A 57,526-nucleotide genomic window follows, 5' to 3' on the forward strand; every position below is an offset into this window, starting at 1 on the left:
GCCCGGCGCGGCAGGGCTGCGTGACGTCGAGGGACTATTACTGGAACAACCACGGCGAGGTGGGCACGATTGACGACAGCCTGCGTGGCAGCGTGGTGTACAGCTATGACAGAAGCGGTTACCTGACCGGACGCTCAGGTCAGATGTATGACCACGACCGTTATTATTACGATAAGGCGGGCAACCTGCTGGATAACGAAGGGCAGGGAGCGGTGATGAGCAACCGGCTGCCGGGCTGTGGTCGTGACCGTTACGGTTATAACGAGTGGGGCGAGCTGACCACGCGGTGCGACCAGCAACTGGAGTGGAACGCGCAGGGGCAGCTGACGCGGGTCATCAGCGGCAACACGGAGACGCACTACGGCTACGATGCGCTGGGGAGGCGAATCCGCAAGGCGACGTACGGGCGGCACACGGGCCATACGGCGCGGAGCCGGACGGACTTTGTGTGGGAGGGGTTCAGGCTGTTGCAGGAGAACGTGCAGCAGCAGGGCTGGCGGACCTATCTGTACGATGCGGAACAGCCGTACACGCCGGTGGCGAGCGTGACGGGAAAGGGAGAAAGCAGGCAGGTGTGGTATTACCACACGGATGTGACGGGCACGCCGCAGGAGGTGACGGCGGCAGATGGAACGCTGGTGTGGGCGGGGTATATCAGGGGGTTTGGAGAGAATGCGGCGGACATCAGCAACAGCGGGGCGTACTTTCACCAGCCGCTGCGGCTGCCGGGGCAGTATTTTGACGACGAAACGGGGCTGCATTACAATCTGTTCAGATATTATGCACCGGAGTGTGGCAGGTTCGTCAGTCAGGATCCGATTGGGCTGAATGGAGGTATTAACCTCTACCAATATGCACCGAATCCGTTAAGCTGGATTGATCCGTGGGGTTTGATCGGCAAGCCGTTGAATTCTCCATTAACGGATAAATGGTTAGATAAGGGAGGAAGTATCTGGCAGGAGATTGATGGTCAGACATGGGTATATCAAGATAAATATGGCAATGTAGTGAGGTATCCGGATGGATATCCAGACTTCAGTCCTTATGAGGTGCAACATGTTGATGTCCCCGATTTAAAAGGGAATCACCGCTTGGGTCCATCAGGAGATTTTGGCAAAGCCAATGCTTTAGCTCCCAAAGGGGCTGCCGATTTGGAAGTTAATACTTGGCATCATCATCAAAACGGAGTCACCATGCAAGAAGTTCCTAAAGACATACATAGTAGATTTACCCATCGGGGTGGTGTCTCAAATATTAGAAATAAATGTTTGTAAATGTGGAGTGCATATGCCTGTTTCATGTGGTAATGGTTTAGCCGAAAACCAAATTAGAGATCTGGAAAAAAATTTTTCATTATCATTTCCCGATGACTATAAGGATTTTCTGTCTCGGTATAACGGGTTTGTTGTTAAGCAGCCTGATTTTTGTGAATTTGACTATGATTCTGTTGATGATGGGGCCATTGCCTTTTATGCGTTATTCGGATACGGAATTTCAAATAGAAACGATGAATTAGTTTACCAGAATAATGAATATCTCGACGAGATAGATTTCATAAGCAATGCATTTATTATCGGCTCCGACCCGGGAGGAAACTACTTTGTCTTAGTATGTGAAGGTGAAAAGAAAGGCGTTTATTATTGGGATAGGACTCATTTACACTCGGAAGATGATTTACAAAAATTTGATATAAATGCTGAGAATGTAAGTGGGCCTCTCTATAAATTTAGTGATAACTTCTATGACTTTTTTGAGAGACTAGTTATAAATACGTTAAGCGCAGGGATGAAGTTGTACCGAGACTTGTAGTGTAAATGGAAGATCTTGGGTGTCATATGCGGTTGATGAAAGTATCAGCATGATGAAAAAATGACTGATTGTTTTTTTGCCCTATGATATTACCCATCGGTTAATGGATAGAATAATACTCATAAAGATGGAATGCTGATTAGAGTAAGACGATAGCATATGAACTATGATGCAGTGTTTTTTGTCATTTACATACAAAACTGACATTATGTTCCACAATCTGATTAGATCCACTATCCTTATCCAATCTCGCTGAGGGGCGGAATAAACTTATATGCGTATGCGCCGAATCCGTTAAGTTGGATCGATCCCCTCGGATTAAGGAAATCATGTTCAGGTTTTTCAAGTGCGGATGATGCTGCGAGATCTGCTCTAAGTAAATATAATCCGATGTCCATATTTAAAAACAGAGAGTACGGCGGAGTTATATTTAGAGCTAAAGATGGTTCTTACGGATATACACGTGGTCGTTTAGGAACCAGCAGAACAGCACCAACATTTAAAGACTCCGCAGGTGGTTTACCCAAAGGTTCTACACCAGTCGGGCAATATCACACGCACGGCGATTATTCAGATGCGGGTTTTAACCGGACGAATAAGGCAGGAGATTATCATGATAGTGATCAATTTTCTTCAAAAGATATATTTATTCATAATCAGGCAAATGGTTATTATCCTGGCTATACTGATGCTTTAGGAGCGCTAAGTGGCGGGTTCTGGAAGATTTTTGGTAGAGTCAGCGGCCCTGATGATGCGGTACCGTTATAAGGTGCGGGGGGAGATCTGATGAATAGAAAAAATCGTTGTGTTCTTGAGATTGATAAAGAATTAACTCCGTTCTTATTTAATGCAATTATAGCAATTAAAAATAGTGAGTGGAGTAAATTATACGATGTGGAAAATTTTTATTTGATTTTCAATCCTATTATCCGTAAAACAGAAAATGTAGAGTTCTATACTATTACATTTTTATCAGAGGAAATCACTCAAGATAACTGGATGGATATAGGTTCTGGTGGTATTGAGGTTAAAGAGGTAAATGTTAACATAAACGTAAAGACTAAAGAAGTCATCTCTATATATGGTGGTCGTTAGTATATTGGTCCGAGAGATATTCTCAAACCTCTTTTATTATTAATCCCCGGTCAGTCCACTAAACAATCACGTCCCACATCCCCTTAACTACCTGTTCAGCCTGATAAAGCTGTTCGCACAGCTTCTGCACCTCGTTACCGTCCGCCATTAGCACAATACACCCGTCCGAAATCTTCACCGTCACGCTGCGCCCGGTCTCAAATCCCGCTTCTTCCTGGCAGTCGCCGCTGGGGATTTGTGAGTAACAGGTGGTCATGCAGGTTTCGCTGTTGATGTGGCGGACGCTGGCGCCGGAGGCATTCATATTTGCTGACTAAATAAATTCTTAATTCTCCGCCGGATGCTGGCTGATTGTGGAGCTCAGGGTGAGTGAGTATGGGCGCGACATCCTGGCACTGTGCCCCCCTCTCCCCGGCCAGTGATGAGCAACCGGCTGCCGGGGCCGTATTTTGACGATGAAACGGGCCTGCATTAAAATCTGTTCAGATATTATGCACCGGAGTGTGGCAGGTTCGTCAGTCAGGCCCGACAGGGCTGAAAGGGGGATTAAATCCTTACCACTATCCGTTGAATCCCGTCACAGATACAGATCCGCTGGGATTGTTTACATGTGAATTATGTAGTCGCATGATAGATGAGACTAATAATAGTCTGGATAGTCTTCCATTTAATCCGGCAAAAATGTTAACGGCTAGTTTAAATATGGCTAATTCTGCAAGATTGCACGCAAGTGGGGTAGCCAAACTCGGGATAGGTATTGCTGCTGATGGATTGGTTATATTGTCTCCAGTGGGCAATGTTTCTCTGGCATGGGGGCGTGGAATATCAAATTGGCAACTGCTTCATATAACAGGGCAAATTTATGATTATCAGAATCACTTAATGAAACCGACAAGGATAGGAGCTGGAGAAATTTATTAGGTGTATTGCCTTATAGTGAACAGTTTGACGATCCAGATGAGCCATCAATTAGCGATTTGTATAAAGAGAAATTCCATAACATGATGGATTCTCCAATGAATTTCATCAAAAAGATAGGGACATTGATGTTTGATGAATATGATTAATAAAATATCCATGTTGATCTTTATTATTGGAAGTATAATCGCGATAATATGGGTATTATATGCCAATTTATCGAAAAGAGGGATGTTTAGAGATAATCTTAAAAAAATAATCAAGATAATATGTGATTTATTTTGGGGGATAGGCTGATAACTCTGAGTAAAGAATATCAGAGACTGTACATGAAATTATTAATCCTTCGTTGAATAAAAGCCGGGAAATCATTATAGGCGGATAACCGCATCACGGAAGATATGTAGTAACTGTACCGGTATGACTGTTACGGGAGGCTGACGCCAGAGCAGATGGCGGGGCAATTGGAGCTGGAGTACACACCCCCAAAGGAAAGAGAGGTTTGTGCGTATTATTCATTGTGTGATCATAGCGGTACAGGTACTTCTGCTGGTTTGTTATTCACAATATCAGCCCCTGATGCTGATTTATTACCAGGAATATCAGAGTCTGGAGGGGATTCTTATGGAGGCACTTCTTGCGGGAATGGCTTATACAGATGCTTGTGATCAAAATGATAGTTATAAATATACAAAAGGTGTGAGTATGGAACCCGGATTTGGAGACTAGGGGGAACTCACATGCTTCCGGCATTCGAGGTGTCTATCGGAGATTTTCGATCTGATGGATAAGGAATATGATTGGTTATCAGGTGAATTCAAGTGAAAAGAAATAGATTTTTTCTATCGTTACTATTTATGGTGTTGATTGTGTTGTTCGTTATTCTATTTTTTACATGGTTAGGTAGAGAGAATATTAAAAATGATAGCGCTATTCGAGAAGTTGTGAAAGAAGAAGTTGATAAGCTTTTTTCTCTTTATAATAAAGGGGAGTATGCTGAGATATATGATTTGTCATGTGACTCTTTCAAAAATGCCACTGCGAGAAAAGATTTTTTAACAGTTATGGGAACTAAAATGAAAATACTCGGTGAATTTAAAGGGCGAAAACTTCAATATAGTAATGTCATTAATTCAAAATCCGTGGAGTTATATTATAGAGTGGACTATATTAACTATTCTTTAATTGAAGAATTTAACTATATTAAAAATGATGGACAAAAAATATGCTTGCAAGCAATGTTTACGGATGATGCGGGGAAACATGGGGAGGTAATTAAATTACATTAACGTGTGATAACTCCAGTTAGAGCCTATCCCAATGCGATGAAGAATTGGGGCTGTATTATAACTAGCATCGTTTCTATAATCCGGGACTGGGAAGGTATATTACGCAGATCCAATAGGGCTGAAAGAGGGATGGAACCGATATCATTCTCCGCTGAATCCTATTACAGATAGTGATCCTCTTGGCCTTATTACTTGTGGTGCTGATAGAGGTGATTCTGGCAAGTTATTAAGATGAAAAATGGTTGAAAATAATTGCGTTAGTGAATGCTCATTTATGCCTTTACCTACAAAAAGTAACGGATTTGCTTGCTGGAATTGTGTTAACGAATGCAAATAAAATCAATGCTGTTGATGTTTTTACTACAGGAATAAGTATGGTTAACGATAAGGATACAGCTATATTAATTAGTGATTTAATGTTGAGATTCGGTAAGGAGCTTGATGAATCTGTTGCTGTTGTTCAGTCCCGTTGTGATGAGGATGAATTTAAGGTATATCGAGAAGCGGTTGGTTTTATCATGGGTGAAATGCTTATTAAAATAATGAATCCATTATATGAAAAACATCCAGAAATAAAACCAAAAGGATTGAAATAAAACATCTGGAACCGGATGAATAATGTGTAAAAGCCGGAGGGGTTATCTATTCCCGGCTTTTTATTATCAATTACTCATTAACTCCTGTTCCGTTCTTTTACGTTTAATCACCGGAATATCTCCGGTATTGTTCAGCGCCCCCAGAAATTTTTTTAACCACTGTTCTGCATTCCGTTTATTAATGCGGGTTACACCCATCCCTTCAATACAGCCAAAGAGTCCGCGGGTATGCTGCGGCGTAATCACGATGCAATCCCTCATTACCCGCACCTTGACGGGCATCCCGTTAATAAACCCCGCCTGCGGCATCTATTCACCGTACAAACGAACTGAAAGTCTCTCAACGCGTGAGTATGTAAGTATCCCGCATAATCGAGCCATTCACATTTAGAGATCATCCGACATAATCAATCTGCCAACGCAGGAGATCGCTGTGCGTAAAGCCCGTATTACTGCGCACCAGATCATCGCTGTGATTAGATCAGTCGAATCCGGACAGACTGTTAAAGATGTCTACCGGGAGGCCGGTATTTCTGAAGCCACCAGGGACAACTGGAAGTCTGGATACGGCGGCAGGGATACGCGTGGAATCACAAAAGGCTCCACCGTATTTACTGTCTGCTCAAGCTGAATTTTCGCCGTAAGGGTAAACAACGGCTGCCGGTACGCAATCCCTCGCCACTGGTCACGCCGGAAGCGCTGAACCAGAGCTGGTCTGTGGGCGTCGTTTTCGCACGTTCAATGTTGTTGATGACTGTAATCGTGAAGCGTTGTCGATTGAAATCGATCTGAATCTGCCAGCTCTGCGAGTGGTCCGTGTACTCGACAGGATTACAGCAACCGCGGTTATCTGGCCATGCTGCGTATGGATAAGGAACCGGAATTTATCTCGCTGGCACTGGCTGAATGGGCAAAGAAACATGCAGTAAAGCTGGCGTTTATCCAGCCGGGTAAGCCGAAGAAAAACGTTTTCATCACGCGCTTTAACCGGACATACCGTACAGAAATACTCAATTCTTATCTGTTCAGAACGCTGAATGAGGTGCGGGAAATTACGGATAAAGGGTTATCAGAATATAACTGCGAACGTCCACATGAATCGCGGAACAATATGATACCGGAGGAATACCGCTAACAACATTATCTGGCATGCATGGAACTAAAACGGGTCTATTTACAGGGGCACCTGCGATGAATTTCGCTGCACTGAAAAGCGATACCGGATGAGAGTTGCTTCAAATTAATGTGCCATGTTCACGGGGAGGTGGTGCGACGTTTGCATAATCCAGCAAGAACTGAAAGGAAGGGGAGAGCTTTTTCATTCCTGTATAATCAGTCTGGCCTGTGTCAGTCAGCTCTTAGTGTTGAGACTCTCGTTGGAGCGTTATAATTGCTTTTCCGTTTCGGAAAACAAGGTTTTCCATTAAAGATCTTCCCTGCGAGGAAAAGTTAACTAATAATCTTACCATCGAGTTAGGAGATGTAGGAGATGTATGTTTAAATATAAACAATGTTGCAACGATGCCTGATAATTATCCTCTCTTCGAAGATAAGTTTCCCACACCCAGTGTGGTGGGTTTCATTGTAATGTTATCACTTGAATGTAAATGGAAGGTATAATTGCTTTTTGACTGGCATTCTATTCCACCCTGACAATACGATGTTAACATCAATGCTGGTTATATTGGCAATAACGCAATTTTTTTCAGATTAAGAGGTGCTCTGATATATAGATTTTTATGACATTACTTGTTTGAATTGGTAACAAATACCAATAAGTACAAGTTGTTATTACCAGTCACGGATTTTCCCATATGGTAAAATTATGTTATGGCATCATAACATTCTGGATGTGCAATTTTAACTTAGTTTTAAAGAGGTTTCTTTTCAATGAAAAACGTAAAAAAATTAATTATCGCAAGCGTGTTGAGCATGATAACTGCTAGTTGTTATGCTGGTTCAATCGTGGTGGGCTCAGAGCAACAAAGTTCAGTGGATATTGGCTTTGTCTCTCCCCAGCAGTTGAGCGTAACATTTGCTCCAGTGGCGGGCTTAAAGGCTGGGGTGATTAAGTCTAATACGGAGATTGCGACTATTGCAGTTAGTTCTGTTGCTGCTAAACAATTCGCGATCTCAGCGGATTTTAAGGCAAAGGATGTCATGAATGGCGATACATGGACTTTATATGGTAAAAATACTGGCAAAGGAATCAAAGTGTATTTCTATGGTGAGACAACCTCACCAAAGGGGAATGTAAATTACAATGGGCATCAGTGGATCATATATGATATTAACGACAAACTTGGTGTTAAACTAGCTGGAGATCAGAACATCCCAGCTGATGTCTTCCCAATGACTGTAAACATAGCGGCATATCAAGCTTAATAGTAAGCAACTTCTATTAAGTATTATTAAGTCTTAAAGTATTCCCAGCTACAGGCTTTTCTGTACGGTGAATTTTGGTATGACATTATTCATTCTTGATGTCTGGGGGATTTTGAAAAGGTGGATTTCCGATGAAAAACATAAAAAATTTAATTATCGCAAGTGCATTAAGCATTATGGCTGCTAGTTGTTATGCCGGCTCGCTCGTGCCGAATACAAGCACTGGCGTGTCGGCGGATGTAAATTTCAGTAATCCTGGACAACTACAAGCACAGCTTACTCCAGTGTCTGGCTTGGTGGCAGGGCCTCATAAGGGTGATGAGGCTATTGCTATGCTTTTGGTAAGCGGTTCGAGCAAACAATACGCGGTAACGGGAGATTATTCTAAACCTGAAGTAGTGGGCAACGACAGCGATGTGTGGACGGTAACTGGTAAAAGTGGTAATACCATTAAAGTTACCTTTGGGGGGGGAGGCTGTGCCAATAAAGGTTCATTAGTGGATGGTGCTTCGCATAAGTGGTGGGTATATGACATGGCAGATAAAGTCGCTGTGAAATTGTCTGGATCACAAACGGTAAAGGCTGATACTTATCCAGTGACGCTACACATAGCGGAGTATCAAGCTTAATAGTAAACAACTTTTATTGCGCCTTATTAAGGCGCAATAAATATCAAGTCATACTTTTTTTTATAACTTGTAATATGAAAATTATTAGTTTTGGTGTAATGGCGGCTGTTTTATTCGTCTCTAATTCTATAACTCCTCCAGTGTATGCCTCTGAGCAGAAATTAAATTTAAACACTAAATCATTCAGCGTGAAGCTGGGGGCTACACGGGTGATTTATCACGCTGGTACAGCTGGAGCCACGCTCTCGGTGAGCAACCCGCAGAATTACCCTATTTTGGTTCAGTCTTCAGTCAAAGCAGCAGACAAAAGTTCGCCTGCTCCCTTTTTGGTGATGCCGCCTCTATTTCGTTTAGAAGCGAACCAGCAGAGTCAACTGCGTATTGTCCGTACTGGTGGTGACATGCCAACGGATCGTGAAACTTTACAGTGGGTCTGTGTAAAGGCGGTACCACCCGAAAATGAACCGTCGGATACACAGGCTAAGGGCGCGACCCTTGACCTCAATTTGTCCATCAACGTCTGTGATAAGCTGATTTTCCGCCCGGATGCCGTGAAGGGGACGCCGGAAGATGTTGCAGGAAATTTAAGATGGGTGGAGACGGGCAACAAACTTAAGGTGGAGAACCCCACCCCGTTTTACATGAATTTAGCCTCCGTCACAGTAGGGGGAAAGCCCATTACAGGGCTTGAGTATATCCCCCCCTTTGCTGACAAAACACTAAATATGCCAGGTGGCACTCGTGGTGATATCGAGTGGAGCGTTATTACAGACTTTGGTGGTGAAAGTCATCCGTTCCACTACGTCCTTAAATAAATCCAGGGGCTTAGCGGCAGAATATGAAGTTCAAACATCCTGCCTTGCTACTGTTTATCGCGGGAGTGGTTCACTGCGCAAATGCGCACACTTACACATTCGATGCATCAATGTTGGGCGATGCAGCGAAAGGGGTTGATATGTCGCTCTTTAACCAGGGGGTACAACAGCCAGGGACTTATCGAGTGGACGTAATGGTGAATGGTAAACGTGTCGACACCCGTGATGTGGTGTTCAAATTAGAAAAGGATGGGCAAGGAACGCCTTTTCTGGCTTCTTGTTTGACGGTCAGTCAGCTTTCACGCTACGGCGTAAAAACGGAAGATTACCCTCAGTTGTGGAAAGCAGCAAAGACCCCAGATGAGTGTGCGGATCTGACCGCCATTCCACAGGCTAAAGCGGTACTGGATATCAATAATCAGCAACTGCAACTGAGTATTCCGCAGTTGGCGTTGCGTCCGGAATTTAAGGGGATCGCTCCAGAAGATCTTTGGGATGATGGTATTCCGGCGTTTCTGATGAACTACAGTGCGAGGACAACGCAGACGGATTACAAAATGGATATGGTGGGGCGTGACAACTCTTCCTGGGTACAACTGCAACCGGGAATCAATATAGGTGCGTGGCGTGTCCGCAATGCGACCAGCTGGCAGCGGAGTAGTCAACTGTCGGGGAAGTGGCAGGCAGCATATACCTATGCTGAGCGTGGACTGTACTCACTAAAAAGTCGTCTGACTCTGGGGCAAAAGACTTCGCAGGGGGAGATATTTGATAGTGTGCCATTTACCGGTGTGATGTTGGCATCGGATGACAACATGGTGCCCTACAGTGAGCGGCAGTTTGCTCCGGTAGTGCGTGGGATTGCCCGCACGCAGGCTCGGGTGGAGGTCAAACAGAATGGTTACACCATTTACAACACCACCGTGGCGCCCGGACCGTTTGCACTGCGGGATCTGTCGGTAACAGACAGTAGTGGTGATCTGCATGTCACCGTGTGGGAGGCCGATGGCAGTACACAAATGTTTGTGGTGCCGTATCAGACCCCGGCGATAGCACTGCACCAGGGATATTTGAAGTACAGCCTGTTGGCGGGCCGATACCGATCGTCAGACTCTGCAACGGATAAGGCGCAGATCGCGCAGGCTACGTTGATGTATGGTCTGCCGTGGAACCTCACTGCATACGGCGGTATACAGAGTGCAACGCACTATCAAGCTGCATCGCTTGGTTTGGGGGGATCTCTCGGGCGGTGGGGGAGTTTATCTGTCGATGGAAGCGACACACACAGTCAGCGTCAGGGGGAGGCGGTACAGCAAGGAGCCTCCTGGCGACTGCGTTACAGCAACCAGCTGACTGCGACGGGGACAAATTTTTTTCTGACGAGATGGCAGTATGCCTCGCAGGGCTATAACACCTTATCCGATGTGCTCGACAGTTATCGACATGATGGCAACCGTCTATGGTCGTGGCGAGATAATTTGCAGCCGAGCTCGCGTACCACCCTGATGTTGAGTCAGTTATGGGGGAGGCATTTGGGCAATCTGAGTTTAACCGGTTCCCGTACCGACTGGCGTAATCGCCCCGGTCATGATGACAGCTACGGACTGAGTTGGGGAACCTCTATCGGAGGGGGCTCGCTGTCATTGAACTGGAATCAAAACAGAACGCTGTGGCGCAATGGCGCGCACCGTAAAGAGAACATAACCAGCCTGTGGTTCAGTATGCCATTAAGCCGCTGGACGGGGAATAATGTAAGTGCTAGTTGGCAGATGACTTCACCATCACACGGTGGTCAGACGCAACAAGTGGGGGTCAACGGAGAGGCATTCAGTCAGCAACTGGATTGGGAGGTGCGTCAGAGTTACCGTGCCGATGCCCCGCCAGGTGGTGGTAATAACAGCGCATTGCACTTGGCATGGAATGGGGCTTACGGCCTGTTAGGTGGTGACTATAGCTACAGCCGGGCGATGCGCCAGATGGGAGTCAATATCGCGGGAGGTATAGTTATCCACCATCATGGTGTGACGCTGGGGCAACCTTTGCAAGGCTCAGTGGCGCTGGTTGAAGCGCCAGGGGCCTCGGGGGTGCCAGTTGGCGGCTGGCCTGGCGTTAAGACGGATTTTCGTGGCGACACCACAGTGGGCAACCTGAGCGTCTATCAGGAGAATACAGTCAGCCTCGATCCGTCGCAACTACCGGATGACGCAGAGGTCACACAAACCGATGTGCGCGTGGTGCCAACCGAAGGGGCGGTGGTGGAAGCGAAGTTTCACACTCGCATCGGGGCCAGGGCACTGATGACGCTGAAACGGGAAGATGGTAGCGCCATTCCTTTCGGGGCGCAGGTTATAGTCAATGGGCAGGATGGCAGCGCTGATCTGGTGGATACTGATAGCCAGGTTTATCTCACTGGTCTGGCGGATAAGGGCGAACTGACGGTGAAATGGGGAGCACAGCAATGTCGGGTTAACTACCAGCTACCTGCCCACAAGGGAATCGCGGGCTTGTATCAAATGAGCGGTCTCTGCAGATAGCCGATTCTGAAGGAGAGAATAATGTGGATGAAAATACAGCGAGTGAAAACGGTTATCTATAGCGTAAGCTTACTGGTCGCTGCCAGTAGCTTGATGCCGATAGCGAACGCCGCAGAAAAACTTCAGACAACGCTACGTGTAGGGACTTACTTTCGGGCTGGGCACGTGCCAGATGGGATGGTGCTTGCGCAAGGCTGGGTGACTTATCACGGCAGTCACAGCGGGTTTCGGGTATGGAGCGATGAGCAAAAGGCGGGTAACACGCCTACCGTATTGCTGCTGAGCGGGCAACAGGATCCTCGCCATCACATTCAGGTTCGCCTGGAGGGTGAGGGGTGGCAACCAGATACAGTGAATGGTCGTGGCGCCATTTTAAGAACCGCTGCAGATAACGCCAGTTTCAGTGTGGTCGTTGATGGTAATCAGGAAGTGCCTGCGGACACCTGGACGCTGGATTTTAAGGCCTGTGCATTGGCGCAGGAGAATACGTAGACATCTGTTCCACTCATACTTCCTGTATCAGTGAATAAGGCGAATACTGTATATCAGGCTCGAGGATGTATTGAAAATTTACTCAAGGTAAATATGGTTAGCAATCTTCATTGCAGAAAAATCAATTGCTGATTCATTTTAAAATCTGAAATTCATCTTTTTTTGTAGGGAGAGGAATATTATGTTTCGTAAAATAATTTAACGGACACTGATGCCTTTATTATTTTCTGTTTTGTGGATTTGTTTGATTCACTCTTTTGTGAGCGGGGCTTTATAAGCCCCTGGTATAAGGTTTGTTTATCTGTCAGGTATTCATATGTGATATTTAAGATTTTATGTTTAGGGGGCTTTTTCTTGTCCCCTCAGGCGTAAAAATAATTTATTTTTTACATAAAGGAATAAAGCATATGTCTTATGCACGACATTTACCGGTATTAATGTATCACCATGTCAGTGATAAACCCGGACAGATAACCTTATCTCCCCGTACGTTCCGGGCGCAGATGAAATGGCTGGCTGAATCTGGCTGGAAGACCGTTACCGCTGCAGAGGTGGAAGCTTTTTATCATGGTGCAAGATTGCCTCGTAAAAGCGTCATGCTGACCTTTGATGGCGGCTGGCTGGATAACTGGTTGCAGGTTTTTCCGGTGCTGCAGGAGTTTAATCTGCATGCGCATCTCTTTCTTGTGACCAGTTTGATCAGTGACGGACCGGTCCGTATTCCTGCAGGCGAACCGGTGTACTCTCATGATGAGTGTCAGATGCTGGTTAAACAAGGCCGGGCTGATGAGGTCATGCTGCGCTGGTCAGAGGTCCGGGAGATGCACCTCAGTGGCCTTGTTGAGTTTCACTCGCACACGCACACCCACCGACGCTGGGACCAGAAACCTGTGTCCCGTAATCCGTCGGATTTGCTTCGTGTCGATATTCTTCTTAGTCGTAAGCGGATGAGGGAGATGCTGGGTTATTGCAGTCAGCATCTGTGCTGGCCTGAGGGCTGGTATTGTTCTGACTATATTCATGTGGCTGAAGAGCTGGGGTTCACATACCTGTATACCACAGAAAGGCGTATGAACAATCCAGTCATCGGTTCACAGCGTATTGGTCGTATCAACACAAAGGAGCGAAAGAATGTGGGCTGGCTGAAACGTCGTCTGTTTTATCACACCACGCCCGGATTTTCTTCGCTGCTGGCCCGGCATAAGGGGGCACGTCGGATAGCTGACTGAGCCGGAGACCAGGATGAAAGTGCTGCATACCGAATCCTCCCCCATCATCGGCGGGCAGGGGTTGTAGGCTATATCCCAAATGATGGTGCTGATTTTGAGCAGAAATAAGATAACACCGGAGGCCGTGATAGACCCGGTTGCGCAGAATCTGGAGGCAGCAGGTCACTGGCGCAGGGCTTCTACCCGCTGGCTTTTGGTCATGGGAGATTTTGAATGTACAGAGGCCCAGCGGGAGTGGTTGTTGTTGCGCCGGAATTATTGCCTTGCGCAGATATCTTCCCCTGGCACCAGTAAAGCTGGATATCAGCGACGTGACGAAATGAGAGGAGCCTGCACATAGGTTTATGTTTTGAGTAAGCGTCTTATTTAAACCGTCTGTTCTGTTTCCTCCACTTTCACAAATAATATCGAGCCGGGTGGGGGGTATGCAAGTAAGAATAATCTGGCGATGTTTTGCTTGTTTCCACGGGATACTTTGTTAGGTGAACGATGCAATTAATGTGCTCCAGACTGCGTCACAGAAAAGGAGAATGCCTTTGCAGAACGGGTGCATGACAATGAACCACTTTATTATTGAGATCTGGTTCGGCGACAACCTTGACGATCACTTCTGAGATAGGGTATTTACACTGAGTGGTAAACAGGTTCAATTAGTAACCGGAGATGGATGCAAAATCATGATCGATTCAGATGCTATTTTGCAGCCAATAGATTTTTTATTAAGATGATATCAAGGACATTGAGGCACACAATGACGCATCAGTAAGTCGTTGATAGCTCCTTTAATATAAGAATTTCTTTTATCAACGGAAGATAATGATGGAACTGATCAATAATCGTGGTATGCGAGACTGGATGATATTTATTAAAGTGGCGGAAGTAGGGAATCTTTCCCGGGCTGCGCGGGAATTAGATATTAGCATTTCTGCTGTCAGTAAATCGCTTAGCCGCCTTGAGAATTCTATTGAGGTTACTTTACTTCGGCGCGATTCACATCACTTAGAACTGACTGGAGCTGGTCAGACAGCCTATGCAAGCATGAAAAGGATAACATCTTCCTTTCAGTCCTTGCTGGATGAATTGCGAAATCCGGATAAAATTATCAGAGGGAGTATAAAATTTTCGGCTCCGGCTATTGTCTGTGAGTTTCTTGCCAATAAGTGGATATGGGAATTTACAGCTAGCTATCCGGATACAAAAATCTACCTGGATTCACGAGAGCGTAGCGATTTTTTTAGTAAATCCCTGGAGTTTGATGAGCTGGTTTTTAAAAGTGGCATAATCGAAAGTGAGGATCTCGTGTATCGAAAGATAAGCCCTTTAAAGTTGGTTCTTTGTGCGAGTCCGAAATATATCAGAAAATATGGCAGGATCTCACATCCTGGCGATTTGGAAAATCACATTATTGTGGGTCTTCACAACCATGGTCTTTCCGGACCTCTTACTCTTTTCCGTCAAGATGAATCATACACTATTAGTGGCGCTGTTAATGTTCATTTATCTTCCAATAATCTTTTGAGTGTTCTTAATTTGGTTTTAGAAGGAAAGGGTATCAACCTCATGACTCCGGCCTGGCTTGCCACCAAATACTTAAAAAATAATGAACTTGAAATTATACTTCCTGAATGGAGGGTTCCAGATCTCCCCATTTATCTTGTATGGCGTCATCGTCAGTATTATTCTCCTTTATTTCAACGCTTTCTGTCTTTTATTGAAGATAAATGGAATAATCGCCCACAAATTGATTTTCTGAATGATGATTAACCCGTTTGGAATGGTTTTGATACGTTCCTGACTTAAACCCACATGATGATGACTGAATTGAGGCATCGAGATATGCGACTGGTCAGCCAGTCGTCTTTTGACGGTGCCCAATACAAAACATGATGCCGACTGACGGAAATGATAATACCCGGAAACAGGACGGGGCTGTTTTTGGGCAGCCGGAAGTTAAGCCCATACCAGAAACGTTGCAGTGTACTGAAAAATGGCGCCAGGTTGCACCTGTTCAACGATTTTCTGAAGGCGCAGGAGTATTCATTACTGATATCCTCCATTGCGCCTTCGGGAACCCACAGGACCAGCTATTTTACCGATAGTGTTTAAAAGGCGTAAGTAATGCCGAGCATGAAGTCATTGGAGGCAGCCTTTGTGTCTGCATCATAAGCGGTATGTTCATCACCAGCATAGTGATTTTTTGAAATGCTTACTTTGCCGGCATTAATGTATTTATAACTGGCGTCAATCATAATATTATCTGTTACAGCATATTTTGCACCGATACCTGCGCCCCAGGCAAAGTTATTTTTTGAAGCAGACAGAGTTTCATTAATACCAAAACCAACAGGAATGGTGTTATTACTTAGCTTCACATGAGCGAGGCCAACACCTGCGCTGATATAGGGTGTAAATGCCGTACTATTGTGAAAATCATAATAACCATTAACCATGTAAGTGGTCATTCGGACCTGATTTTTTACATTTATGTGTACTGGCTGACCAAATGCAATAATATCCTGCCCGCCTTTAGCATCCGTCTCACCTCTGAAAGTGGTATCCAGTTCTAAACGTACTGGAAGCTGGAATGGGTCATAAAAGTCATAACCGATAGCAACCCCGCCGCCAAAAACGCCTTTGGTACGGTCAGGTAACGTTGCATGACCATTGACTATCTCATCCTGGCTGAAGGTTGAGTTGATTCCATAGACATTGACTACGGATGTCCCCGCTTTCCCGGTGATATAGATCCCTTCTTTTGCTGATGCAGTAGCGGACCAGGCTACCACAAGGGGAATGATGCAGACTGCGAAAAAGTTTTTCATTTCAGAACCTGCCTTAATATTGGGCTAAAAGACAAGTTTCACGGTATAGGGTGTGATATAACGATTACATAAACGAAGCCCAAAAAACGGTCTATTGTAACGCAGGGTTTTCTGTAAGCGGGTAAAAAATGAGATGAAGATTTTAAATAACAATACGATAATCGTCGGTATGGAAATCCATCTCCTCGCCAAATTGCCCAACGTATGCCAGCCCCACGTACGGTTTCACTTCTACGTTATGTAACGGGTAGTGTGAGATAGAGCGATGTTGTAAGAAAAAGATGAAGATGAATTTGTACCTGTCCTGGATAAAGCCCGTTATCCAGAAATAACGGGCAAAAATATTTACTCAAGTGCCTGGGCGAGATCTTGTTGTACCTGTTGACGCTGTTCTGGTGTTAAGACTTTGCTTAAATCAAAATAATATTTAACCCGATAATAGCGAGCCTGTTGTTCTATGTTACTGAAGGCTGCAAGCTGCTGTTTTACGGCGGCGTCATCCCATTTACCGGATTTAATTACCTCTATCAGCGCACCGTCTTTAATTCCCTTCATAGAAATCTGACTGACGTCGGTTTCCAGTTGTTGGTGAAGTTTTTTGATCCGGGTAATCTGATCGTTTGTCAGCTTCAGATGCTGGACAATAGGATCCTGGGCGGGCAGGGGAGGATTAGGAACAGCGGTGGCGAAAGCGCCAAAAGAAACGCCCGCCAGAGTCGCTGCCAGTAAAGTTGTGCGTACAAAGTTTTTCATGAAGATATCCTGATAAGGGAGTGATTAACCGTTTTTATTACCCACGAATGGCGAGCAATTATCTTAGAGCCTATCCCAGTAGGCGTTATTGGCGCAGCCAGTTTGGACACGGACAGCGCGCAAAAACCGGAGCGTACACGTAGTACGTGAGGATTTTGAGCACTGCCCAGGTCCAAAATGGCAAGTAAAATAGCCCTAATGGGATAGGCTCTTAGTCAGAATACGTTGCCTGCCACATTACGCCACGCGAATTTGTTTTACGGAGAGTTACGGAGTGAAACAATCCCGCCGCGGTGAGCGGCAGGTTGCTTACAAGGTGAATGGATCGGCATCGCGCCAGGCTGGAAATTTTTCGCGATAGTCCTGCAAGGCGACGAGAGAAAGATCGGCATCGATACGTGTCGCCTGGTGTGGTTCGGCGGTGGCGATAATGTCGCCCTGGGGATTAATGATCCGGCTATCGCCGCGATAATGTAGCCCGTTACCATCGGTGCCAACCCGGTTGCAGCCTGCGACATAAGCCTGATTTTCAATAGCGCGCGCCGTCAGTAATGTTTGCCAGTGTAGCGAGCGCGGCGCGGGCCAGTTCGCTACATACAGCGCCAGATCGTAATCATTGCGGTTGCGCGACCATATCGGAAAGCGCAGATCGTAACAGATCAGCGGCAGAATGCGCCAACCGCGCCACTGCACGATGATGCGTTTATCGCCTGCGGCATAATGTTGATGTTCATCCGCCATACGAAACAGATGGCGCTTATCATAGAGATGAACCTTGCCTTCCGGTTCAACCAGTAAGAAGCGATTTACGGCGCCGCGCTCAGTTTGTAGCGCCGCGCTGCCGGCAATCAGAGCGTCAGTTTGTCGGGCTTTGGCCTGCATCCACGTAATCACGCTATCTTGCGAAAGTGAGTTATTAGCGGCCTCCATCGCGAAGCCGGTGGTAAACATTTCAGGCAGAACAATCACATCCCGGCCAGATACGAGCTCTAGCTGTCTGTCAAAATGACGCAGGTTTGCCGGGCCGTCCATCCAGACTAAAGGTTGTTGCAACAGAGTAATTTTCAAACCAGACACGATCGGAGCTCCTCATTGAACAGCGTCTTTACACTGTAGCATGAGCAATAATAAAAAAGCGGCAAGAAAAAGCCCCGCGAAAGCGGGGCAGGAAAGACGCGAGACTGATTATGCGGCTTCGACTTTACGCACTTTCTCCGGCAGCTTTACCGGTTTGGTCGCCAGCGCTTCAGGTTCAAAATCATCAACGTTGATACTGCGCAGGCGGCTCTCTTCCGCTTTCGCCAGGATGGCGGCTTCATCTTTATCTATAAGCCCTTTCGCCAGCGCATTGCGCGCCAGTTCATCCAGACGAGTAAACGGCAGATTTTTACCCAGTTCTTTGCAGATGCGCTGGTGGATAGGGTCGGCAGCGATGACATCACGCAGCGCTTCTTCCAGTAAACCGACCGGATTATGTTCGGCGGGCGTCAGATACTGACCGCGCCCAATGCGTGAACGTGTGGCGTTCGGCACCTGCAGGATCTTCGCCACGGCGTGATCCAGCTTATCAGACGGCGCCAGATAATGACGGCCAGTCGGGAAGATCATCGCGGTGAGCAATCCGGCCACGACGCGGTTCGGGAAGTTCTGCAGCAGATCGTCCATCGCTTGTTCAGCACGATACAGCGCATCCTGTACGCCCCAGTGTACCAGCGGCAGGTCGGTTTCGTGGCGACCTTCGTCGTCGTAACGCTTCAGTACGGCTGAGGCCAGATAAAGCTGACTCAACACATCGCCCAGACGCGCGGAGATACGCTCGCGGCGTTTCAGGCTGCCGCCCAGTACCGCCATTGACACGTCAGACAGCAGCGCCAGGTTTGCGCTCAGTCGGTTCAGATGCTGGTAATAACGCTTCGTGGCGTCGCCGGTTGGCGTATGGCTCGTTAATCCGCGGGTCAGGCCAAGCCAGAAACTGCGGACGGTATTGCTGCCGACATGGCCAATATGTTTAAACAACAGTTTATCAAAGGCATTCACATCATTATTCTGCGCTGCGGCCATCTCTTCCAGTACATAAGGATGGCAGCGAATGGCGCCCTGACCAAAGATCATCATGCTACGGGTCAGGATATTCGCGCCTTCCACGGTAATCGCGATAGGCGCGCCCTGGTAAGCACGCGCCAGGAAGTTGCTCTCGCCCAGCATAATGCCTTTACCCCCAGTGATATCCATCGCGTCGATAATGGACTGCTGGCCGCGGTGGGTGCAGTGGTACTTCACGATAGCCGACAGTACCGCCGGTTTTTCGCCCAGCATAATGCCGTAGGTGATTAACGATGCGGCGGCATCCATCACATAAGCGTTACCTGCAATACGCGCCAGCGGTTCTTCAATACCTTCCATCTTGCCGATAGAAATTTTGAACTGACGACGAATGTGAGCATAGGCGCCGGTTGCCAGCGCGACGGATTTCACCCCGCCAGTGGAGTTGGACGGCAGGGTAATACCGCGTCCTACCGACAAACATTCCACCAGCATACGCCAGCCCTGTCCGGCCATTTTGGGGCCGCCGATAATATAATCAATAGGCACGAAAATATCGTTACCGCGGGTTGGGCCATTCTGGAACGGAACGTTAAGCGGGAAGTGACGACGACCAATTTCCACACCCGGCGTTGAGGTGGGGATCAGGGCGCAGGTAATACCCAGCTCTTCTTCTCCGCCTAACAATCTATCCGGATCGGAAAGCTTAAACGCCAGACCCAACACGGTAGCTATCGGCGCCAGCGTAATGTAACGCTTGTTCCAGGTCAGGCGCATACCCAGCACCTGCTGGCCCTGCCATTCGCCCATACAAACCACGCCGGTATCCGGAATGGCGCCTGCATCAGAACCTGCTTCCGGGCTGGTCAGCGCAAAGCAGGGGATCTCCTGGCCGCGCGCCAGTCGCGGCAGATAGTGATTCTTCTGCTCTTCCGTACCATAGTGCTGCAACAACTCGCCAGGGCCGAGTGAGTTTGGAACGCCGACGGTGATAGCCAGAATTCCGGAGACGCCGGACAGTTTTTGCAGTACACGGGACTGCGCATAAGCGGAGAACTCCAGCCCGCCGTACTCTTTTTTAATGATCATCGCAAAAAAACGATGCTCTTTCAGATAAGCCCACAGTTCCGGCGGCAGATCCGCCAGTTCATGGGTAATTTGGAAATCGTTCGCCATCCGGCACGCTTCTTCTACCGGACCGTCGAGAAACGCTTGCTCTTCGGCAGTGAGTTGCGGTTGCGGATAGTTGTGCAGTTTTTTCCAGTCTGGCTTGCCCTGGAACAGATCGCCTTCCCACCAGGTTGTACCGGCATCAATCGCTTCTTTCTCAGTGCGCGACATCGGCGGCATGACCTTACGGAAGCCGCGGAACACCGGTGCGGAAATCATTGATTTTCGCATCGGTGTGAGGTTAAACGGCACGAGGATAATGGCCAGAGGAACCAACAGCCAGATGGACCACAGGCCAGCGACGCCAAGTGCGGCGGTCCAGGCGAGCAGAATCAGGCTGCTGAGAAATAAACTCACGCGGTGATAGAACAATGCGCCGAGCAGAACAACCGTAGCGATAATACTCAAAATCATCATAACGAAAAGCTCCCTTGCTTGTAGGAGGTCTGACCACTTGTGATGATTAGGTTGTAGTGGATGTAAAATTTTTTAGCAATGTGTTTACAAAATAATTACAACAAAGCTCACATTGTTGCCGTTTTTGGGGGCACGAAAAATCAAAAGCGTGAGGCGTTAATTCGGCTTATGCTTCTCGCCTGTACTGCTATCCGGTACACTGCATACTGTCATTTACATTCATGCTGAAGGATATCCTCATGTACCAGGATCTTATTCGTAACGAACTGAACGAAGCGGCGGAAACGCTGGCTAATTTTTTAAAAGATGACGCCAATATTCACGCCATTCAGCGCGCGGCGGTCCTGTTGGCTGACAGTTTTAAAGCGGGTGGTAAGGTACTTTCCTGCGGTAACGGCGGCTCCCATTGCGATGCGATGCACTTTGCTGAAGAGCTGACAGGCCGTTATCGTGAAAATCGTCCGGGCTACCCGGCAATTGCGATTTCTGATGTTAGCCATATATCCTGCGTCAGTAATGATTTTGGCTATGACTATATTTTCTCTCGTTACGTTGAGGCGGTAGGGCGCGAAGGCGATGTCCTGTTAGGGATCTCGACGTCGGGTAACTCTGGTAACGTGATTAAAGCGATTGCCGCGGCCCGTGAAAAAGGCATGAAAGTGATTACGTTGACCGGCAAAGACGGCGGCAAAATGGCGGGAACGGCGGATATTGAAATTCGCGTACCGCACTTCGGTTATGCCGATCGTATTCAGGAAATTCATATCAAAGTGATTCATATTTTGATTCAGTTGATCGAAAAAGAGATGGTTAAATAACTATACCCGTCATACTTCAAGCTGCAGGTGCGTTGGTTGCGCTCAGAAACCCCAGGAGCATAGTTATCTATGCTCCTGGGGATTTCCTCCCTTACCGCCTTCCTGCAACTCGAATTATTTAGGGTATAGCATATTGTTTTCTTTGATATTTAGACTTTTGATTGGCTGTAAAAATTACGCCTTCCCGCTTAAGGCGTTAGTGGAGGTGATGTATGTGCTAACTGCTTGGGATGAGCGCCAATGTGCCGACGGATATCTGCTTTAGCTTCACCGGACTGGTGCAGCGTGGCGGCGGAACCGGGCCGCATAAAGACGGCTGGGGAATTACCTTTTACGAAGGAAAGGGCTGTCGCACGTTTAAAGATCCGCAACCGAGCTACCATTCGCCGATTGCGAAACTGGTACAGAATTACCCGATCAAGTCCTGCTCGGTTATCGCCCATATCCGTCAGGCTAATCGCGGTGAAGTGGCGCTGGAAAATACGCACCCTTTTACCCGGGAATTATGGGGACGCAACTGGACTTATGCTCATAACGGTCAGCTCAATGGTTATAAGTCGCTGGAAACCGGTAATTTTCGTCCGGTGGGGGAAACCGACAGCGAAAAAGCGTTTTGCTGGCTATTGTATAAATTAACGCAGCGTTATCCCCGCACGCCGGGCAACATGACAGCGGTATTTAAATATATTGCGACACTGGCGACGGTATTACGTGAAAAAGGCGTTTTTAACATGCTGCTGTCAGATGGGCGATATGTGATGGCGTTTTGCTCAACCCATTTGCACTGGATCACTCGCCGGGCGCCGTTTGGCGTAGCCACGCTGGTGGATCAGGATATGGAAATTGATTTCAGCTCACAGACCACGCCAAATGACGTGGTTACCGTGATTGCTACCCAGCCGCTAACGGGGAATGAAACCTGGCAAAAGATTATGCCAGGCGAATGGGCGTTATTTTGCCTCGGAGAGCGTATAATTTGAGGCCAGCTGTGGCTGAACGACTTCGTGACTCAACGGTTTGCTCACGACGTAACGCCCATCAACGATAGAAACAGTTGGCGGCTTATGCGTTTGTTCAAAATAATCGTAGCCGGGTTTTAGCTGCGCCCAGAAATCTTTGTAATATGAATATTTATGACGCTGCATATTGGCGTCGGTCATCCGGAACGGATAAATACTCACCTGCACGCTCGGCTGACCAAAGACCAGCGCGGCGGTGACAAACTGGAAAATCTCATCAATGCCGCTGTCGGTCATGGCATAGCAGCCGACGGAAACACAGGCGCCGTGAATCATCAGATATTTACCATCATAGCCATGCGCGCGATCGTAGGCATTGGGAAAACCAATGTTGATGGCCTTATAAAAACGGCTGTCTGGCTTGAGTTGATTGCGCTGAACGCTGTAAAACCCTTCCGGACTTTTAAAATCGCCCTGACGGCGTTTCGGGCCTAACCCACCGGAATAGTTGCAAATTTTGTAGCTATCAAGCAACTGGTATTGCTCACCCATTTTGACGTAGAGATCAAGAGTGCGCTCTTCTTTAAAAATCTGAATATAGACCGGTGAGCCCATTAACTGCTGCTTATACTCTTTACTGACCGGCGTGACGGGGCTGCTGCTGCTCAGCAAACCGGCAAACGAGACGCACGGCATCAGAAGCATCGCAAGAAAAAATGCGATTTTACGCATACTGCTTGTTCCTTGATAAAACGGTTACACACGCCAGAACGGCAAAAGAGTCCCCAAATCGGAGTAATCTGGATTTGGAGCGCTCACATTAGCACCACGGCAGTTTTTCGCAAGTCCCCGTGTGTACGTTTACAATTTTCCCGCCGCTTTCGTCGTCATACCTTCGAATATGTCGTATTTTTAACGCAAATGTCTCTTTGCGCGCAATAAAACATACTGTACACTTAAACAGTATTGTGGGGGCGAGCGATGCGCAAAATCATACATGTTGATATGGACTGTTTTTTTGCCGCGGTAGAGATGCGTGATAATCCGGCGTTACGCGATATTCCCATTGCCATTGGCGGGAGTCGTGAGCGAAGAGGTGTTATCAGTACCGCCAACTATCCTGCGCGCCAGTTTGGCGTACGTAGCGCGATGCCGACCGCCATGGCGCTAAAGCTGTGCCCCCATCTCACCTTATTGCCTGGCCGCTTTGACGCCTATAAAGAGGCTTCGCGGCATGTACGTGACATCTTTTCCCGCTACACTTCACTGATTGAACCGCTCTCGCTGGATGAAGCCTGGCTGGATGTGACTGACAGCCCGCACTGTTATGGTTCGGCGACGCTGATAGCCAGGGAGATTCGTCAGACTATTTTCAATGAACTGCAACTCACCGCCTCCGCCGGCGTTGCGCCAGTGAAATTTCTGGCGAAGATTGCCTCCGATCTCAATAAACCGAACGGACAATATGTTATTACGCCAGCCGATGTACCCGGCTTTCTTAAAACGTTGCCGTTAGCCAAAATTCCAGGCGTGGGGAAAGTTTCCGCCGCCAAACTGGAAAATATGGGGTTAAGAACCTGCGGGGATATTCAACAGTGCGATCTGGCGATGCTTCTCAAACGCTTTGGTAAATTTGGCCGGGTATTATGGGAGCGTAGTCAGGGTATTGACGAGCGTGATGTTAACAGCGAAAGGTTGCGTAAATCGGTAGGCGTTGAGCGTACTCTGGCGGAGGATATTCATGAGTGGTCGGACTGCGAGGCCATTATTGAACATTTATATCCGGAACTGGAGCGTCGTCTGGCTATAGTAAAGCCCGATTTACTGATTGCCCGACAGGGCGTTAAATTAAAATTTAATGATTTTCAGCAAACCACTCAGGAACATGTCTGGCCGCAATTAAATAAAGAAGACTTAATTACCACCGCCCGTAAAACCTGGGACGAGCGTCGCGGCGAGCGCGGCGTACGGCTGGTAGGGCTACATGTAACGCTGCTCGACCCTCAGTTGGAACGACAGTTGGTGTTAGGGTTATAAGTCAGGCCATTAATATTTTATCACTATTACGATTGCACCATCTAAATTTCAGTATTACTATACCCACGTTTTCTCATTCTCAATAACTGCAAAGGAGGTTCATCATGACACTTTATTCTCTGAACGCACTTTGCAGACCTTTCCAGGATTAATTTTCTTTTATTGCTCTGGATTAGTCTGCCATTTCCTGATTTTTTAATTCATATATGGAATGGTATATGGGCAATTATATTCGTCCTTTATCAGATGTGGTATTTTCTATCGCATCGGATAACCTGTGGATCGAAGATTCCGCGATCCAACAATTATATACGACGGCTAAGTTAACCGGTATGAAACGCGTTATCGGGATGCCAGATCTGCATCCGGGGCGCGGCTATCCTATTGGCGCAGCCTTTTTCTCGCGTGGACGCTTTTATCCGGCGCTGGTCGGCAACGATATCGGCTGCGGCATGGCGTTATGGCAAACGGATATTTTAGGGCGTAAATATAACGCCGATAAACTGGAGAAGCGGCTGGCGTCGCTGACTGACGTGGCGGACGCGCAGTGGCTGGAGGAGAATGTCCCCGCCGCAATGCAGCATCATTCGTGGCGCTCTGCGCTGGGTTCCATTGGCGGCGGCAATCATTTTGCCGAGCTGCAGCAGGTCGATCGCATCGTCGATGCTGATTCGTTCGCTTTGTCGGGGTTGCAAAAAGCGCAGTTATTACTGCTGGTACACAGTGGTTCACGCGGTCTGGGGCAAGCTATCCTGCGTCGTCATGTGGAGGCGTTTTCGCATAACGGTTTGCCGGAAGATAGCGACGATGCGCGCCGCTATCTTGCAGAACATGACGATGCGCTGGCATTTGCCCGCAGTAATCGCGCGCTGATTGCCCGCCGGATACTGCAACAGCTCAGGGCTGAGGGCGAACCGCGGCTGGATGTGGCGCATAACTTCGTTGAACCCTGTACTGTCGCGGGTGAGGCGGGGTGGCTGCACCGTAAAGGCGCTACGCCAGATGGGCAGGGACTGGTGATTATCCCCGGCTCGCGCGGCGATTATAGCTGGCTGGTGAAACCCGTCGTCAGCGAGGAGAGCCTCTTCTCCCTGGCGCACGGCGCGGGGCGCAAATGGATGCGTACCGAGTGTAAAGACCGGTTATCGGCAAAATTTACCCCGCGACAGCTCTGCCGTACCGGGATGGGTAGCCGGGTGATTTGCCGCGATCGCCAGCTCATTTATGAAGAAGCGCCGCAGGCGTATAAATCCATCGATAGCGTTGTGGATTGTCTGGCAGACGCCGGACTGATTACGCCGGTTGCCTGCCTGCGTCCGGTGCTGACGCTGAAAACCTCAGGGGAGAAAAGCGCATGATCTTACTGCAACTTTCTTCTGCGCAGGGACCGGACGAGTGTTGTCTGGCGGTAAAAAAAGCGCTGGATTGTCTGACGAAAGAAGCCGCCAGAGAAAAGGTATCGTTGACGCGACTTGAAACAGAGCCGGGACGATTACCAGACACGCTGCGTTCCGCGCTGGTCTCGCTGGACGGCGAAAAAGCCATGGCTTTCAGTGAACGTTGGTGTGGCACGTTACTGTGGATTTGTACCAGCCCGTATCGCCCGCACCATGGGCGAAAAAACTGGTACGTCGGCATTGGGCGCTTTTCCGCCGACGAACAGATGCAGTCTGATGAGATTCGTTTCGAGACTTTGCGCTCTTCCGGCCCGGGTGGGCAGCACGTTAATAAAACCGACTCGGCAGTGCGGGCCACGCACCTGGCGAGCGGGATTAGCGTGAAGGTTCAGTCGGAGCGCAGTCAACATGCGAATAAGCGTCTGGCCCGGCTGCTGATTGCCTGGCGGCTGGAACAGCAACGGCAAAATGAGTGTGCGGCGTTGAAGTCTGAAAGGCGTCTGTTCCATCATCAGATTGAGCGCGGCAATCCGCTACGGATATTTAAAGGAATGGCGTTTACGCCACAATAATTCGGTGTTACCGGCGCTGTTATAGGGCTGTCCGGCTATTCGCGTGTAGCCGCAGCGCTATTTCAGCGCATTCAGGAGAGTTTATCTGGCAATGGATACCCGATATTCCATATTGCTAGCCCGTCCAGAAATGGGACGGGCATTTTAGCGCTTTCTTACTTCGCAGGAATCGCTTTCAGCAATTCGGTCAGCAGAGTCCAGTAGTGGCCGACGCTTTCGATATGCACCTGCTCATCCGGAGAGTGAGGTCCGGTAATGGTAGGCCCAATAGAAACCATGTCCATATCCGGATAGGGTTTCTTAAACAGACCGCATTCCAGGCCGGCGTGGATAATCTGGATGTTCGGTGTTTTGTTGAACAGACGCTGATAGGTTTCCCGCACCAGGTGCATGACCGGCGAGTTCGCATCGGGCTGCCAGCCAGGATAGCTGCCTTTTGCTTCGGTTTTCGCGCCAGCCAGCTTGCCCAGCGAATCCAGCATACTCACCACATAATCTTTACCGCTGTCGATTAGAGAGCGAATCAGGCAGTGAATTTCGACATTCGCATCGGACATTGTGACCACGCCAACGTTCAGCGATGTTTCCACTACGCCTTTCGCCACGTCTGAATTGCGGATCACGCCGTTCGGCGTTGCGTTCAGCAGGCGCACAAAGGTATCGCGTGACGGCGCGGTCAATGCGGCTTTATCACTGGCAACCTCATTGAGTTGCAGCGTCAGGTTTTTCTCTTTTTCCGCCAGTTCGTTTTTCAGAATATCCTGGTAAGCGTTCACTAACGTTTTCAGAGCGCCTACGTTGTCTGCGGCAACGGCGAGGGTAGCGAACGCTTCGCGCGGAATCGCGTTACGCAGCGTGCCGCCGTTGAAATCGATCAGACGCAGATCCAGTTCTTCTGCGTGCCCGGCCAGAAAACGCGCCAGCAATTTGTTAGCATTGCCAAGGCCGAGGTGAATTTCACCACCGGAGTGGCCGCCTTTCAGGCCTTTCAGGGTTAGCTTAAAGCACGCAAATCCTGCGGGTACAGCTTCACGGGTCAACGGCAGATTAGAGGTAAAATCAATACCGCCTGCGCAGCCCATATAGATCTCACCTTCTTCTTCAGAGTCGGTGTTGATCAGGATGTCGGCCTGCAACCAGCCGGACTGGAGGCCGAACGCGCCATCCATACCCGCTTCTTCGGTCATGGTCAGCAGCACTTCCAGCGGGCCATGGACGACATTATCATCAGCCAGTACCGCTAACGCAGAAGCCATTCCAATACCATTGTCGGCGCCGAGCGTAGTACCGCGCGCTTTAACCCATTCGCCATCAATATAAGGCTGGATAGGATCTGTAGTGAAGTCGTGAACGGTGTCGCTATTTTTTTGCGGCACCATATCCAGATGCGCCTGTAAAACGACCGGCTTGCGATTTTCCATACCTGCAGTGGCGGGCTTACGGATCAGAATATTACCGACCTGGTCGCGATCCACGTAAAGGCCTTTCTCTTTGGCCCAACTCACAATATGTTCCGCGAGTTGCTCTTCGTGATAGGACGGGTGAGGAATAGAACAGATTTTGGCAAAAATATCCCACAAAGGTTGTGGTGATAACTGAGACAGTTCAGACACGATAAGTCTCCTTGGCGGTGGTCTGAAAAACGTTCTTACAGGCCACAGGGTTAGCGGAATTGATAACTCTTACGAGATGCGACTGAGAATACCACTTTCTCCGCCTGCGGGTAGTATAAAGCATACAAAAAGAGGCGTGGATTCCGCTAAACACTGGTTTTTAGCGCGTCAGGTCTCTATAATCTCGCGCAACTATTTCCCCCTCGAACACTTTTTAAGCCGTAGATAAACAGGCTGGGACACTTCACATGAGCGAAAAATACGTCGTCACCTGGGACATGTTGCAGATTCACGCACGCAAACTGGCGAGCCGCCTCATGCCTTCAGAACAATGGAAAGGCATTATTGCCGTAAGTCGTGGCGGCCTTGTACCGGGCGCACTACTGGCGCGTGAATTGGGCATTCGTCATGTCGATACCGTATGCATCTCCAGCTACGATCACGATAACCAGCGCGAACTGAAAGTGCTGAAACGTGCAGAAGGCGACGGCGAAGGCTTTATCGTCATCGACGATCTGGTCGATACCGGCGGCACCGCCGTCGCGATTCGCGAAATGTACCCTAAAGCGCATTTCGTCACGATTTTCGCTAAACCGGCGGGCCGTCCGCTGGTTGATGATTATGTTATTGATATTCCTCAGAACACCTGGATTGAGCAGCCCTGGGATATGGGTGTGGTATTTGTACCGCCGATTTCAGGTCGTTAATCAGCAGCTTTTCAGAGCGCCCGGCAATGCCGGGCGCTGTTTTATTGGTTACAATAAGCCTCTATGAGTATCCAAGGAGGCTGCACGAATGACACAGGCTAACCTCAGCGAAACCCTGTTCAAACCCCGCTTTAAACATACTGAAACGTCTACCCTTGTCCGTCGGTTCAATCGTGGGTCGCAGCCGCCCATGCAATCCGCGCTGGACGGTAAGAACGTCCCGCACTGGTATCGCATGATAAACCGCCTGATGTGGATTTGGCGCGGCGTTGATCCACGAGAAATCCTTGATGTGCAGGCGCGTATTGTGATGAGCGACGCAGAGCGAACGGATGATGATTTATACGATACGGTCATCGGTTACCGCGGCGGCAACTGGATTTATGAGTGGGCAAAGCAGGCGATGGACTGGCAGCAGAAAGCCTGTCAGGAACAGGACGCCATGCGCAGCGGACGCTACTGGCTTCATGCTTCAACGCTCTATAATATTGCCGCCTACCCGCATTTGAAGGGCGATGAGCTGGCGGAGCAGGCGCAGGCGCTGGCGAATCGCGCCTATGAAGAGGCCGCGCAGCGGTTGCCCGGCTCGTTACGTGAAATGGAATTTGCCGTTCCTGGCGGTTCGCCTGTCACCGCGTTTTTACATATGCCGAAAGGGGATGGTCCGTTTCCGACGGTGCTCATGTGCGGCGGCCTGGACGCCATGCAAACCGACTATTACACCCTGTATGAACGCTATTTCGCGCCGCGCGGTATTGCGATGTTAACGCTTGATATGCCTTCGGTTGGATTTTCATCAAAGTGGAAATTAACCCAGGATTCCAGCTTGCTCCACCAGCATGTGTTAAAAGCGCTTCCTAATGTCCCCTGGGTGGATCATACCCGTGTTGCGGCGTTTGGTTTCCGTTTTGGCGCCAATGTTGCGGTGCGTCTGGCCTATCTGGAAGCGCCGCGTTTGAAAGCGGTGGCTTGCCTGGGGCCGGTGGTCCATGCGCTACTTAGCGATCCGCAACGACAGAGCACGGTGCCGGAGATGTATCTGGATGTGCTGGCCAGCCGTCTGGGTATGCATGATGCTTCGGATGAGGCGCTGCGTGTGGAGCTCAATCGCTATTCGTTGAAAGTACAGGGGCTACTGGGCAGACGTTGTCCTACGCCAATGCTTTCCGGCTTCTGGAAAAACGATCCTTTCAGCCCGGAAGAAGAGTCTCGCTTAATTACAACATCATCTTCAGACGGTAAGCTGATAGAGATCCCTTTTAACCCGGTGTACCGTAATTTTGACCACGCGCTGCAAGAAATTACCGACTGGATTAATCATAGATTGTGTTAATAGATTGATAAATTCTATTGATTTGGTAAAACAGTTGCTTCATTAAAGGAGATCGCAATGACGTTACCGAGTGGACACCCGAAAAGTAGATTGATCAAGAAATTTACCGCGCTTGGCCCCTATATCCGGGAAGGGCAGTGCGAAGACAATCGTTTTTTTTTCGATTGCCTGGCAGTTTGCGTCAACGTGAAGCCCGCGCCAGAGAAGCGTGAATTTTGGGGCTGGTGGATGGAGCTGGAAGCACAAGAGAAACGCTTCACTTATCGTTATCAGTTTGGTTTGTTTGATAAAGAGGGCAACTGGACCGCAGTGCCGATTAACGAAACCGAAGTGGTGGAGCGACTGGAATACACGCTACGCGAGTTTCATGAAAAGCTACGCGACCTGCTGATTTCTATGGAGCTGGCGCTGGAGCCGTCTGACGATTTCAACGACGAGCCGGTAAAACTGTCGGCATAACCCTGCTGTCATGCCTGATGGCGTAGCGCCATCAGGCACAATGCGACTTATCAGAACTGGTAGGTCAACCCTATTGCCACAATATCATCGTCATTAATGCCTAACGTGTTATCGCTATCAAGCTGATTGATTTTGTAATCTACAAACGCGGACATATTTTTGTTGAAATAATAGGTTGCGCCAACGTCAATGTAATTCACCAAATCCTCACTGCCGACGCCCTCAATATCTTTGCCTTTTGACAGCACATAGCCTAATGACGGACGCAGACCAAAATCAAACTGATACTGGATAACTGCTTCGAAGTTTTGGGTTTTATTGGCAAATCCGCCGGAAACTGGCGTCATGTTGCGGGTTTCTGAATAGAAGGTCGCAATATAAATATCATTCGCGTCATACTTTACACCCGTAGCCCAGGCTTCGGCTTTATCGCCCGTACCGCGGCGCTGCAGATTTTGCTCCCTGGTGCGATCGGAGAGAGTATAAGCGCCGCTGACGGCAAAATCGCTGCCGCCGAAATCATAGCTCACGGATGTGCCGAAGCCGTCGCCGTTTTGCTTTTTCACATCGCGATCTTCGTTTTTCCCCTGATACTGTAAGGTAAGATCCAGTCCATCAACGATGCCGAAGAAATCGGTATTGCGGTAAGTCGCCAGCCCGCTGGCGCGTTTAGTCATAAAATTATCGGTCTGGGCGGAAGAGTCGCCGCCGAATTCGGGAAACATATCCGTCCAGGCCTCAACATCGTACAGCGCGCCCAGGTTACGTCCATAGTCAAAAGAACCGATATCTTTTAATTTCAGGCCAGCAAAGGCCAGGCGGGTTTTTTGCTGGGACGAATCACTTTCGGCTTTATTACCGGCAAACTCAGCTTCCCAGCGCCCGTAGCCGGTCAATTGATCGTTAATTTGCGTTTCGCCTTTAAAACCAAAACGAACGTAGCTTTGATCGCCATCTTTGCTGTCATAATCGCTCATATAGTGCATGGCTTTAACTTTTCCATACACATCAAGCTTATTACCGTTTTTATTGTAAACCTCGGCGGCGTGAACAGATGCTGATGCGATGATACTCACCACTATTGCCAGAGTGCTCTTATTCATTTCCATTCCTGTTTTAATTACGCGCTATGATTTGTCGGGAGACCCGGTAAAAAACAGGAAGGTTTTTAACGTTCGGTAATGAAAGATTTATGACAAAGTGAGAATTTTTTTAAAAAAATATGTTTAATTGTTGCGGTAATAAAATGGTCAAATTCCGCCGCTACGCTTGCTGATCCTGCGCAACAAAATTTCACGCTACGCGTACAGGTTGTTGGCAACCGGAGCCAGTCCTGCTAAAACGTTCATTTGGTCTTTATTTCTTATTTTGAACGGCAGAGAATCATGAGTGACAGCCAGACGCTGGTCGTAAAACTCGGCACCAGCGTGCTAACAGGCGGATCGCGCCGCCTGAACCGTGCCCATATCGTAGAACTTGTCCGCCAGTGCGCGCAGCTACACGCCGCGGGACATCGTATTGTTATTGTTACCTCTGGCGCGATTGCCGCCGGACGTGAACATCTCGGCTACCCGGAACTGCCGGCAACAATTGCCTCTAAACAGCTTCTGGCGGCGGTAGGGCAAAGCCGCCTGATTCAACTGTGGGAGCAGTTGTTTTCAATTTACGGTATCCACATCGGGCAGATGCTGTTGACGCGTGCGGATATGGAAGACAGAGAGCGCTTTCTGAACGCCCGCGATACGCTACGTGCATTACTGGATAACCATATTGTGCCGGTTATCAATGAAAATGATGCCGTTGCGACAGCGGAAATTAAAGTGGGCGATAACGATAACCTCTCCGCGCTGGCGGCGATCCTGGCAGGCGCGGATAAACTGCTGCTGCTGACCGATCAGCAAGGATTATTTACCGCCGATCCGCGTAGCAATCCGCAGGCGGAGCTTATCAAAGATGTGTATGGCGTTGACGATGCGCTGCGCTCTATCGCGGGAGACAGCGTTTCCGGGCTGGGAACCGGTGGTATGAGCACTAAGCTTCAGGCGGCAGACGTGGCCTGTCGCGCGGGTATTGATACGATTATTGCCTCAGGCAGTAAACCGGGCGTGATCGGCGATGTGATGGAGGGGATTTCCGTCGGCACCCGTTTTCATGCGCAAGCCTCGCCGCTGGAGAACCGCAAACGTTGGATCTTCGGCGCGCCGCCGGCAGGCGAAATTACGGTTGATGAAGGCGCGACCGCGGCAATGCTGGAACGTGGCAGTTCACTTCTGCCAAAAGGCATCAAAAGCGTGACGGGCAATTTCTCGCGGGGGGAGGTCATCAGAATTTGTAACCTGCAAGGGCGTGATATTGCTCATGGCGTCAGCCGTTATAACAGTGATGCTCTGCGGCGGATAGCCGGTCACCACTCTCAACAAATCGATGCGATTCTGGGCTATGAATATGGCCCGGTCGCTGTTCATCGTGATGACATGATTACTCGATAAGGAACAGGCATATGCTGGAACAAATGGGCATTGCTGCTAAAGCGGCGTCGTATAAGCTGGCGCTGCTCTCCAGCGGCGAAAAAAATCGCGTGCTGGAAAAAATAGCCGATGAACTGGAAGCGCAAATGGAAAGTATCCTCAGCGCGAACGTACAAGATGTTGAGCAGGCGCGAGCCAACGGCCTGAGCGAAGCGATGCTGGACCGCCTGGCGCTGACCCCTGCGCGTCTGAAAGCGATTGCTGACGATGTGCGCCAAGTCTGTAATCTCGCCGACCCGGTCGGGCAGGTGATCGACGGCGGTCTGCTGGACAGCGGGCTACGTCTGGAACGCCGCCGCGTGCCGTTGGGCGTGGTTGGCGTTATCTATGAGGCGCGTCCGAACGTTACCGTTGATGTGGCTTCTTTGTGTCTGAAAACCGGTAATGCGGTGATTCTACGCGGTGGGAAGGAGACGTATCGCACGAATGCCGCAACCGTTCGTGTCATTCAGAAGGCGCTGAAAGCTTGCGGTTTACCGGAGGCGGCGGTTCAGGCGATTGATAATCCGGACCGTTCGCTGGTCAATGAAATGCTGCGTATGGATAAGTACATCGATATGCTGATCCCGCGCGGCGGCGCAGGCTTGCATAAACTGTGCCGCGAGCAATCCACCATTCCGGTGATTACCGGCGGGATTGGCGTGTGCCATATTTTTGTTGATAGCAGCGCAGACATCGCCCCGGCGCTGAAGATTATTGTTAACGCCAAAACCCAGCGCCCGAGCACCTGTAACACGGTGGAAACCTTGCTGGTGCATCAGGACATCGCAGAACGCTTTTTGCCTGCGCTAAGCAAGCAGATGGCGGAGAGTGGTGTAACGTTGCATGGGGATGAAACCGTCATGCAGGCACTGCATGGCCCTGCCAAACTGGTGGCGCTGAAACCGGAAGAGCTGGATAACGAGTTTCTGTCTCTGGATCTGAACGTTGTGGTGGTCGAAAATATGGATGGCGCTATCGCCCACATTCGCGAACATGGTACTCAGCACTCCGATGCAATTTTAACGTGCGATATGCATAATGCTGCGCGTTTCGTGAACGAAGTGGATTCCGCTGCGGTTTATGTCAACGCCTCTACCCGTTTTACCGACGGCGGGCAGTTTGGGCTTGGCGCAGAAGTGGCGGTCAGCACGCAGAAATTACATGCCCGCGGTCCGATGGGGCTTGAAGCGCTTACCACCTATAAGTGGATAGGCTTTGGCGATGGTACGATTCGTGCGTAATTAATGACGAGCGGTGCAAAAATAGCCGGTTGAGTAGCAAGGCTATTGACGCACCGCCCGGTTAGTTTTAACCTTCTACCCCGTGATTCACCCGCGTGAACACACCCTTCTCAGGGCCGATATAGCTCAGTTGGTAGAGCAGCGCATTCGTAATGCGAAGGTCGTAGGTTCGACTCCTATTATCGGCACCATCTCAAGTTCCTCAAACGTCCGTATTCATCCATAAATACACTGATTTATAACGACTTTATTGCTTTTTTGTCCATCACCGTCCGTAACCATCCAGTAGAATCCGACACTGAATGTGTATAGGATTATGTATATGTTCCTGTTCGGTCTTGGATTCCTGTACACATGCCTTTAAACGATATGCAGATTCGCCGCGCTAAGCCTGAAACTAAAGCCTATACACTCGGAGATGGGCAAGGGTTGTCATTGCTAATTGAACCTAATGGAAGCAAGAGCTGGCGGTTCCGTTATCGTTTTGCCGGTAAGCCAAAAATGATCTCGCTGGGTGTGTATCCGACGATCACACTTGCAGATGCCAGTTCTCGTCGTGATGATGCCCGAAAACTTGTGGCAGAAGGAAAGAGCTGTGATCCTACCCGCGTAATATGGGCACAACCCTAAGCGAGGTTCTGGTTTTCAAATTGTTCCGGACTGAGACCGCCACTGGCACTGTGACGACGCCACCGATTGTAATCACACTCAATATAATTAAACACTGCTGTCCGCATTATTTCCCGGCTGACAAAGTCCTCTCCGTGGATACATTCCACCTTCAGCGTATGGAAGAAGCTTTCCGCACAGGCATTGTCGTAACAACAACCTCTGGCGCTCATACTTCCCCGCAGATTATGGCGTTTCAGTAAGTTCTGGTAATCCGTTGAACAGTACTGACCGCCTCTGTCTGTATGCACGATGACATTTTCCGGACATTTACGCCGCCACAGCGCCATCTGTAACGCATCGCAGGCAAGCTGTGCTGTCATCCGCGAGGACATCGACCAGCCAATGACTGACCGCGACCACAGATCGATAACCACGGCCAGATAAAGCCAGCCTTCACCAGTGCGAAGATACGTGATGTCACCCACCCACTTCTGATTCGGGCCGCTGGCGTAAAAGTCCTGCTTCAGCAGATTCTCTAAGACTGGCAGACCATGTTTGCGGTAACTGACCGGACGGAACCGGCGCGAGGCTTTCGCCCGCAGCCCCTGCCGACGCAGGCTGGCCGCCACGGTTTTCACGTTGAACTGGTAACCCTGAGCACGAAGCTCATCCGTCAGGCGTGGCGCACCATAGCGTTGTTTTGCGTCACTGAATGCTTCCCGGACGACGTTATCACAGACAAGGCGGAACCGCTGACGCCGGTTTATCTGATGACGACGCTGATGCCAGACGTACCGCTTACAGATGCAGGCTATCGCCAGCGAGCTAAGCGCCCGGTTAAATACCCCAGTTGAAGTCGGTGGTGTGGAAGCCAACATGGCTGTGGCTGGCGCGTTAACGACGCCTGGATGCGCCGCGCCGCTGGCGATCCTCGATTTAGGCGCAGGATCCACCGATGCCGCCATTATTAATAGCGACGGCGTAGTGAAGGCGGTACATCTTGCCGGGGCGGGGAATATAGTCAGCCTGCTAATTCAAACGGAACTGGGCTTAAGCGATCCGTTTTTAGCAGAGGAAATTAAAAAATACCCGCTGGCCAAAGTGGAGAGCCTGTTCAGCATTCGCCACGAGAACGGCGCGGTGGAGTTTTTTCGTGAACCGCTCAGCCCGTCAGTATTTGCCAAAGTGGTGTATCTGAAAGAGGGCGAGCTGATCCCGGTCGATAACCAGACCTCGCTGGAGAAGATTCGTCTGGTGCGCCGTCAGGCCAAAGAGAAAGTCTTTGTCACCAACTGTCTGCGCGCATTACGCCAGGTCTCACCTGGTGGCTCGATTCGCGATATCACTTTTGTGGTGCTGGTAGGCGGCTCATCGCTGGATTTTGAAATTCCGCAGATGATCACCGATGCGCTGGCGCATTACGGCGTTGTCGCCGGGCAGGGCAACATCCGGGGTACTGAAGGCCCACGCAATGCGGTGGCAACCGGGCTGGTTTTAGCCGGAGAAGCCAAAAAATAGCGCAGAAAACAGCCGCGCAAGCGTTTAGCTGCGGGGTAAGTCAAAGAAAGGCGATGTTCTCTTTGATATCCCGGCGGAGTTGGGTACATAGTATCAAGGTGTCTCTCACGTGGTTAATTTTAAGGATAAGAGCATGCCAACAGCAATTGAGAAAGCCTTGGATTTTATTGGTGGTATGAACACATCGGCGTCAGTACCCCATTCAATGGATGAAAGTACCGCTAAGGGAATTTTAAAGTATTTGCATGATTTAGGCGTGCCAGTAAGCCCGGAAGTTGTGATGGCACGGGGTGAGCAGGAGGGATGGAATCCTGAGTTCACGAAAAAAGTGGCCGGATGGGCAGAAAAAGTCGCCTCCGGTAACCGCATCCTTATCAAAAACCCAGAGTATTTTTCAACCTATATGCAGGAGCAGCTCAAAGAACTCGTGTGAGCTGACTATCGAATAAAACGCTAACGGACGTTTCCATCTAAGGATGGCGGCGTCCAGAAGGGGTTGCCAGTGACAGTTTTGGACTGCCGATTCATTTCTTTTCGTCAAATTAATGTCTATATATTTATTGAATAAATATATAGTTCATAACTTACTACGTTGCCATTACCGCGTCATTCTTAGATGATCTACATTTCATAAAACACTTGATTCCATTTTGTCTCTATTAAGAAAAATAAAATGTGAACGCTGTCAATTCTGCAAACGTAAAAGATAAATATTGTATACACGGATGTTTGTTGGCAAACAGGCAGATGGCAATCAGGATCTTTTACGGAACATTGTGTATGAAAAATAATATTGAAGAGACAATAGGTAAGTACTTGCCTATTTTAATGATATTACCTCTGGCGGGTTTGGCAGAGTTAGCTTCTTTATATTCAATCCAGGCTTTATTACCAAAGTTAAGTGAGGTTTATAATATCCCATTGAATCAGGTAGGGATGATTTTGTCTGCTGAGGTGGGGTTTCTGGCATTAGCCATGTTATTTAGCGGCACGTTATCTGACCGTTTTGGGCGAAAGCCAATCATTTTTTATTCGTTGCTGGCAGGAGGTATTTTAACTCTATTGTGCGCAACTGCATCATCATGGCCGATGCTGGTGGTATACCGCGCTTTGCTCGGCATTGCAGTAAGTGGTATTACGGCGGCCGTTACAGTCTATATCAGTGAAGAAGTCTCTCCTGCTTTGGCAGGGATTGTTACTGGATATTTTATTTTTGGCAATTCGCTAGGGAGTATGTCTGGTCGTGTGTTTGCAACTTTGATGATGGAGCATGTATCTATAGATACGATTTTCTTTATCTTCGGTGGTGTTCTGATTGCTATGGCACTCGCGGTGAAGTTGTTTCTCCCGACATCCCGACAGTTTGTTCCTACACCTTCACTACAGCTTGGTGCAGTGTTGAAAGGCGGGTTGGAACATTTTAAGAATATCCGCGTATCATTATGTTTTGTCATTGGATTTATTCTTTTCGGCTCTTTTACGTCCATCTTTAATTTTCTGGCGTTTTACCTGCATCGACCGCCTTATGAGCTGAGCTACACCTGGATAGGTTTGATTCCAGTTAGCTTCTCATTAACCTTTTTTCTTGCGCCATATGCTGCCCGTGTCGCGTTGAATATTGGGTCGATGAATGCGCTCAGTATGCTGATTATCTGTATGATGGTCGGTGCATTTCTCACGCTAATCGCCCCTTCTCTGTGGGTTTTCATTTCAGGTATCGTTTTACTGTCAGTCGCATTTTTCTCTGCTCATTCCACCGTATTAGCCTGGGTCAGTTCACGGAGTCCAAACGCAAAAGGACAGGCGACATCGTTTTATCTGCTTTGCTACTACTCTGGCGGTGCAGTAATGGGGTATTTAAACGGGTATCTTTTCTCCTGGCAGGGATGGAATGCTATTGCGGCATCATGTCTGATGATGCTGGGGATAGGATTATTTATCTGCCGGTTTATTTTCGCAAAATATGAGAAACAACCGCAAATCAAAAAACAGTCAATTCAGGAGAGTTTCTGATTATAGACACGAAGTGTGTTTTTATACTTTCCATAATGGAATCATCATTTTTTCATTAATGTGTCACTATAGCTAAAAGCTTAAATTGTGAATATTTGGCTACCCGGATATTCGTTGCTCCAGGAATATATATGTCTGCTAAAACGCTGTATGAAAAATTAGTTGAGTCACATACCATTCGTGAACTTGATAACGAAGGACATGTTTTACTTTATATTGATCGTTCAATACTGAATGAATATACCAGCCCGCAGGCATTTAGCGGGTTAAGAGAACGCGGCCGCACCGTTCGGCACCCCGACACGTTTTTATTGAATATTGACCATGTTAATCCCACGCGGTCGCAACGGGATGACTTAATGACCGATCCGGGAGGACAGCTACAGGTTGATTACTTTCGGGAAAATGCCGCTGACTTTGGCATCACATTATTTGATGTGCTGGATCCGCGTCAGGGGATTGAACACGTGGTTGCTCATGAACAAGGGCTAGTGATGCCTGGCATGGTGATCGCCGCCGGGGATAGTCACACGACAACCTACGGTGCATTTGGCGCGCTGGGCTTTGGTATCGGGACGTCGGAAATTGAACATCTGCTGGCCACGCAGACGCTGGTTTACCGCAAGCTCAAAACCATGCGCGTAAGTGTTCAGGGAGAGCTACCTTTCGCCTGTTCCGCAAAAGATATTGTTCTTGAATTGCTTGAACGTATTGGCGCTGATGGCGCGACGGGATATGCCATTGAATTTGTGGGTGAGGCCATCAGCGCGTTGAGCGTTGAAGGACGAATGACGCTCTGCAACATGGCGGTAGAAGCGGGGGCGCGTGGTGCCATTATTGCGCCGGATAAAAAGGTTTTTGACTATATCTACGGTAAACCGCAAATGCCTGTAGGTGAACTCTGGCAGCAGGCATTGCTGGAATGGTCACAGTTGAGCAGCGATGCTGATGCGGTATTTGATAAGACGGTGGCGATCAACTGCCATGATCTTGAGCCTAAAGTCACCTGGGGAATCAGTCCGGATCAAACAGGTTCCATCACCGGACGTGTTCCTTTCCCGGAACAGGAAACCAATCCGCTTAAGCGCCTGGCGCTTGAGAAGGCCCTTCAGTACATGGGATTAACGGCTGGCATGTTGCTGAAAGATATTCGTATCTCTCACGCTTTTATTGGTTCATGCACAAATGGTCGCATTGAGGATTTGCGTGCCGTTGCGAAGGTGCTTGAAGGGCGCAAAATCGCCAGCCATGTTCGCGGGATCATTGTGCCTGGTTCAACAATGGTAAGACGCCAGGCGGAAGAAGAAGGACTGGCGAAAATCTTTATTGCTGCCGGTTTTGAATGGCGGCAGTCGGGTTGCTCAATGTGCCTTGCGATGAATGAAGATGTGTTGTCGCCCGGCGATCGCTGTGCATCAGGTACGAACCGTAATTTCCCTGGACGACAGGGCGCTGGAGCAAGAACGCATTTGATGAGCCCGGCGATGGTTGCGGCGGTAGCGGTAGCGGGGCATCTGGTCGATGTTCGGTCATTACTTCAGGCAGGGGAATAAGATGGATACGTTTAAGCAAATCAGCGGGCGAATTGCGCCGATGCTGGAACCGAATATCGACACTGATGTGATTATGCCAAAACAGTTTCTGAAAGGGATCGATCGCCAGGGGCTGGATAAAGGGGTGTTTTTCGATCGTCGCTTTATGGCTGGCGGCCAACCAAATCCTGATTTTATTCTGAACATGCCGGGCTGGCAGAGCGCGACATTCCTGCTGGTTGGCCCCAATTTTGGCTGTGGATCGAGTCGTGAACACGCCGTATGGGGATTAAAACAACTGGGAGTACGGGGGCTGATAGGTAGCACATTTGCAGGCATTTTCGATGATAACTGCCAACGCAACGGGATCCTCACGGTCTCATTAGATGAACCTGCTTTGGCGCGCCTGGCGCAGCTTGCCGCGAGTGCTGATACCAATTCTATCACTGTTTCACTCGATCGCTGCGAAATTACGACGGCAGAGGAAACGATCTCCTTTGTGATCAGTGAACTCAAACGGGCGATGCTGGCCGCAGGCGAAGATGCGATAGCCTGGACATTGCAATACTTGCCGGAGATTGAAAATTTTGAGGTTGCGCATTATTCACGGCGGCCGTGGTTAAAACGCCCTGCATCCCCGCGCGGTTAAGGAAGAAGACTGCAATGAAACTGGTTCAATATCTTGTGAACGGTGGCAAACGCTACGGCATTATGCAGGAAACCGGAATAATTGATCTCTCGCAGCGGCTTGGCGACAAATATCCCACTTTGAAATCTCTACTGTGCGCTAATGCGCTGACGGATGCGGCGTTATGGTGTGATGAGCCGGCGGATTATTACTACCAGGAAGTCACTTTTCTGCCGGTGATTGACGATCCGCAGAAGATCATCTGTGTCGGAATGAATTACGCCGATAAGCGTATTGAGTTTAATGAAACCAACCCGGCCCCAACCCTTTTTGTCCGCTTTGCGGATTCTCAGACCGGGCATAATGGCCTGCTGCTGAAGCCTGAAAATACCAATGAGTTCGACTACGAAGGTGAATTAGCCGTAGTGATTGGGCGGCGATGCTCCCGGGTCAGCGCTGAGGATGCTTTAGATTATGTCGCCGGATACAGCTGCTATATGGATGGTTCAGTGAGGGACTGGCAGCATAGCTGGTTTACGGCTGGAAAAAACTGGCCTTCGACAGGATCATTCGGTCCGTGTCTGGTGACCACAGACGACATTCCCGATCCCCAGATGCTACGTTTACTGACACGACTAAACGGGCGGGAGGTGCAGAACGAATCTACGGCAAATATGATCCATCCTATCGCTTCACTCATTGCTTATATAAGCACCTTTACTCCGCTTTCCCCTGGCGACACGATCCTCACAGGGTCGCCTGGTGGAGTGGGCAAAAAACGCGTTCCACCGCTGTTTTTACACGATGGTGATGTTATTGAAGTTGAGATTGAACATATTGGAACCCTGCGCAATGTCGTCCGGGATAGCCGTTATTTAACATCATCTGTTAGCTGGCATGACGGGAGAAAGTGATGAGTACACTGATTGAATGCGGCGCCTCTCCGTTTATTCCGGGGTTTGCGCTCAAGGATGTTCGTCTGGAAAATGGTCTGACGGTAAGAGTGGCTATCGGAGGCAGCGGTTCACCTTTGGTACTGCTACATGGGCATCCGCAGAATCATACAACATGGCGGAAAGTCGCACCGACATTGGCGCAAAATCATACAGTCATTTTGCCGGATTTGCGTGGCTATGGCGACAGCGATAAACCAACGAGCGATCCGGCGCACCGTACCTATTCAAAGCGCACCATGGCGCAGGATATCGTCATGTTAATGGATGCGCTCGGCTTTTCCCGTTTTGCCTTCGTAGGGCATGATCGTGGCGGACGCGTAGGACACAGGCTCGCGCTGGATTATCCGGATCGTGTGACCTGTTGTACTTTTATCGACATTGCTCCAACCGCGACGATGTACGCCTTGACCGATAAATCCTTTGCTACGCGTTACTTTTGGTGGTTTTTCCTGATTCAACCTTTCCCGTTACCCGAAACGATGATTGCGCACGATCCGGCATTTTTTCTGCGTAAGCATATTTCTGGCCAGCTAAAAATAGAGGGCGCGACCTCGCAGGAAGCATTCAATGAATACCTGCGCTGTTACCAGAACCCTGAGATGATCCACGCGATCTGTGAGGACTACCGGGCTGCTGCGACGATTGATTTGGACGATGATGCCGCAGATACGTCGGCGCGTATCCGGTGTCCGTTACAGTTGCTGTGGGGAGGGCTGGGAACGGTAGGGCAACTATATGATGTGGTTGGTACCTGGAAAGAAAAGGCGCTAAACGTTCAGGGGGAAGCATTGCCTTGCGGACACTCCCCGCAGGAAGAGTGTCCTGAGTACTTTATCCAGAAACTTCAGTCCTTTTTACATTCAGTGTTATAACTCGGTCATCCTTTGCAACTTCGCACTGATGCTATGAAAACGACACCTGTAGGAAAAAAACATCGCCAGCCCCTTGAGGGCTGGCCTTCTGTTGAAGATCTTTTCGTTTTTGTCACCGTTGCTCGCAACGGTGGATTTGCCCGGGCAGCGCTGGAGCTGGGGTTATCTCCCTCCTATATCAGCAAACGTATCGCTATCCTTGAAAAATGTCTCAACGCCCGGCTTTTTTTTCGAAATAACAGAGTGATGCGTCTCACACCGGAAGGCGAAAATGCGCTGGGTGGGGCTATGCAGGTCGTCAGTGAAATGGATGGTTTTGTCAGTCGTTTGGATAATCAACGTGGTGTGTTGGCTGGTAATATCACCATCAACTGCTCATTTGGTTTTGGGCATAAATATGTCGCAGAGGCGCTGTCGTCATTTATGATCGCCTATCCTGATATTACGGTAAAACTCACGCTAACGGATCGTGAAGTGGATCTGGTGGAAGAGGGGATCGATATTGAAATTCGTGTTGGGGATGACATCAACGAATTGTATATCGCACGGCAGTTAGCCACTAATCGACGGATCCTGTGTGCTTCCCCTGAATACCTCGAACGCCACGGCAAGCCAGAGTCTGTTAGTGCGCTTGTGCAGCACGATTGCCTAATGATTCAGGAAAAAAACTCGGCATTTGGCAATTGGATATTAACGGACGATAAGCAGCAGACGCATTGCCGACTAAACGGTTTTCATTCTTCCAACAGCGGCAGTGTGGTGCTTATTTGGGCCCTGAAAGGCCATGGCATTACATTGCGGTCGGAATGGGATGTTGCGCAGTATATTGAACGAGGTGAGCTGGTTCGCGTGTTGCCTCAGTGGTATCAGGAAGCGAATATCTGGGCTGTATATACCCGGCGTTCATCAAGTTCTGATCGTATCAAAATCTGCATCGATTTCCTCACGGAGCATCTTGCACAATGCTTGCCAGGCGGTAAAGCACCGGGCGTACTGTGATCAGTCGGCGCCAACTGTCGTGGCGCCAGATGCTCTGACTTACGTTTACTGTTAGGTGTTCTTTTTGCCAGCACCCAGTAGCTTTTAGGGCGTTGCGTTGGTGGCGCGGTTTTGTTTCCGCTATCGTGGCGAAGTTATCTTTTATTCCACCACGCGGCCCAACCTCCACATAGATACCTCCATTATTACCGGATTTCTCACCTGGTTTTAACGTCATATTTTATCACCTGATTTTTGGGTGACGATTATCGGAGGTTGAGAATTCTATTGGTATCGGCTGGATGGCATTGTAAGTATCACACACTCACTCCATAACAATCAGATTGATTGAGCGACTACTTTAGCTCAATAGATATGTGTTCATCTTAAGCGTATTATCGCAGGTTGGCAATTAAAATTCTTTTAAAAAACAATACCATCCATCAATTCAATATGCTGATTTTTCGAGGTTTTCTCAAATTTAGTTATGCTTATGTAATGCTACCTAACTGACTAAAAGTAATGCTCTTTTCACACAAAAGCCTTAACAGAGGAAACGCAATATTACGTGACTTAATGCCTCTGCTCATTCTCATTAGTTATACCAATGTAATGTTTTCTCACAGCAAAAGAGAAGCAGCTACCTGTGCAGCATTATAGGCGGAAAATCCATTGGGGGTATCACCAAAGATGAAATAGAAAATTAATATTATTAATTAAATGAATATGAAATAGATATTGTTCCTGTTATCGTTACAACCTTTTCTGTCATAACAATCTTCTCATTGTCTTTCTCGCATACTTGCTGAGCATGGTATAAATGTCTATGAGGACGTCAGTTCGGAAAGCATTCGTTCTGCATGGTATGCCTTTCGCTATTCTCAGGGGCGTGAAATGAAAGGGTGAGTTAACAGAAGAACAAGTGAAATGAAAGTTTTCTTTGATGGAGTCTATATAAGAATATGAAATTGATAATAATTCTCCTTCTCGCGCTATTCCCGTTATGTTCATCTGCCAGCAATCATTATGCCCTTGTTTTTGAAAATAACACGATACTGCTTGTTTTAAATCTTAAATGTTCCCCCTGTGATTTAAACTGCGCAAATATTCAATATCACCTTTTCAATAAAGAGACGGAGTCTGTTATTTCAGGGGCTGCTAAGCCTGTGACAACGGGCATCGAAAATAATTTTCGCGGTTATATGATGCGTAATAATAATACGTTCTACACATTAATTGAATCAGATAATGAAAATGTATGGAATATGTCTGTTGAGGAGAAGGGAACTCAACAGAACAAAGATGCCGTGCAAAAAGTAAAATATCAGCTTAATGCTATTTTTGACAAGGGTACATGCTGAGTCTGGCTTGCCTCAGGGATACGATCGTATCCCTGAATATTTCCCATCAAAACTCAGGAATAAAATCACCCTTACTAATATATTTTTCCAGTATGGCGGTATATTGTCGCCAGTTCCCGGAATCATTGATTACTGCATAATTTATCGATGCTCCCGGCGTTGGCGAGCGTGTTAGCGGCACATCAAGTGCTGTTTTCGGCGCAACCATGATATCGCCGATACTTTTCTTGTTATCCATCGTTAACGTTAAACTCATATACCACGAGGTGGGGTTAACTATCCGTATAGTATTCTCTTTAGCAATAAAGCGTAATTTTTTCTCCTCCGCTTCCGTGGGCGCTTTTAGCCCAGTCGGGCGAATTAAAATTTTTAGCCTCAAACGAAGCGGTAACACCAGTTTTCGCGGGTGGTTTTTAATGTCCTGGGTGACTGGCGGTATCTGATAAATGTTTAGCCAGAAGAGACTCTCCCGGTCCGTTGCCAGCTGCTGGCGGGAACTCAGGAGCAGGCGAAGCGTTCTCAGTTCTCCTGGCTGCATTTTAAATACCGGCGGCAGCGCCACCAGCGGCGTTTTGCTGTTATCCGGAGAGGCGTCAATGTTTCCGGCGTCGGTCCATACCTGTAACAGCATCGGCGTTGTATTATCGTTGGATAATGTCAACGATTGAGCGACCTCATCTGAAGCAAAAATAATTCGGGTTCTGTCAATATTAACGGCAGCTTGTGCCGGGCCATACCATCCCGTCAACCCAAGTAGCGTTAATATGACTTTACTGAAAACTAACCACTGCCTGTAATTGCGCATTCACGCTTCCTGCCGTTACTGTTTGTCCGCCGATCGCCTCAAGCGAGGCAGTAAAATCACCGCTGTAGGTTTCTACTGAACCGGATGATACCCGTGTGGTTAAATCTTTATAGCCATACCAGCCTCGGGCGTTGCCAGTGCCTGTCTTGATCCGATCGGGTAACAGGTTAATTGGCGTACCGGCATCGTTATAGATGCGGATACCCACTCCGGAAGCTACGCCAGGTTCGCCATAATGGGTGTCCAGTAGCCACGACAGACCGCCTGCGGATGTGGTTAGCCCCAGGCGACGCGCCGCCGCCACGGCGGTGGGTTGATTAACGACAAACCCCATTGCGACATTAGCGGCGCTGGTGGACGGGAGGGCACTGGACACGGCACCGGACTCACATTCCAGGCTGACGTGGAAAGGCGCCTGGCTATTGCCTCCGGCGGCTAATATGCCAACGGCGACAGGGGGAATTTTCACGATCGCAGGATAATCTGTGATTTTACATAACGCGCCGCGAACATAGGTGACGCTATTATATGTACTCCATGCCCCGGGCCAATAGCTGGGCCAGCCATAATAATCGCTGGCATGATCCAGTCCCGCTTTGATCCGCTCGGTAATCAAGCCTGGGCCTTTAAACGCGATATAACCCCGAGGCTGCGTCCAGGTATCTCGGTCCATTGGATTCTGGTAGGCAAAATATTTTCTTGAGTCAATTTTAAACATCTCATATAGCACGTTGCTAAACGCGCTGGCAGGAATATAAATATATTTGTCATCCTGAAACCAACTGTCTGCGGTAAGTTGGCGTTCTTTCCAGAAACGGCTGTAATATTCGCCGGTACTGAGGTTTGTCATACGGACAGCAACATTACGCTCCACATCATAATAAGCGCCTTCTACTTCGGGAGTAAAAAATGCCCCTGCAAAAGCGCTATCGCCATTTGTCGAATACATCTCATAGAGCTTCCCGGCATCGGCGGTATCGCAGCGGTAAAGTACCTGTTTACTGGAATAGGGCGTGCCGGTGGCGGCCGTCAGGAAGTTACCGATCCCACTGGCCAATAGCGTGCCGGAGGGTTGAAATGTTTCACTATTACTGACGCTAATCACCGTTGGCAAACCGATATTACCGGTATTTGTGTCAGTTGCGCCGATCCAGTTTTGCGCCGTGTAGCCCGCTTTTATCGCCGCGTCAGAGAGCGCGCTCTTATCGGTGACTTTGATACATGACGACCATGTTCCGGCGCTGACGAACAGGCTCGTGATAAACAATAGCGTTCGGAAACTAAAAAGCATTGTGCTATTCCTTCTCGCAGATTTTGTTCAGATAGAGAAACGGTTCTTTGGTGTGAAGATCGAGTTGGTAGGCAACCCGGCAACGCTGGTTTGCCCCTGTTCCCCAGCGCACCAGTAGAGAACCCGACGGATGGGCGATACGGGCATAAATCTGCCCACTCTGGCCGACCATGCCGATGTTTGTGCCTTCACCGTTGAAAACATCAGCGCCCATTGGCGGTATGCCGCCATCCGGCATCTTCACGGAGATCAGCACTGCTTTGCCGCTGATAGTGGCGAAATTGACACGCGCGATGGCGCCGGCATACGGCACAATCTGCTGACTTCCTCCCGTCAGTTCGGCATCGCTGCGCATCTTACGGGTATCGAGCGTAACGTTATTGACGCGGTAAGGAGATAATGAAGGCAGAATGGCGTAACCAAAGCGATCAACCACAGCGCCCTGGCCATTTTGTACGATCGCGCCCTGCGCGCCATCGGCATGAATAAGCGCAAAGGTATCGCTGGTATAGGGGCCAGCCGTTAGACCTCCAGAGTGAAGTACCAGGGTGCCGGACGCGCCCAGCCCTTCCTGACGATAGTTATCTCCCTGGTCATAGTTGGCGCGAAGTGCGCCAAACCGGGTGTTCTGTTGTAGATTACCGCCAAACGTCGTTGGCGCGCTGCTATCGCTATTACTATTGCGATAACGCTCGTAGCCGCCATAAACCGACCATGACAGGTCGCTGTTTTTACCGCTACTGCCGGTCATGGATACGGTTGAGGAACGGCTTTGACTGGACTGGTTATAATTCATGGCGACAGACGTTCTGTTTTCGCCCCAATCCAGCGGTATAGAGACATTAAACGACATTGTGGTTTCGGTATATTTTTGTCGGCTACTCACGTCCAGTGGTTCGTTAACGCCGTGATAAAAGCGATCGTAATCCCAGGTGGTGCGCTGTCGTGCGATATTCACCCCGTAGCTTATATTCCGCCACTGGTTGCTATACCCCATTTGTAGCTGTGTTATACGCGATTGGTTATTGTAGTAGTCTGCGGTGCTGGCGCTGAGGTTAAGCGTGCCAAGCCGTCCTAACGGCTGGCTTACCGTCGCGGACAGGCGATTGCGCTGATGCAGCGTGTCGGAGTAGTAATCAATCCCCGTTTTTGCTTCCCGGCGTACGCCGAGCACGTCCTGAAGATCGCGAAAGCCGTTGGTTGAATAACGATAAGCCGCCAGTACCAGGTTAGTGCCGGTGGTAAACGTTTTGCTGTAACTGAGTTCCGCGCGCCAGCCTTGCTGGCGATCGTTATGCTCTGCGCGCGCATTCGACCAGGTGGCGTTGAGGCCGAATGCGCCCATACCGGTGGCCCAGACGCCGCCCGCCAGCCATGCCTGGTAACGCTGCGCAATTCGTGAACCGAGGTTGAGGGTAATGGTGTTATTAACGCCGTGCTGGAACGTTCCCTCAAAGAAACGATTTTCAATATCGTAGTACTGACGAACCCTGCCGAAGGCCAGCGAATAGTGCCAGTTACCGGGACGTACCGAATCCGGCACGGAAGAATAAGGCACGGTGAAACGTGAGGTTTTACCGCTGGCCTCGATAACCTCTACCTCCAGATCGCCTTGATAACGGGTGTTGTATAGATCGTCAATATAAAATGGGCCCGGCGGAACGTTGGTTTCATAAATCACTTTCCCCAGTTGTTTTACTACCACGTGCGCGCTACTGGCCGCTACGCCCCGAACTTCCGGCGCATAACCGCGTTTGCCCTGCGGGCGCATCCGCTCGTCGGTGACAAGTTTAGCTCCGTTAAAAGACAGACTGCCGAATAAGCTGGAGTCCGTATAGCTATCGCCCAGCGACAGAATACTGTTAATAGACGCGACAGGTCTTTGCACCCAGGTTCGAACGCTATTATAGCGCCAGGCGCTTCCACTCTGGTTGCTATTGGCATAGCGCAGATTACTTTGATGACGGACCTGCCAAAGTCCGAGGTTAACGCCCATGTTTAAACCGCTCCATAAGTATTGGTAGCGATAATGGCTGTCGGTATTTTCGGTGTGGGTCCAGTTTGTGTTATGGCGTAAAAACAGCGCCAGCGCGCCGCTATCCCACTCTGAAGGGGAGATATAACCGCGTGGTTTGTGCGTAAGTTCGGTCATTGGAATCGTCAGCAACAGGCGAAGCGTGGCGCTATCAAATTGCCAGCCGGCATGAGGTACCCACTCCCTGAGCGGGCGACACTCGGTCGCAGCGTCGGTCGCGGGGAGTGATTTTATCTGTGCCGCTTTCATCACCGATAAGGGCAGACAGGGTTCAGTCTGTTGACCCTCTTTTACAGCATTAAATCGAATATTAGTGCTTGCTGTTACCAGCGTGCCATTAACGTAAACGTCGGCAAGATAGTCTCCTGAAGGCGTTTGCTGTTCATTAAAACGGGCAATATTTTGTCCGTAAGTGGCCCCCTGAAGTAGCGCAGGATCAAAATAATACTCTTCACCCTGCGCGGAGCCTGAGCAAACTATGGCGATCAATAGCGCAAGGCTTTTGCGGTTCAAATTAATGGTGGGGGACATCGTAGCTCTCGCTTATCCTTGCGCCCAGGTCGTTAACCAAAGTAACGGTGACTGTACCGGAGAAGGATTTGAGTGACCGCTTGCCCGGCAGCCACCAGGTTTGACTGGAGAAAGGGGCAATCATGTCAGCATCCAGGTTATACGAAGCGCCGTTCACTTTTACATTCAGATTACTTAAAGAGGCAAACCAGGGCTGCGGATTAACAATAACAATACCGCTTTTTCCGGAACCCTTATTTACCGTTTTAATCTGTAGTTTTTTCGCCAGACTATCAGGTTTACCTAGCCCGTCAGGACGATAGAAAAGTTTTATTCTTGAGCGCAGCATCACCAACATTTTATTTTGCCCGCTGTCGCTGCCAATATTCGTTGGTGGTACCTGTAATACGTTAAACCAGAATACTGACTCACGATCCTGCGGCAATTTTTTCGTGTTGTTATAAATTACGCGTACCACCTGGCCTGCTTTGGGTTGAATACGAAATACCGGCGGCGTGGCAATGAACGGCATCGCGCTGCTATTTTCCGGGCTGGTATTCATATCGCCATCGTCAAACCAGGTTTGTACGATATAAGGTATTGCGTCATTATTTTTTAACTGCACATCTACGGAGGAGGCTGTTGATGGGTAAATTATTCGGCTACCCAAAATAGTAACGCTCGCCCACGATGCTGTGGCGGGTAGGGCCAGGAATAGAAAAACTATTAAGTAATATAATGCGGAATGTCGGGTATCCATTTTCATCTCAACAACTCCCTGGCGATTGAAAATGGTCTGGCGTTTCAACGCCAGACCGTAGCGACAATTATTTATACGAAACGGCGTATTGAAGGGTGGCAGCGACTGTCCCAGCCTCTGCTTTCCCGGTAGAGTAATACCGCGCGGTATAAGTCGCGCTCGCTTCAGAAGCATTTGGTTCCAGCTGTAGGTCGCCGTCGCCAGTAAAGCCGCCGGTCAGATTGATTGGCTCCCCTGAAGTGTCGAGTAATTGGACTTCAACATTTTTCGCGCTGCCAGTATTACCCAGGTTACCGTTACTGGTGACCTGATTACCGACAAAGACAGTGGAAATTTTTGTTGTTTTGTCCTTAGAACCGGTACACCCGGACAGCCCAATATCAAACGTTATTGGCCCCGCGGTTTTCCCTTGTTCTGATAACTCTTTAGTACTTACTGTTGGCAATAACACGACGGGTTTAGCCTGATTACCATTAATCACGACAGAGCACGTTTCATCAGAGACTTCCCCTTGAAAGGTGATGGTGTTATCAGAAACAGCCATCGCGCTGCTGGAGACAAGAAGTGAGCCTGTGATCATTGCTAAATACTTTTTCATAGACATATGATAATGTTCCTGTATTAATCTTTACTTTTTCAGGACGAGTGCAATTCGCCCGAATGTTTCGTGCTTATGGAGGAGTGGTAAAAATAACGATCATTAACTCTATTTTTGGATGTGAGCTATACCCTCCTGACTATTGATAATGCGATATAAAACAAACAGACTTATTTCTCTTATCATGAAATAGAGCGATAAGCGCTTTCGTCCATACATCTCATTAGTACAACTGATAGTGTTATCATTTGATTGAGTGTAATCCGATAACAATTCTCTCCGCGTCTGAATAGATAGACTATGTTGCAATACAAACCTGCACATTTTTGCTATGTAAAATCCGCATCAGTTAAACCTCCCGATGGATAATACGATGGTGAGATTAAGGTAAATTTTCTGAAATGTGCTTCTGAAACAGTATAATTAGTCTTACTTTTTTCTTACTTTTGGCCTTTCAGAAGTTTCCTGAGTTTGCGTTAAGGTAAAGAAAAGTGTTCAGATTTACCTATAACTGTTTGATTTGTAATGTGCAGGTAATACTTGTGTCAATTATTGTTTACTATAAGTGAGACTTATAAGTTAAACTCAGGTTAATTAGGGGGCTGAATTCTTTTTTGAGCATGATAATATGTCGTCTGAATGATGGATGCAGTTACCTTTAGGATTGTCATGAATGAAAGCATATTTTTACTTGATAAGCGTGTTGTATTTGATAGTACGAAGATGACCTTATCGCATGGTAATGAGATAATCAGAATATCAGAAGCTGAGACCCATCTGCTTCTTGCTTTTTGGCATGGTCTTTACAAAAAAGAAGATATTATTCATTTTGTTTGGGAAAATCGTGGAGGCTGCGTCTCAGAATCAAGTTACTATAAACTCATTAATCAAATGAGAAATGATTTTAGTAGCATCGGTCTACAGTCATCTGATATCGTAACTCGCCCTCGGGTGGGGGTGTCGCTGTCTGTTGCCATTGAACCTATAAAAAAAATCACCTCCCTAAAGGTGAGTGATGAAAACGTTAAAGGCACCCTGACTCGGGAGAACATATTTTACAAAATTAAACGTCACAGCGTATTTGTGGTATTAACAGGAGCCATTCTTTTGGCATTGCTCTATGGTGTATTTACTATATATAAAGCGCCTGTTCGTAACAGCCCTGATAGTTTTTTTACATATCTTGGCGAATATAATGATTATGCAATCTACAAAACAAAAGAGGATAAGGTCACATTAAGTGAAGTAGTTTTTGCTTTTAACTCTCTAAAAATTAAAATTTACCGGCAAAATGGACGCCATCTTTATTATATCAGGGAGCCTAATATGAATATTTTTCTGCAATGCTTAAATCCTGTTGAAATGGCGGTGCCAAAATGTATTACAGTAAAAGAACGTTACTGATTATATTTGTAATATTTATCGCCATTGCCGCAATCGGATCGATAATAGCGCTTGAGTGGGTAAATCGTGACTCTTATAGAACCAATAATCTTATATGCACGACAAAATCAGAAGCGTATATTGAACCACGAAAATTGTACATGGATGGTGGACTTGTGCTGGATCTTAAATCCGGCAGGATTACCCTACACTACGATGTTACTACCGATACGAAAGAGAAACGGCTTTTTTTTCGTGATATCTGCATCAGCAAACTGCGCAGAACGGGTATGAAAACATTTACTTTTAAAGTCAATTCAGTTAAGACTTTTGAGTCTGATACTGCTGGCGATTTGTTTTCCTGGTTGAGACTGTTACAGCCTGGTACGATTAATGAGTTAAAGATGGTCAAAATTGGGAAAAATACCTACATGTTTTCGCTTAATCGACATTTGTATAATGTGTGTACCACCAGTAGTAACGTTGAGTTGTAGCCAATAATCTCTGTATTGATGGGAATTCGTTCCGTGATGGTTATGCCTCATCAGGCAGCGAACCTGGCATCTGGCTAACATATTGAATTTAGATATCTGCTATCGCTTATTTTAACGATAGTATCCTGCACCTGTTGGGTATTGATATTTTCTTGTCTATTTTCGGCACAGGGAGTGCCATCTTGCTATCATTAAGAACGTATAACCTATCTCTCAATATTGCTTTTCTATATTAATGTTACTTTAGTTATCCTATAAAAGCGTACAGTGGCAAAAGGAAGGCCGGTAAGAGGGCAATGATTTGAAAGTAAGAAAGCTATTTCTGATGTTGTTTATTGCCGTTCCACTGATCGTAATGATATTGGTGGGGTTACTCGCGGGTATCTTCCAGCTAAAACGAGATATCGCCGTCAGCGCCAATACGCTGCTGCGGTTTAGCGCGGATATATCTGCCGCCTCCTGGCAAGTCGCCGGAAAAGCCGCCAGACTGGCTGAGAGTTCCTGTACTGATACGCTGAAAGAACTGTCCAGAACGCGGGCCTTCACTCCTTATGTACGTGACATTGGGTTTCTGGAAAATGGTGATATCACTTGCTCCTTTGTCACAGGAACCGAACGCTATCATTTTTCCCGGCTGGCAGGGCTTTCTTTACCTGCTTCTTATCCGAAACGGTGGTTGCGATCTATCGGTAGTATGGCCGAAGGACCCGATCGCCTTGTTGTGGTTTATGTGAAAAAAGTAGCAGCGAATAAAGCGGCCTTCGTCATTGTGGATTCGCAGTATGTCCAGGAGCTCATGGAGATATTGGCAGCAGAGAGAGCATCAGCCTTTAGCCTGACATTCGGCACAGGGGAGGCGATTACCAGCGCTGCGACGTTGCGCGGTAAGGCGTTTTTAACGCAGCGCTTCACCTCAACTGATCACACTATCCAGCTGATGGTGCGAACCCCCTTCTCAACGTTATCGGCATACTGGTTACAAAACCTTTTTATTTTTGTTCCGCTGTCATTGTGTCTTTCTGTAGGGATGATGTTGTTCTACAGGCGCTGGTATTTAAAACGTTTATCTCTGGCCCGGGAGATTGCCAGGGGGATAACGCACAATGAGTTTACGGTACATTATCAACCTGTTTTTAATGTTAAACACGGTAGTTGCGGTGGCGTGGAGGCGCTAATGCGCTGGCCGCAACCGGATGGCCGTTTTATAACCCCGGATATTTTTATTACCGCCGCAGAAAATGAAGGCATGATTATTCCACTCTCTCGTCATCTGTTCGAACTGATTGCTCATGACGTGATAAACTGGACTGTACCGGATGATTTCTATATCAGCGTAAATATATCGCCTGCGCATCTTATGGATGACGGTTTTATACAAGATATAGAGGCGCTCAGGACTCGTTTGGGAACGATAACGCTTATGTTGGAGCTCACCGAGCGTAGCCTGATTGTAGAACCTTCACAGGTCGCAGAAAAACTTTCAACGCTCCGTGAAAAAGGCGTGTTAATAGCGATTGATGATTTTGGAACCGGCTATTGCTCACTCTCCTATCTCCAGCAATTACCTGTAGACTCTCTTAAAATAGACAGAACGTTTATCGATACCATTGATACCAGCAGCGATGATGTTCCTGTCCTGGATACTATCATTACGCTGAGTCAGCGACTGGGGCTCAATGTGGTTGCCGAAGGGGTCAGTACCCAGCACCAATTGCGTTATATCTTAAGCCACGGGGTAGGATTCGTTCAGGGATTTCTTTATGCCAGGCCGATGGGGGCTAATGACTTTATGAGCTGGCTTGGCAAGTCGGCCCAGAGGCAAAATAGTCTGCTCAAGGGGGAAAACGAATCTGCGAGTGGCTTGGTGGCTGAATAATACAGGAGCTCGCTACGGAAAAAAATTCAATAGCGCGATATATCCTGGTAATATGTTTATGCCGAGAAGAAATGTGATAGCACTGGGGCGGATATTTTTATGAGTCAGAACAATTATCTGATTGACAAAAGAGTTATTCTTGATTGTGAACGAATGACGCTTTCCTGCGCCGGAGAGTCGATAACGATATCTGAATCGGAACGCAGTTTGCTTATCGCTTTTCATGAAGGCCTTTTTAAAAAAGATGATTTAATTAACTATGTCTGGGGGCGCAAAGGTGTCGTGGTCTCTGATGCCAGTTATTATAAACTGATTAACCAGCTACGAGGATCATTTGATAAAATTGGTCTTAAGGGGGCATCTGTTGTGACTCGCCCTCGCGTGGGTGTTTTACTCTCAGTTTCCATTGAACCGTTGAGTGATGAGGCGCAAAATACGCCGTTGCCTGCTGTTGCTGAAACAGAATTATCGACAGTTGAAGTGCGGCGTGATGACACAATTATCCCCCCAATACCGGGCGCTGTGAATAAAAAAGATTGGCTCTACTTTTGCCTGGCCGCGCTTCTGATGTTTTTTATGATGTATAAAGTTAAGGGTGAAAATATTGATTACTTTACCCTCCAGGGTTCGTATGATGGATACACTTTTTATAGTGTCGGGCATGATAAAACCCATCTGACGGATATAGTTGAAGCGTACTCTGAGATGAGTAATGAAATACATAAACAAAACGGAAAAATCATTTATTACATTCGCGTTCCTAATACAAATATTTTTGTCCAGTGTCTTAACCAACTTGATATAGCGGAGCCGAAATGCATTTCCATAAAAGAACGTTATTAAGCGTGGCGACGCTTGGTATGTTGGCTGTTTCAGTCGTACTGATGGTAGTTTGGGTACGAAACAGTAGCCATAGTTCTATTAATACTAATGAATTTTTATGCACGACAAGAACGGTAACGACGATACAGCCTAAAGATATCCATGCCGATGGTAGTCTTGTTCTTGATTTTAAGATGAAGAGAATTACGCTTCAATATGAAATAAAAACAAAAGATAACGGTGTAAAAATATTATACCGGGACGTGTATATGAAAAATTTACATCGAACAGCGCCTGGTGTTTATACGTTCGAAGTATCCCAGGTAAAAGTCTTTGCCACGGACACGGCTGGCGATCTGTTATCATATTTACGGGTTCTGCATCCGGAAGCGGCTAATGAGATTCGAATATCTAAAGTGGGTGAGAAAACCTTTTTTTATTCTCTTAATCGGCAGCTTTATAACGTTTGTACCGCGCAGTAGATCTGAATGTTGTCTGAATGCGTCAGAAAGCGAGTTGCGAAATTGCCCTCCGCAAGGGTAAAGATTAACTCAATAATCAATTAAAATACATATAAAACAATTTGTTATGAATTTTTTATTCTTCATGGAGGTAACTGATACTCGCTGATAACCTCTCGCAGCCCGCCTGACGGATGCGATGCCAGGATCGGGTCTGAAGCAACTATGAATCCGCTATTAATAAAAAAGTAAGAACTCTGTAAGACTGATTTCATATCCATTATCGAATATATCAGGTTATATTACCTCCGCAGTTGGCATGACTGGTAATAAGCGCATTAGGTGCTCTTAATCTAAATGCTATTTGTGTGCCATAAGTTCCGGTACCGCCTTAATTATATATCAAAAATGGAGTGGTTTTAATGAAAAGACGGTCTTCGTTCCTTGTTTTTTTAGGTTTATTATTAGCGTCACCTTTAGCTTTGGCTAACGATCAGCACACCGTATCGTTTGGTTATGCACAAACTCATCTCAGTTCATTGAAAAATAGCGATAGCAAAGATCTGCGAGGCTTTAATTTTAAATATCGTTACGAGTTCAATGAGACCTGGGGGATGTTAGGCTCATTCACCGCGACGCGCAATGAAATGGAGAACTACACCTGGAAAGAGGGGAAATTGCATAAAAATGGTTCCGATTCTGTAGACTACGGTTCTTTGATGTTTGGACCAACATATCGTTTTAATGACTATGTGAGCCTGTACGGCAATGCGGGTATAGCGACGATGAAATTTAATAAACACTCAAAAGAAGACTCCTTTGCCTACGGCGCTGGCGTAATATTTAATCCAGTTAAGAGTATATCTATCGATGCATCATGGGAAGCCAGTCGTTTCTTCGCTGTGGATACCAATACATTTGGTGTCAGCGTAGGTTATCGCTTCTGACATTAAAAGTATAAGCGTTACGTTTATGGCAAGGAATTAAAAATAATATGGCGCTGCTACAGAATAGGGATGGTTATGAGCGCTCAGGTAATCTTAAGAGGAAGATAAAACACTCACCGTAGCGTTATTCTATTGATGAAATTATGATAAATTCACTATCGGAACAACTTCCGTTAAAAACGATAGGTATAGTTTTAACGGATGATTATTATACTTATTTAGGCATCGCTTCACTCTTTGAGGATGGGAAGTGCTTTATGTTCCCACTCAATGGAGAATATAATTCGTGTCAGATATCAGCTAGCGAAGATATCATAATTATTATTGATGGACGAGTTTTGATTCAGGGGGTCTGGAAAGGTTTTAAGGCGCTCATGCAGCATTATCCACATGCTCGTCGAATCTGGCTCACGCGCAGAGATATTGGAAAAC

At 48.0% G+C, this 57,526-nt stretch carries 53 protein-coding genes, 1 tRNA gene and 12 pseudogenes (1 of these 66 cut by a window edge); 50 read left to right on the forward strand and 16 right to left on the reverse strand.

What is annotated here, in order from left to right:
* The 5 genes and pseudogenes from NBA72_RS05540 to NBA72_RS05560 form a co-directional block, all read left to right on the forward strand.
* Positions 1–944: pseudogene (locus NBA72_RS05540) on the forward strand (RHS repeat-associated core domain-containing protein); the annotation flags it as partial.
* A 252-nt stretch (positions 945–1,196) separates the two neighbouring features.
* A pseudogene (locus NBA72_RS05545) lies at positions 1,197–1,274 on the forward strand (hypothetical protein); the annotation flags it as partial.
* Between the two features lie 13 nt (positions 1,275–1,287).
* On the forward strand, positions 1,288–1,809 hold the full coding sequence (locus tag NBA72_RS05550) for an SMI1/KNR4 family protein (protein ID WP_023203424.1): 522 nt from the start codon (positions 1,288–1,290) through the stop codon (positions 1,807–1,809).
* A 243-nt stretch (positions 1,810–2,052) separates the two neighbouring features.
* Positions 2,053–2,577: pseudogene (locus NBA72_RS05555) on the forward strand (DUF4329 domain-containing protein); the annotation flags it as partial.
* Positions 2,578–2,595: 18 nt separating this feature from the next.
* Positions 2,596–2,904 (forward strand): hypothetical protein, encoded by a 309-nt coding sequence (locus tag NBA72_RS05560; protein ID WP_023216761.1) that lies wholly within the window; start codon positions 2,596–2,598, stop codon positions 2,902–2,904.
* A 58-nt stretch (positions 2,905–2,962) separates the two neighbouring features.
* Here NBA72_RS05560 and NBA72_RS05565 read toward each other — a convergent pair whose 3' ends face one another.
* Positions 2,963–3,208 carry a hypothetical protein gene (locus tag NBA72_RS05565; RefSeq protein WP_023216760.1) on the reverse strand — a complete coding sequence of 82 codons (246 nt, stop codon included), beginning with the start codon at positions 3,206–3,208 and terminating at the stop codon, positions 2,963–2,965.
* A 126-nt stretch (positions 3,209–3,334) separates the two neighbouring features.
* Between NBA72_RS05565 and NBA72_RS05570 the strand changes: the two are divergent.
* The 6 genes and pseudogenes from NBA72_RS05570 to NBA72_RS05595 form a co-directional block, all read left to right on the forward strand.
* Positions 3,335–3,507: pseudogene (locus NBA72_RS05570) on the forward strand (RHS repeat-associated core domain-containing protein); the annotation flags it as partial.
* A 24-nt stretch (positions 3,508–3,531) separates the two neighbouring features.
* Positions 3,532–3,825 carry a hypothetical protein gene (locus tag NBA72_RS05575; RefSeq protein WP_129369132.1) on the forward strand — a complete coding sequence of 98 codons (294 nt, stop codon included), beginning with the start codon at positions 3,532–3,534 and terminating at the stop codon, positions 3,823–3,825.
* A gap of 501 nt (positions 3,826–4,326) precedes the next feature.
* The gene (locus NBA72_RS05580) at positions 4,327–4,551 is read left to right on the forward strand and encodes a hypothetical protein (RefSeq protein ID WP_001538166.1); all 225 of its coding nucleotides are present in this window, start codon (positions 4,327–4,329) and stop codon (positions 4,549–4,551) included.
* Positions 4,552–4,643: 92 nt separating this feature from the next.
* Positions 4,644–5,111 (forward strand): sugar tyrosine-protein kinase, encoded by a 468-nt coding sequence (locus NBA72_RS05585; protein WP_042948221.1) that lies wholly within the window; start codon positions 4,644–4,646, stop codon positions 5,109–5,111.
* Positions 5,112–5,140: 29 nt separating this feature from the next.
* Positions 5,141–5,298, forward strand: a pseudogene (locus tag NBA72_RS05590) (RHS repeat-associated core domain-containing protein); the annotation flags it as partial.
* A 130-nt stretch (positions 5,299–5,428) separates the two neighbouring features.
* Positions 5,429–5,707, forward strand: coding sequence for a hypothetical protein (locus NBA72_RS05595; RefSeq protein ID WP_077917538.1), 279 nt, complete (start codon positions 5,429–5,431; stop codon positions 5,705–5,707).
* A gap of 66 nt (positions 5,708–5,773) precedes the next feature.
* Here the strand turns inward: NBA72_RS05595 and NBA72_RS05600 are convergent.
* Positions 5,774–6,088 (reverse strand): annotated as a pseudogene (locus NBA72_RS05600) (SymE family type I addiction module toxin).
* Positions 6,089–6,179: 91 nt separating this feature from the next.
* Here NBA72_RS05600 and NBA72_RS05605 point away from each other — a divergent pair.
* The 11 genes and pseudogenes from NBA72_RS05605 to NBA72_RS05655 all read left to right on the forward strand — a co-directional run bounded on the left by NBA72_RS05605 (position 6,180) and on the right by NBA72_RS05655 (position 15,890).
* Positions 6,180–6,338 (forward strand): transposase, encoded by a 159-nt coding sequence (locus NBA72_RS05605; protein WP_239644047.1) that lies wholly within the window; start codon positions 6,180–6,182, stop codon positions 6,336–6,338.
* A pseudogene (locus tag NBA72_RS05610) lies at positions 6,272–6,842 on the forward strand (integrase core domain-containing protein); the annotation flags it as partial. The gene NBA72_RS05605 and the pseudogene NBA72_RS05610, both read left to right, overlap by 67 nt.
* A gap of 755 nt (positions 6,843–7,597) precedes the next feature.
* Positions 7,598–8,092 carry a lipoprotein gene (locus tag NBA72_RS05615; RefSeq protein WP_042948217.1) on the forward strand — a complete coding sequence of 165 codons (495 nt, stop codon included), beginning with the start codon at positions 7,598–7,600 and terminating at the stop codon, positions 8,090–8,092.
* Positions 8,093–8,223: 131 nt separating this feature from the next.
* Positions 8,224–8,721: a Saf-pilin pilus formation protein SafA gene (locus NBA72_RS05620; protein ID WP_042948215.1), complete on the forward strand. Its 498-nt coding sequence runs from the start codon at positions 8,224–8,226 to the stop codon at positions 8,719–8,721.
* 74 nt (positions 8,722–8,795) lie between these two features.
* The gene (gene safB, locus NBA72_RS05625) at positions 8,796–9,536 is read left to right on the forward strand and encodes a pili assembly chaperone SafB (RefSeq protein WP_000691917.1); all 741 of its coding nucleotides are present in this window, start codon (positions 8,796–8,798) and stop codon (positions 9,534–9,536) included.
* Between the two features lie 23 nt (positions 9,537–9,559).
* A complete protein-coding gene (locus tag NBA72_RS05630; RefSeq protein ID WP_042948212.1) occupies positions 9,560–12,070 on the forward strand; it encodes a fimbrial biogenesis outer membrane usher protein in 2,511 nt (836 codons plus the stop codon).
* A gap of 21 nt (positions 12,071–12,091) precedes the next feature.
* The gene (gene afaD, locus NBA72_RS05635) at positions 12,092–12,562 is read left to right on the forward strand and encodes an AfaD family invasin (protein WP_000266936.1); all 471 of its coding nucleotides are present in this window, start codon (positions 12,092–12,094) and stop codon (positions 12,560–12,562) included.
* A 407-nt stretch (positions 12,563–12,969) separates the two neighbouring features.
* Positions 12,970–13,791: a polysaccharide deacetylase family protein gene (locus tag NBA72_RS05640; RefSeq protein ID WP_000119391.1), complete on the forward strand. Its 822-nt coding sequence runs from the start codon at positions 12,970–12,972 to the stop codon at positions 13,789–13,791.
* An 82-nt stretch (positions 13,792–13,873) separates the two neighbouring features.
* Positions 13,874–14,111, forward strand: a pseudogene (locus NBA72_RS05645) (PerC family transcriptional regulator); the annotation flags it as partial.
* 496 nt (positions 14,112–14,607) lie between these two features.
* Positions 14,608–15,555, forward strand: coding sequence for a LysR family transcriptional regulator (locus tag NBA72_RS05650; protein WP_000970302.1), 948 nt, complete (start codon positions 14,608–14,610; stop codon positions 15,553–15,555).
* Positions 15,556–15,674: 119 nt separating this feature from the next.
* The gene (locus NBA72_RS05655) at positions 15,675–15,890 is read left to right on the forward strand and encodes a hypothetical protein (RefSeq protein WP_001575654.1); all 216 of its coding nucleotides are present in this window, start codon (positions 15,675–15,677) and stop codon (positions 15,888–15,890) included.
* Between the two features lie 3 nt (positions 15,891–15,893).
* Here NBA72_RS05655 and pagN read toward each other — a convergent pair whose 3' ends face one another.
* The 4 genes from pagN to fadE form a co-directional block, all read right to left on the reverse strand.
* On the reverse strand, positions 15,894–16,613 hold the full coding sequence (pagN, locus tag NBA72_RS05660; RefSeq protein WP_000787605.1) for an adhesin/invasin protein PagN: 720 nt from the start codon (positions 16,611–16,613) through the stop codon (positions 15,894–15,896).
* A 345-nt stretch (positions 16,614–16,958) separates the two neighbouring features.
* The gene (locus NBA72_RS05665; RefSeq protein WP_000788200.1) at positions 16,959–17,366 is read right to left on the reverse strand and encodes a Spy/CpxP family protein refolding chaperone; all 408 of its coding nucleotides are present in this window, start codon (positions 17,364–17,366) and stop codon (positions 16,959–16,961) included.
* Positions 17,367–17,675: 309 nt separating this feature from the next.
* Complete coding sequence (locus tag NBA72_RS05670; protein ID WP_000015789.1) at positions 17,676–18,443, reverse strand: amidohydrolase; 768 nt, start codon at positions 18,441–18,443, stop codon at positions 17,676–17,678.
* A gap of 108 nt (positions 18,444–18,551) precedes the next feature.
* The gene (gene fadE, locus NBA72_RS05675; RefSeq protein WP_042948209.1) at positions 18,552–20,996 is read right to left on the reverse strand and encodes an acyl-CoA dehydrogenase FadE; all 2,445 of its coding nucleotides are present in this window, start codon (positions 20,994–20,996) and stop codon (positions 18,552–18,554) included.
* Between the two features lie 239 nt (positions 20,997–21,235).
* On the opposite strand from fadE, the gene lpcA reads away from it, so the two are divergent.
* Positions 21,236–21,814, forward strand: coding sequence for a D-sedoheptulose 7-phosphate isomerase (gene lpcA / locus NBA72_RS05680; protein WP_000284051.1), 579 nt, complete (start codon positions 21,236–21,238; stop codon positions 21,812–21,814).
* Positions 21,815–22,044: 230 nt separating this feature from the next.
* Positions 22,045–22,794 (forward strand): class II glutamine amidotransferase, encoded by a 750-nt coding sequence (locus NBA72_RS05685; protein ID WP_042948208.1) that lies wholly within the window; start codon positions 22,045–22,047, stop codon positions 22,792–22,794.
* Here the strand turns inward: NBA72_RS05685 and dpaA are convergent.
* A complete protein-coding gene (gene dpaA, locus NBA72_RS05690; protein ID WP_001225658.1) occupies positions 22,765–23,505 on the reverse strand; it encodes a peptidoglycan meso-diaminopimelic acid protein amidase in 741 nt (246 codons plus the stop codon). The genes NBA72_RS05685 and dpaA overlap by 30 nt on opposite strands.
* Before the next feature lie 249 nt (positions 23,506–23,754).
* Here dpaA and dinB point away from each other — a divergent pair, with 249 nt between their 5' ends.
* The 3 genes from dinB (at position 23,755) to prfH (ending at position 26,779) form a co-directional block, all read left to right on the forward strand.
* Positions 23,755–24,810: a DNA polymerase IV gene (gene dinB / locus NBA72_RS05695; RefSeq protein ID WP_001226204.1), complete on the forward strand. Its 1,056-nt coding sequence runs from the start codon at positions 23,755–23,757 to the stop codon at positions 24,808–24,810.
* Between the two features lie 218 nt (positions 24,811–25,028).
* Positions 25,029–26,168, forward strand: coding sequence for an RNA ligase RtcB family protein (locus NBA72_RS05700; RefSeq protein WP_000528900.1), 1,140 nt, complete (start codon positions 25,029–25,031; stop codon positions 26,166–26,168).
* The gene (gene prfH / locus NBA72_RS05705) at positions 26,165–26,779 is read left to right on the forward strand and encodes a peptide chain release factor H (protein WP_000602091.1); all 615 of its coding nucleotides are present in this window, start codon (positions 26,165–26,167) and stop codon (positions 26,777–26,779) included. The genes NBA72_RS05700 and prfH overlap by 4 nt, the downstream gene beginning before the upstream one ends.
* A 155-nt stretch (positions 26,780–26,934) precedes the next feature.
* Here the strand turns inward: prfH and pepD are convergent, their stop codons facing one another.
* A complete protein-coding gene (gene pepD / locus NBA72_RS05710) occupies positions 26,935–28,392 on the reverse strand; it encodes a cytosol nonspecific dipeptidase (RefSeq protein ID WP_001292977.1) in 1,458 nt (485 codons plus the stop codon).
* 248 nt (positions 28,393–28,640) lie between these two features.
* Between pepD and gpt the strand changes: the two genes are divergently transcribed.
* From gpt to crl, 3 genes are all read left to right on the forward strand, one after another.
* Positions 28,641–29,099 carry a xanthine phosphoribosyltransferase gene (gene gpt / locus NBA72_RS05715; RefSeq protein WP_001292018.1) on the forward strand — a complete coding sequence of 153 codons (459 nt, stop codon included), beginning with the start codon at positions 28,641–28,643 and terminating at the stop codon, positions 29,097–29,099.
* 88 nt (positions 29,100–29,187) lie between these two features.
* The gene (gene frsA / locus NBA72_RS05720; RefSeq protein WP_000189586.1) at positions 29,188–30,432 is read left to right on the forward strand and encodes an esterase FrsA; all 1,245 of its coding nucleotides are present in this window, start codon (positions 29,188–29,190) and stop codon (positions 30,430–30,432) included.
* A 57-nt stretch (positions 30,433–30,489) separates the two neighbouring features.
* Entirely contained in the window at positions 30,490–30,891 is a 402-nt protein-coding gene (gene crl / locus NBA72_RS05725) for a sigma factor-binding protein Crl (protein WP_000174693.1), read from the forward strand.
* A 50-nt stretch (positions 30,892–30,941) separates the two neighbouring features.
* Here the strand turns inward: crl and phoE are convergent, their stop codons facing one another.
* Positions 30,942–31,994: a phosphoporin PhoE gene (phoE, locus tag NBA72_RS05730; protein WP_001043667.1), complete on the reverse strand. Its 1,053-nt coding sequence runs from the start codon at positions 31,992–31,994 to the stop codon at positions 30,942–30,944.
* Between the two features lie 282 nt (positions 31,995–32,276).
* Between phoE and proB the strand changes: the two genes are divergently transcribed.
* The 4 genes and pseudogenes from proB to NBA72_RS05750 form a co-directional block, all read left to right on the forward strand.
* Positions 32,277–33,380 carry a glutamate 5-kinase gene (gene proB, locus NBA72_RS05735; RefSeq protein WP_001285275.1) on the forward strand — a complete coding sequence of 368 codons (1,104 nt, stop codon included), beginning with the start codon at positions 32,277–32,279 and terminating at the stop codon, positions 33,378–33,380.
* 11 nt (positions 33,381–33,391) lie between these two features.
* Complete coding sequence (gene proA / locus NBA72_RS05740; RefSeq protein WP_042948206.1) at positions 33,392–34,642, forward strand: glutamate-5-semialdehyde dehydrogenase; 1,251 nt, start codon at positions 33,392–33,394, stop codon at positions 34,640–34,642.
* 115 nt (positions 34,643–34,757) lie between these two features.
* Positions 34,758–34,833 (forward strand) — tRNA-Thr (locus NBA72_RS05745).
* Between the two features lie 163 nt (positions 34,834–34,996).
* Positions 34,997–35,251, forward strand: a pseudogene (locus tag NBA72_RS05750) (Arm DNA-binding domain-containing protein); the annotation flags it as partial.
* A 17-nt stretch (positions 35,252–35,268) separates the two neighbouring features.
* On the opposite strand, the pseudogene NBA72_RS05755 reads toward NBA72_RS05750, so the two are convergent.
* Positions 35,269–36,048, reverse strand: a pseudogene (locus NBA72_RS05755) (IS3 family transposase); the annotation flags it as partial.
* A 1-nt stretch (position 36,049) separates the two neighbouring features.
* On the opposite strand from NBA72_RS05755, the pseudogene NBA72_RS05760 reads away from it, so the two are divergent.
* From NBA72_RS05760 to NBA72_RS05795, 8 genes and pseudogenes are all read left to right on the forward strand, one after another.
* A pseudogene (locus NBA72_RS05760) lies at positions 36,050–36,772 on the forward strand (diol dehydratase reactivase subunit alpha); the annotation flags it as partial.
* A gap of 109 nt (positions 36,773–36,881) precedes the next feature.
* Positions 36,882–37,205, forward strand: coding sequence for a DUF1889 family protein (locus NBA72_RS05765; protein ID WP_071591294.1), 324 nt, complete (start codon positions 36,882–36,884; stop codon positions 37,203–37,205).
* 341 nt (positions 37,206–37,546) lie between these two features.
* On the forward strand, positions 37,547–38,785 hold the full coding sequence (locus NBA72_RS05770) for an MFS transporter (RefSeq protein ID WP_077248447.1): 1,239 nt from the start codon (positions 37,547–37,549) through the stop codon (positions 38,783–38,785).
* A gap of 131 nt (positions 38,786–38,916) precedes the next feature.
* Positions 38,917–40,338, forward strand: a complete 1,422-nt coding sequence (gene leuC, locus NBA72_RS05775) for a 3-isopropylmalate dehydratase large subunit (protein ID WP_042948202.1) — start codon at positions 38,917–38,919, stop codon at positions 40,336–40,338.
* Between the two features lies 1 nt (position 40,339).
* Positions 40,340–40,966: a 3-isopropylmalate dehydratase small subunit gene (gene leuD, locus NBA72_RS05780; protein ID WP_000379343.1), complete on the forward strand. Its 627-nt coding sequence runs from the start codon at positions 40,340–40,342 to the stop codon at positions 40,964–40,966.
* Between the two features lie 14 nt (positions 40,967–40,980).
* Positions 40,981–41,859, forward strand: coding sequence for a fumarylacetoacetate hydrolase family protein (locus tag NBA72_RS05785; RefSeq protein ID WP_042948200.1), 879 nt, complete (start codon positions 40,981–40,983; stop codon positions 41,857–41,859).
* On the forward strand, positions 41,859–42,773 hold the full coding sequence (locus tag NBA72_RS05790; RefSeq protein ID WP_000105592.1) for an alpha/beta fold hydrolase: 915 nt from the start codon (positions 41,859–41,861) through the stop codon (positions 42,771–42,773). Before NBA72_RS05785 ends, NBA72_RS05790 begins: the two co-directional genes overlap by 1 nt.
* A gap of 33 nt (positions 42,774–42,806) precedes the next feature.
* Positions 42,807–43,772, forward strand: coding sequence for a LysR family transcriptional regulator (locus NBA72_RS05795; protein ID WP_042948199.1), 966 nt, complete (start codon positions 42,807–42,809; stop codon positions 43,770–43,772).
* Here NBA72_RS05795 and NBA72_RS05800 read toward each other — a convergent pair.
* Complete coding sequence (locus NBA72_RS05800; protein ID WP_001675688.1) at positions 43,717–43,989, reverse strand: hypothetical protein; 273 nt, start codon at positions 43,987–43,989, stop codon at positions 43,717–43,719. The two genes, NBA72_RS05795 and NBA72_RS05800, sit on opposite strands and share 56 nt — an antisense overlap.
* Before the next feature lie 724 nt (positions 43,990–44,713).
* Between NBA72_RS05800 and NBA72_RS05805 the strand changes: the two genes are divergently transcribed.
* Positions 44,714–45,112, forward strand: a complete 399-nt coding sequence (locus NBA72_RS05805) for a hypothetical protein (RefSeq protein WP_042948198.1) — start codon at positions 44,714–44,716, stop codon at positions 45,110–45,112.
* A 46-nt stretch (positions 45,113–45,158) separates the two neighbouring features.
* Here NBA72_RS05805 and stbE read toward each other — a convergent pair whose 3' ends face one another.
* From stbE to NBA72_RS05830, 5 genes are all read right to left on the reverse strand, one after another.
* Positions 45,159–45,917 (reverse strand): fimbrial biogenesis chaperone StbE, encoded by a 759-nt coding sequence (stbE, locus tag NBA72_RS05810; RefSeq protein WP_042948196.1) that lies wholly within the window; start codon positions 45,915–45,917, stop codon positions 45,159–45,161.
* A complete protein-coding gene (gene stbD / locus NBA72_RS05815; protein WP_000899100.1) occupies positions 45,883–47,208 on the reverse strand; it encodes a fimbrial usher protein StbD in 1,326 nt (441 codons plus the stop codon). The genes stbE and stbD overlap by 35 nt, the downstream gene beginning before the upstream one ends.
* Before the next feature lie 4 nt (positions 47,209–47,212).
* Entirely contained in the window at positions 47,213–49,774 is a 2,562-nt protein-coding gene (locus NBA72_RS05820; RefSeq protein WP_042948195.1) for a fimbrial outer membrane usher protein, read from the reverse strand.
* The gene (gene stbB, locus NBA72_RS05825; RefSeq protein ID WP_000781486.1) at positions 49,758–50,519 is read right to left on the reverse strand and encodes a fimbrial biogenesis chaperone StbB; all 762 of its coding nucleotides are present in this window, start codon (positions 50,517–50,519) and stop codon (positions 49,758–49,760) included. The genes NBA72_RS05820 and stbB overlap by 17 nt, the downstream gene beginning before the upstream one ends.
* A 61-nt stretch (positions 50,520–50,580) precedes the next feature.
* Positions 50,581–51,117, reverse strand: a complete 537-nt coding sequence (locus NBA72_RS05830; RefSeq protein ID WP_000062036.1) for a fimbrial protein — start codon at positions 51,115–51,117, stop codon at positions 50,581–50,583.
* Between the two features lie 663 nt (positions 51,118–51,780).
* Between NBA72_RS05830 and NBA72_RS05835 the strand changes: the two genes are divergently transcribed.
* The 7 genes and pseudogenes from NBA72_RS05835 to NBA72_RS05865 all read left to right on the forward strand — a co-directional run.
* Complete coding sequence (locus NBA72_RS05835) at positions 51,781–52,515, forward strand: winged helix-turn-helix domain-containing protein (protein ID WP_042948192.1); 735 nt, start codon at positions 51,781–51,783, stop codon at positions 52,513–52,515.
* Positions 52,488–52,788, forward strand: a pseudogene (locus NBA72_RS05840) (hypothetical protein). The gene NBA72_RS05835 and the pseudogene NBA72_RS05840 overlap by 28 nt, the downstream one beginning before the upstream one ends.
* Before the next feature lie 501 nt (positions 52,789–53,289).
* Complete coding sequence (locus NBA72_RS05845; protein WP_077917532.1) at positions 53,290–54,864, forward strand: EAL domain-containing protein; 1,575 nt, start codon at positions 53,290–53,292, stop codon at positions 54,862–54,864.
* Positions 54,865–54,963: 99 nt separating this feature from the next.
* Positions 54,964–55,707 carry a transcriptional regulator gene (locus tag NBA72_RS05850; RefSeq protein WP_000081365.1) on the forward strand — a complete coding sequence of 248 codons (744 nt, stop codon included), beginning with the start codon at positions 54,964–54,966 and terminating at the stop codon, positions 55,705–55,707.
* Positions 55,680–56,168 carry a hypothetical protein gene (locus NBA72_RS05855; protein WP_000545426.1) on the forward strand — a complete coding sequence of 163 codons (489 nt, stop codon included), beginning with the start codon at positions 55,680–55,682 and terminating at the stop codon, positions 56,166–56,168. Before NBA72_RS05850 ends, NBA72_RS05855 begins: the two co-directional genes overlap by 28 nt.
* A gap of 401 nt (positions 56,169–56,569) precedes the next feature.
* On the forward strand, positions 56,570–57,094 hold the full coding sequence (locus tag NBA72_RS05860) for an Ail/Lom family outer membrane beta-barrel protein (protein ID WP_000830237.1): 525 nt from the start codon (positions 56,570–56,572) through the stop codon (positions 57,092–57,094).
* Positions 57,095–57,237: 143 nt separating this feature from the next.
* Positions 57,238–57,526, forward strand: partial view of a helix-turn-helix transcriptional regulator gene (locus NBA72_RS05865; protein WP_000610819.1) — the start only. 353 nt of this gene lie beyond the right edge of the window; 289 of the gene's 642 nt are visible here — the first part of the coding sequence; it begins with the start codon at positions 57,238–57,240; its stop codon lies off the right edge, out of view.

The sequence above is a fragment of the Salmonella sp. NW1250 genome, assembly GCF_051812965.1.
In the GTDB taxonomy this organism is placed as follows: Bacteria; Pseudomonadota; Gammaproteobacteria; order Enterobacterales; family Enterobacteriaceae; genus Salmonella; species Salmonella enterica.

What these genes read in the sequence shown, in the direction of transcription:
- safB (WP_000691917.1), top strand. Translation starts at nt 8,796, where the DNA reads ATGAAAATTATTAGTTTTGGTGTAATGGCGGCTGTTTTATTCGTCTCT.
- proB (WP_001285275.1), top strand. Translation starts at nt 32,277, where the DNA reads ATGAGTGACAGCCAGACGCTGGTCGTAAAACTCGGCACCAGCGTGCTA.
- NBA72_RS05785 (WP_042948200.1), top strand. Translation starts at nt 40,981, where the DNA reads ATGAAACTGGTTCAATATCTTGTGAACGGTGGCAAACGCTACGGCATT.
- NBA72_RS05855 (WP_000545426.1), top strand. Translation starts at nt 55,680, where the DNA reads ATGCATTTCCATAAAAGAACGTTATTAAGCGTGGCGACGCTTGGTATG.
- prfH (WP_000602091.1), top strand. Translation starts at nt 26,165, where the DNA reads ATGATCTTACTGCAACTTTCTTCTGCGCAGGGACCGGACGAGTGTTGT.
- NBA72_RS05685 (WP_042948208.1), top strand. Translation starts at nt 22,045, where the DNA reads ATGAGCGCCAATGTGCCGACGGATATCTGCTTTAGCTTCACCGGACTG.
- NBA72_RS05560 (WP_023216761.1), top strand. Translation starts at nt 2,596, where the DNA reads ATGAATAGAAAAAATCGTTGTGTTCTTGAGATTGATAAAGAATTAACT.
- stbE (WP_042948196.1), bottom strand. Translation starts at nt 45,917, where the DNA reads ATGCGCAATTACAGGCAGTGGTTAGTTTTCAGTAAAGTCATATTAACG.
- NBA72_RS05650 (WP_000970302.1), top strand. Translation starts at nt 14,608, where the DNA reads ATGATGGAACTGATCAATAATCGTGGTATGCGAGACTGGATGATATTT.
- crl (WP_000174693.1), top strand. Translation starts at nt 30,490, where the DNA reads ATGACGTTACCGAGTGGACACCCGAAAAGTAGATTGATCAAGAAATTT.
- frsA (WP_000189586.1), top strand. Translation starts at nt 29,188, where the DNA reads ATGACACAGGCTAACCTCAGCGAAACCCTGTTCAAACCCCGCTTTAAA.
- NBA72_RS05860 (WP_000830237.1), top strand. Translation starts at nt 56,570, where the DNA reads ATGAAAAGACGGTCTTCGTTCCTTGTTTTTTTAGGTTTATTATTAGCG.
- NBA72_RS05630 (WP_042948212.1), top strand. Translation starts at nt 9,560, where the DNA reads ATGAAGTTCAAACATCCTGCCTTGCTACTGTTTATCGCGGGAGTGGTT.
- proA (WP_042948206.1), top strand. Translation starts at nt 33,392, where the DNA reads ATGCTGGAACAAATGGGCATTGCTGCTAAAGCGGCGTCGTATAAGCTG.
- NBA72_RS05800 (WP_001675688.1), bottom strand. Translation starts at nt 43,989, where the DNA reads ATGACGTTAAAACCAGGTGAGAAATCCGGTAATAATGGAGGTATCTAT.
- phoE (WP_001043667.1), bottom strand. Translation starts at nt 31,994, where the DNA reads ATGAATAAGAGCACTCTGGCAATAGTGGTGAGTATCATCGCATCAGCA.
- dinB (WP_001226204.1), top strand. Translation starts at nt 23,755, where the DNA reads ATGCGCAAAATCATACATGTTGATATGGACTGTTTTTTTGCCGCGGTA.
- leuC (WP_042948202.1), top strand. Translation starts at nt 38,917, where the DNA reads ATGTCTGCTAAAACGCTGTATGAAAAATTAGTTGAGTCACATACCATT.
- NBA72_RS05640 (WP_000119391.1), top strand. Translation starts at nt 12,970, where the DNA reads ATGTCTTATGCACGACATTTACCGGTATTAATGTATCACCATGTCAGT.
- NBA72_RS05830 (WP_000062036.1), bottom strand. Translation starts at nt 51,117, where the DNA reads ATGTCTATGAAAAAGTATTTAGCAATGATCACAGGCTCACTTCTTGTC.
- NBA72_RS05850 (WP_000081365.1), top strand. Translation starts at nt 54,964, where the DNA reads ATGAGTCAGAACAATTATCTGATTGACAAAAGAGTTATTCTTGATTGT.
- NBA72_RS05615 (WP_042948217.1), top strand. Translation starts at nt 7,598, where the DNA reads ATGAAAAACGTAAAAAAATTAATTATCGCAAGCGTGTTGAGCATGATA.
- stbD (WP_000899100.1), bottom strand. Translation starts at nt 47,208, where the DNA reads ATGCTTTTTAGTTTCCGAACGCTATTGTTTATCACGAGCCTGTTCGTC.
- NBA72_RS05575 (WP_129369132.1), top strand. Translation starts at nt 3,532, where the DNA reads ATGATAGATGAGACTAATAATAGTCTGGATAGTCTTCCATTTAATCCG.
- NBA72_RS05550 (WP_023203424.1), top strand. Translation starts at nt 1,288, where the DNA reads ATGCCTGTTTCATGTGGTAATGGTTTAGCCGAAAACCAAATTAGAGAT.
- NBA72_RS05835 (WP_042948192.1), top strand. Translation starts at nt 51,781, where the DNA reads ATGAATGAAAGCATATTTTTACTTGATAAGCGTGTTGTATTTGATAGT.
- gpt (WP_001292018.1), top strand. Translation starts at nt 28,641, where the DNA reads ATGAGCGAAAAATACGTCGTCACCTGGGACATGTTGCAGATTCACGCA.
- stbB (WP_000781486.1), bottom strand. Translation starts at nt 50,519, where the DNA reads ATGAAAATGGATACCCGACATTCCGCATTATATTACTTAATAGTTTTT.
- NBA72_RS05620 (WP_042948215.1), top strand. Translation starts at nt 8,224, where the DNA reads ATGAAAAACATAAAAAATTTAATTATCGCAAGTGCATTAAGCATTATG.
- NBA72_RS05655 (WP_001575654.1), top strand. Translation starts at nt 15,675, where the DNA reads ATGATGCCGACTGACGGAAATGATAATACCCGGAAACAGGACGGGGCT.
- lpcA (WP_000284051.1), top strand. Translation starts at nt 21,236, where the DNA reads ATGTACCAGGATCTTATTCGTAACGAACTGAACGAAGCGGCGGAAACG.
- afaD (WP_000266936.1), top strand. Translation starts at nt 12,092, where the DNA reads ATGTGGATGAAAATACAGCGAGTGAAAACGGTTATCTATAGCGTAAGC.
- NBA72_RS05790 (WP_000105592.1), top strand. Translation starts at nt 41,859, where the DNA reads ATGAGTACACTGATTGAATGCGGCGCCTCTCCGTTTATTCCGGGGTTT.
- pagN (WP_000787605.1), bottom strand. Translation starts at nt 16,613, where the DNA reads ATGAAAAACTTTTTCGCAGTCTGCATCATTCCCCTTGTGGTAGCCTGG.
- NBA72_RS05665 (WP_000788200.1), bottom strand. Translation starts at nt 17,366, where the DNA reads ATGAAAAACTTTGTACGCACAACTTTACTGGCAGCGACTCTGGCGGGC.
- NBA72_RS05565 (WP_023216760.1), bottom strand. Translation starts at nt 3,208, where the DNA reads ATGAATGCCTCCGGCGCCAGCGTCCGCCACATCAACAGCGAAACCTGC.
- NBA72_RS05700 (WP_000528900.1), top strand. Translation starts at nt 25,029, where the DNA reads ATGGGCAATTATATTCGTCCTTTATCAGATGTGGTATTTTCTATCGCA.
- leuD (WP_000379343.1), top strand. Translation starts at nt 40,340, where the DNA reads ATGGATACGTTTAAGCAAATCAGCGGGCGAATTGCGCCGATGCTGGAA.
- dpaA (WP_001225658.1), bottom strand. Translation starts at nt 23,505, where the DNA reads ATGCGTAAAATCGCATTTTTTCTTGCGATGCTTCTGATGCCGTGCGTC.
- NBA72_RS05820 (WP_042948195.1), bottom strand. Translation starts at nt 49,774, where the DNA reads ATGTCCCCCACCATTAATTTGAACCGCAAAAGCCTTGCGCTATTGATC.
- fadE (WP_042948209.1), bottom strand. Translation starts at nt 20,996, where the DNA reads ATGATGATTTTGAGTATTATCGCTACGGTTGTTCTGCTCGGCGCATTG.
- NBA72_RS05805 (WP_042948198.1), top strand. Translation starts at nt 44,714, where the DNA reads ATGAAATTGATAATAATTCTCCTTCTCGCGCTATTCCCGTTATGTTCA.
- NBA72_RS05795 (WP_042948199.1), top strand. Translation starts at nt 42,807, where the DNA reads ATGAAAACGACACCTGTAGGAAAAAAACATCGCCAGCCCCTTGAGGGC.